This window comes from Streptomyces sp. NPDC048192 (genome assembly GCF_043202415.1).
In the GTDB taxonomy this organism is placed as follows: Bacteria; Actinomycetota; Actinomycetes; order Streptomycetales; family Streptomycetaceae; genus Streptomyces.
In genome coordinates this window covers 324,383-382,053 of sequence record NZ_JBIDAL010000004.1, presented here as the reverse complement: position 1 = coordinate 382,053, position 57,671 = coordinate 324,383, and the positions used below count along the sequence as shown (strand labels likewise).

At 69.6% G+C, this 57,671-nt stretch carries 48 protein-coding genes and 1 tRNA gene (2 of these 49 running past the window's edge); 27 read left to right on the top strand and 22 right to left on the bottom strand.

Annotated features, from left to right (window positions below):
- Both ACGFZN_RS10020 and dnaB read right to left on the bottom strand, forming a co-directional pair.
- Positions 1 to 152, bottom strand: partial view of a serine hydrolase domain-containing protein gene (locus ACGFZN_RS10020; RefSeq protein ID WP_393857973.1) — the start only. Its footprint begins 1,234 nt before the window's first position; the window shows 152 of its 1,386 coding nt (coding positions 1-152); its start codon is at positions 150 to 152; its stop codon lies beyond the left edge, outside the window.
- Positions 153 to 233: 81 nt separating this feature from the next.
- Complete coding sequence (dnaB, locus tag ACGFZN_RS10015; protein ID WP_330338927.1) at positions 234 to 1,712, bottom strand: replicative DNA helicase; 1,479 nt, start codon at positions 1,710 to 1,712, stop codon at positions 234 to 236.
- A gap of 494 nt (positions 1,713 to 2,206) precedes the next feature.
- Here dnaB and ACGFZN_RS10010 point away from each other — a divergent pair, with 494 nt between their 5' ends.
- On the top strand, positions 2,207 to 3,544 hold the full coding sequence (locus ACGFZN_RS10010; protein WP_393857972.1) for an MATE family efflux transporter: 1,338 nt from the start codon (positions 2,207 to 2,209) through the stop codon (positions 3,542 to 3,544).
- A gap of 169 nt (positions 3,545 to 3,713) precedes the next feature.
- On the opposite strand, the gene rplI is transcribed toward ACGFZN_RS10010, so the two are convergent.
- From rplI to rpsF, 4 genes are all read right to left on the bottom strand, one after another.
- The gene (gene rplI, locus ACGFZN_RS10005; RefSeq protein ID WP_330338925.1) at positions 3,714 to 4,160 is read right to left on the bottom strand and encodes a 50S ribosomal protein L9; all 447 of its coding nucleotides are present in this window, start codon (positions 4,158 to 4,160) and stop codon (positions 3,714 to 3,716) included.
- A 17-nt stretch (positions 4,161 to 4,177) separates the two neighbouring features.
- The gene (rpsR, locus tag ACGFZN_RS10000) at positions 4,178 to 4,414 is read right to left on the bottom strand and encodes a 30S ribosomal protein S18 (protein ID WP_003949403.1); all 237 of its coding nucleotides are present in this window, start codon (positions 4,412 to 4,414) and stop codon (positions 4,178 to 4,180) included.
- Positions 4,415 to 4,487: 73 nt separating this feature from the next.
- The gene (locus ACGFZN_RS09995) at positions 4,488 to 5,063 is read right to left on the bottom strand and encodes a single-stranded DNA-binding protein (protein WP_393857971.1); all 576 of its coding nucleotides are present in this window, start codon (positions 5,061 to 5,063) and stop codon (positions 4,488 to 4,490) included.
- Positions 5,064 to 5,138: 75 nt separating this feature from the next.
- Positions 5,139 to 5,429 (bottom strand): 30S ribosomal protein S6, encoded by a 291-nt coding sequence (rpsF, locus tag ACGFZN_RS09990; RefSeq protein ID WP_014673750.1) that lies wholly within the window; start codon positions 5,427 to 5,429, stop codon positions 5,139 to 5,141.
- A 273-nt stretch (positions 5,430 to 5,702) separates the two neighbouring features.
- On the opposite strand from rpsF, the gene ACGFZN_RS09985 reads away from it, so the two are divergent.
- The 3 genes from ACGFZN_RS09985 to ACGFZN_RS09975 all read left to right on the top strand — a co-directional run bounded on the left by ACGFZN_RS09985 (position 5,703) and on the right by ACGFZN_RS09975 (position 8,433).
- Positions 5,703 to 6,020 carry a hypothetical protein gene (locus tag ACGFZN_RS09985; protein ID WP_393857970.1) on the top strand — a complete coding sequence of 106 codons (318 nt, stop codon included), beginning with the start codon at positions 5,703 to 5,705 and terminating at the stop codon, positions 6,018 to 6,020.
- 178 nt (positions 6,021 to 6,198) lie between these two features.
- Positions 6,199 to 7,320 carry a peptidoglycan bridge formation glycyltransferase FemX gene (femX, locus tag ACGFZN_RS09980; RefSeq protein WP_330338922.1) on the top strand — a complete coding sequence of 374 codons (1,122 nt, stop codon included), beginning with the start codon at positions 6,199 to 6,201 and terminating at the stop codon, positions 7,318 to 7,320.
- Between the two features lie 81 nt (positions 7,321 to 7,401).
- On the top strand, positions 7,402 to 8,433 hold the full coding sequence (locus tag ACGFZN_RS09975; RefSeq protein ID WP_330338921.1) for an alanine racemase: 1,032 nt from the start codon (positions 7,402 to 7,404) through the stop codon (positions 8,431 to 8,433).
- A 142-nt stretch (positions 8,434 to 8,575) separates the two neighbouring features.
- Here ACGFZN_RS09975 and ACGFZN_RS09970 read toward each other — a convergent pair whose 3' ends face one another.
- Both ACGFZN_RS09970 and ACGFZN_RS09965 read right to left on the bottom strand, forming a co-directional pair.
- Positions 8,576 to 10,120, bottom strand: coding sequence for a glycosyltransferase family 87 protein (locus ACGFZN_RS09970; protein ID WP_393857969.1), 1,545 nt, complete (start codon positions 10,118 to 10,120; stop codon positions 8,576 to 8,578).
- A 130-nt stretch (positions 10,121 to 10,250) separates the two neighbouring features.
- Positions 10,251 to 12,965: a transglycosylase domain-containing protein gene (locus tag ACGFZN_RS09965; RefSeq protein ID WP_393857968.1), complete on the bottom strand. Its 2,715-nt coding sequence runs from the start codon at positions 12,963 to 12,965 to the stop codon at positions 10,251 to 10,253.
- 396 nt (positions 12,966 to 13,361) lie between these two features.
- On the opposite strand from ACGFZN_RS09965, the gene ACGFZN_RS09960 reads away from it, so the two are divergent.
- The 3 genes from ACGFZN_RS09960 (at position 13,362) to ACGFZN_RS09950 (ending at position 16,582) form a co-directional block, all read left to right on the top strand.
- Positions 13,362 to 14,039 (top strand): helix-turn-helix transcriptional regulator, encoded by a 678-nt coding sequence (locus ACGFZN_RS09960; protein WP_393857967.1) that lies wholly within the window; start codon positions 13,362 to 13,364, stop codon positions 14,037 to 14,039.
- A 43-nt stretch (positions 14,040 to 14,082) separates the two neighbouring features.
- Positions 14,083 to 15,165 (top strand): inositol-3-phosphate synthase, encoded by a 1,083-nt coding sequence (locus tag ACGFZN_RS09955; RefSeq protein WP_393857966.1) that lies wholly within the window; start codon positions 14,083 to 14,085, stop codon positions 15,163 to 15,165.
- A gap of 127 nt (positions 15,166 to 15,292) precedes the next feature.
- On the top strand, positions 15,293 to 16,582 hold the full coding sequence (locus ACGFZN_RS09950; RefSeq protein ID WP_393857965.1) for an MFS transporter: 1,290 nt from the start codon (positions 15,293 to 15,295) through the stop codon (positions 16,580 to 16,582).
- A 116-nt stretch (positions 16,583 to 16,698) separates the two neighbouring features.
- Here the strand turns inward: ACGFZN_RS09950 and ACGFZN_RS09945 are convergent, their stop codons facing one another.
- Positions 16,699 to 18,165: a CCA tRNA nucleotidyltransferase gene (locus ACGFZN_RS09945; RefSeq protein WP_393857964.1), complete on the bottom strand. Its 1,467-nt coding sequence runs from the start codon at positions 18,163 to 18,165 to the stop codon at positions 16,699 to 16,701.
- A gap of 301 nt (positions 18,166 to 18,466) precedes the next feature.
- Here ACGFZN_RS09945 and ACGFZN_RS09940 point away from each other — a divergent pair, with 301 nt between their 5' ends.
- The 7 genes from ACGFZN_RS09940 to trxA all read left to right on the top strand — a co-directional run bounded on the left by ACGFZN_RS09940 (position 18,467) and on the right by trxA (position 28,242).
- Positions 18,467 to 20,848 (top strand): DUF6049 family protein, encoded by a 2,382-nt coding sequence (locus ACGFZN_RS09940; RefSeq protein ID WP_393857963.1) that lies wholly within the window; start codon positions 18,467 to 18,469, stop codon positions 20,846 to 20,848.
- A 45-nt stretch (positions 20,849 to 20,893) separates the two neighbouring features.
- Positions 20,894 to 23,263 carry a murein biosynthesis integral membrane protein MurJ gene (murJ, locus tag ACGFZN_RS09935; protein ID WP_393857962.1) on the top strand — a complete coding sequence of 790 codons (2,370 nt, stop codon included), beginning with the start codon at positions 20,894 to 20,896 and terminating at the stop codon, positions 23,261 to 23,263.
- A gap of 118 nt (positions 23,264 to 23,381) precedes the next feature.
- On the top strand, positions 23,382 to 25,103 hold the full coding sequence (locus tag ACGFZN_RS09930; protein WP_393857961.1) for a protein kinase family protein: 1,722 nt from the start codon (positions 23,382 to 23,384) through the stop codon (positions 25,101 to 25,103).
- Positions 25,104 to 25,129: 26 nt separating this feature from the next.
- Positions 25,130 to 25,855: an RNA polymerase sigma factor SigM gene (gene sigM, locus ACGFZN_RS09925; RefSeq protein ID WP_393857960.1), complete on the top strand. Its 726-nt coding sequence runs from the start codon at positions 25,130 to 25,132 to the stop codon at positions 25,853 to 25,855.
- Positions 25,856 to 26,043: 188 nt separating this feature from the next.
- Positions 26,044 to 26,739 (top strand): hypothetical protein, encoded by a 696-nt coding sequence (locus ACGFZN_RS09920; RefSeq protein WP_393857959.1) that lies wholly within the window; start codon positions 26,044 to 26,046, stop codon positions 26,737 to 26,739.
- A gap of 154 nt (positions 26,740 to 26,893) precedes the next feature.
- Complete coding sequence (gene trxB, locus ACGFZN_RS09915) at positions 26,894 to 27,865, top strand: thioredoxin-disulfide reductase (protein ID WP_393857958.1); 972 nt, start codon at positions 26,894 to 26,896, stop codon at positions 27,863 to 27,865.
- Positions 27,866 to 27,912: 47 nt separating this feature from the next.
- A complete protein-coding gene (gene trxA / locus ACGFZN_RS09910; protein ID WP_330338908.1) occupies positions 27,913 to 28,242 on the top strand; it encodes a thioredoxin in 330 nt (109 codons plus the stop codon).
- Positions 28,243 to 28,318: 76 nt separating this feature from the next.
- Here the strand turns inward: trxA and ACGFZN_RS09905 are convergent, their stop codons facing one another.
- The 9 genes from ACGFZN_RS09905 to rpmH all read right to left on the bottom strand — a co-directional run bounded on the left by ACGFZN_RS09905 (position 28,319) and on the right by rpmH (position 35,347).
- Positions 28,319 to 28,936: a GNAT family N-acetyltransferase gene (locus ACGFZN_RS09905; RefSeq protein WP_393857957.1), complete on the bottom strand. Its 618-nt coding sequence runs from the start codon at positions 28,934 to 28,936 to the stop codon at positions 28,319 to 28,321.
- Between the two features lie 321 nt (positions 28,937 to 29,257).
- A complete protein-coding gene (locus tag ACGFZN_RS09900; protein WP_393857956.1) occupies positions 29,258 to 30,355 on the bottom strand; it encodes a ParB/RepB/Spo0J family partition protein in 1,098 nt (365 codons plus the stop codon).
- Positions 30,352 to 31,425, bottom strand: coding sequence for a ParA family protein (locus ACGFZN_RS09895; protein ID WP_393858116.1), 1,074 nt, complete (start codon positions 31,423 to 31,425; stop codon positions 30,352 to 30,354). Before ACGFZN_RS09895 ends, ACGFZN_RS09900 begins: the two co-directional genes overlap by 4 nt.
- 365 nt (positions 31,426 to 31,790) lie before the next feature.
- The gene (gene rsmG, locus ACGFZN_RS09890; RefSeq protein ID WP_393857955.1) at positions 31,791 to 32,507 is read right to left on the bottom strand and encodes a 16S rRNA (guanine(527)-N(7))-methyltransferase RsmG; all 717 of its coding nucleotides are present in this window, start codon (positions 32,505 to 32,507) and stop codon (positions 31,791 to 31,793) included.
- A gap of 117 nt (positions 32,508 to 32,624) precedes the next feature.
- Positions 32,625 to 33,137: a protein jag gene (locus ACGFZN_RS09885; RefSeq protein WP_393857954.1), complete on the bottom strand. Its 513-nt coding sequence runs from the start codon at positions 33,135 to 33,137 to the stop codon at positions 32,625 to 32,627.
- A 15-nt stretch (positions 33,138 to 33,152) separates the two neighbouring features.
- Positions 33,153 to 34,442 carry a membrane protein insertase YidC gene (yidC, locus tag ACGFZN_RS09880; protein ID WP_393857953.1) on the bottom strand — a complete coding sequence of 430 codons (1,290 nt, stop codon included), beginning with the start codon at positions 34,440 to 34,442 and terminating at the stop codon, positions 33,153 to 33,155.
- Between the two features lie 3 nt (positions 34,443 to 34,445).
- Positions 34,446 to 34,820 (bottom strand): membrane protein insertion efficiency factor YidD, encoded by a 375-nt coding sequence (gene yidD, locus ACGFZN_RS09875; RefSeq protein ID WP_330338902.1) that lies wholly within the window; start codon positions 34,818 to 34,820, stop codon positions 34,446 to 34,448.
- The gene (gene rnpA, locus ACGFZN_RS09870; protein ID WP_330338901.1) at positions 34,817 to 35,188 is read right to left on the bottom strand and encodes a ribonuclease P protein component; all 372 of its coding nucleotides are present in this window, start codon (positions 35,186 to 35,188) and stop codon (positions 34,817 to 34,819) included. Before rnpA ends, yidD begins: the two co-directional genes overlap by 4 nt.
- A gap of 21 nt (positions 35,189 to 35,209) precedes the next feature.
- Positions 35,210 to 35,347 (bottom strand): 50S ribosomal protein L34, encoded by a 138-nt coding sequence (gene rpmH / locus ACGFZN_RS09865; RefSeq protein WP_003956500.1) that lies wholly within the window; start codon positions 35,345 to 35,347, stop codon positions 35,210 to 35,212.
- A gap of 397 nt (positions 35,348 to 35,744) precedes the next feature.
- Here rpmH and dnaA point away from each other — a divergent pair, with 397 nt between their 5' ends.
- The 10 genes from dnaA (at position 35,745) to ACGFZN_RS09815 (ending at position 49,187) form a co-directional block, all read left to right on the top strand.
- A complete protein-coding gene (dnaA, locus tag ACGFZN_RS09860; RefSeq protein WP_393857952.1) occupies positions 35,745 to 37,706 on the top strand; it encodes a chromosomal replication initiator protein DnaA in 1,962 nt (653 codons plus the stop codon).
- Positions 37,707 to 38,717: 1,011 nt separating this feature from the next.
- Positions 38,718 to 39,848, top strand: coding sequence for a DNA polymerase III subunit beta (gene dnaN / locus ACGFZN_RS09855; protein ID WP_393857951.1), 1,131 nt, complete (start codon positions 38,718 to 38,720; stop codon positions 39,846 to 39,848).
- 184 nt (positions 39,849 to 40,032) lie between these two features.
- Complete coding sequence (gene gnd / locus ACGFZN_RS09850) at positions 40,033 to 40,911, top strand: phosphogluconate dehydrogenase (NAD(+)-dependent, decarboxylating) (protein WP_393857950.1); 879 nt, start codon at positions 40,033 to 40,035, stop codon at positions 40,909 to 40,911.
- Between the two features lie 64 nt (positions 40,912 to 40,975).
- A complete protein-coding gene (gene recF / locus ACGFZN_RS09845) occupies positions 40,976 to 42,097 on the top strand; it encodes a DNA replication/repair protein RecF (RefSeq protein ID WP_393857949.1) in 1,122 nt (373 codons plus the stop codon).
- Positions 42,094 to 42,666 carry a DUF721 domain-containing protein gene (locus tag ACGFZN_RS09840; RefSeq protein WP_393857948.1) on the top strand — a complete coding sequence of 191 codons (573 nt, stop codon included), beginning with the start codon at positions 42,094 to 42,096 and terminating at the stop codon, positions 42,664 to 42,666. Before recF ends, ACGFZN_RS09840 begins: the two co-directional genes overlap by 4 nt.
- A 374-nt stretch (positions 42,667 to 43,040) precedes the next feature.
- A complete protein-coding gene (gyrB, locus tag ACGFZN_RS09835) occupies positions 43,041 to 45,140 on the top strand; it encodes a DNA topoisomerase (ATP-hydrolyzing) subunit B (protein WP_393857947.1) in 2,100 nt (699 codons plus the stop codon).
- A gap of 42 nt (positions 45,141 to 45,182) precedes the next feature.
- Complete coding sequence (gene gyrA, locus ACGFZN_RS09830) at positions 45,183 to 47,777, top strand: DNA gyrase subunit A (protein WP_393857946.1); 2,595 nt, start codon at positions 45,183 to 45,185, stop codon at positions 47,775 to 47,777.
- Between the two features lie 18 nt (positions 47,778 to 47,795).
- Positions 47,796 to 48,530, top strand: a complete 735-nt coding sequence (locus tag ACGFZN_RS09825) for a DUF3566 domain-containing protein (protein WP_393857945.1) — start codon at positions 47,796 to 47,798, stop codon at positions 48,528 to 48,530.
- 111 nt (positions 48,531 to 48,641) lie between these two features.
- Positions 48,642 to 48,718, top strand: a tRNA-Ile gene (locus ACGFZN_RS09820).
- A gap of 85 nt (positions 48,719 to 48,803) precedes the next feature.
- Entirely contained in the window at positions 48,804 to 49,187 is a 384-nt protein-coding gene (locus tag ACGFZN_RS09815; RefSeq protein ID WP_393857944.1) for a hypothetical protein, read from the top strand.
- A 146-nt stretch (positions 49,188 to 49,333) separates the two neighbouring features.
- Here the strand turns inward: ACGFZN_RS09815 and ACGFZN_RS09810 are convergent, their stop codons facing one another.
- On the bottom strand, positions 49,334 to 53,407 hold the full coding sequence (locus ACGFZN_RS09810) for an AAA family ATPase (protein ID WP_393857943.1): 4,074 nt from the start codon (positions 53,405 to 53,407) through the stop codon (positions 49,334 to 49,336).
- A 503-nt stretch (positions 53,408 to 53,910) separates the two neighbouring features.
- On the opposite strand from ACGFZN_RS09810, the gene ACGFZN_RS09805 reads away from it, so the two are divergent.
- Complete coding sequence (locus ACGFZN_RS09805) at positions 53,911 to 54,099, top strand: ferredoxin (protein ID WP_360153204.1); 189 nt, start codon at positions 53,911 to 53,913, stop codon at positions 54,097 to 54,099.
- A gap of 30 nt (positions 54,100 to 54,129) precedes the next feature.
- Here the strand turns inward: ACGFZN_RS09805 and ACGFZN_RS09800 are convergent, their stop codons facing one another.
- Together ACGFZN_RS09800 and ACGFZN_RS09795 are read right to left on the bottom strand one after the other, a co-directional pair.
- Positions 54,130 to 54,909, bottom strand: coding sequence for a glycosyltransferase family 2 protein (locus ACGFZN_RS09800; RefSeq protein ID WP_393857942.1), 780 nt, complete (start codon positions 54,907 to 54,909; stop codon positions 54,130 to 54,132).
- A gap of 216 nt (positions 54,910 to 55,125) precedes the next feature.
- Entirely contained in the window at positions 55,126 to 55,470 is a 345-nt protein-coding gene (locus ACGFZN_RS09795; RefSeq protein WP_393857941.1) for a DUF6344 domain-containing protein, read from the bottom strand.
- A gap of 348 nt (positions 55,471 to 55,818) precedes the next feature.
- Between ACGFZN_RS09795 and ACGFZN_RS09790 the strand changes: the two genes are divergently transcribed.
- Positions 55,819 to 55,947 (top strand): DLW-39 family protein, encoded by a 129-nt coding sequence (locus ACGFZN_RS09790; RefSeq protein ID WP_240106797.1) that lies wholly within the window; start codon positions 55,819 to 55,821, stop codon positions 55,945 to 55,947.
- A gap of 281 nt (positions 55,948 to 56,228) precedes the next feature.
- A complete protein-coding gene (locus tag ACGFZN_RS09785) occupies positions 56,229 to 57,524 on the top strand; it encodes a hypothetical protein (protein WP_393858115.1) in 1,296 nt (431 codons plus the stop codon).
- On the opposite strand, the gene ACGFZN_RS09780 is transcribed toward ACGFZN_RS09785, so the two are convergent.
- On the bottom strand, positions 57,488 to 57,671 hold the 3' portion of the coding sequence (locus ACGFZN_RS09780; RefSeq protein ID WP_393857940.1) for a protein kinase. The gene runs 1,220 nt beyond the window's last position; the window shows 184 of its 1,404 coding nt (coding positions 1,221-1,404); its start codon lies off the right edge, out of view — the gene reads right to left on this strand; the stop codon is at positions 57,488 to 57,490. The genes ACGFZN_RS09785 and ACGFZN_RS09780 overlap by 37 nt on opposite strands.

The window sequence follows — 57,671 nt, the reverse complement described above, 5'->3', positions numbered from 1 at the left end:
ACCGAGGTCCGTGCCCCGTGCCAGACTGCTCTGCCGTCCCGGACCACGGAGGCGACCAACGAGGGCGCCCGGCCCTCGGCCTGGGCGACGGCGATCCGGTGCAGCAGGGCGCGGCGCGTCCCGGGGAGCAGGTCTTCCTGAGATGACGTCATGGGCCCAGTCCACCTGGTGCGACCGCGGACGTCGAGCCCATTTCCCCTGGCCTGAAGATGCTGTCTCGGCCGGGGCGGGGATCAGGTCTGGGCCATGTCCACGAACCGCGAGTAGTGGCCCTGGAAGGCGACCGTGATGGTGGCCGTGGGGCCGTTACGGTGCTTGGCCACGATCAGGTCGGCCTCGCCCGCGCGCGGGGACTCCTTCTCGTACGCGTCCTCGCGGTGCAGCAGGATGACCATGTCGGCGTCCTGCTCGATGGAGCCCGATTCACGCAGGTCCGAGACCATGGGCTTCTTGTCGGTGCGCTGCTCGGGGCCACGGTTGAGCTGGGAGAGCGCGATGACCGGGATCTCCAGCTCCTTGGCGAGCAGCTTGAGGTTACGCGACATGTCCGAGACCTCCTGCTGGCGGCTCTCGGCGCGCTTGGAGCCGCCGGACTGCATCAGCTGGAGGTAGTCGATGACGACCAGCTTCAGGTCGTTGCGCTGCTTCAGACGCCGGCACTTGGCGCGGATCTCCATCATCGACAGGTTGGGAGAGTCGTCGATGTAGAGCGGGGCTGCCGAGACGTCCGGCATGCGGCGGGCGAGCCGGGTCCAGTCCTCGTCGGTCATCGTGCCGGACCGCATGTGGTGCAGGGCGACCCGGGCCTCGGCGGACAGCAGACGCATCGCGATCTCGTTGCGGCCCATCTCGAGGGAGAAGATGACGCTCGGCAGGTTGTGCTTGATCGAGGCGGCCCGCGCGAAGTCCAGGGCGAGCGTCGACTTGCCCATGGCGGGCCGGGCGGCGATGACGATCATCTGACCGGGGTGCAGGCCGTTGGTCAGCGAGTCGAAGTCGGTGAAGCCGGTCGGCACACCGGTCATCTCCCCGCTGCGCGAGCCGATCGCCTCGATCTCGTCGAGGGCGCCCTCCATGATGTCGCCGAGCGGCAGATAGTCCTCGCTGGTGCGCTGCTCGGTGACGGCGTAGATCTCGGCCTGGGCGCGGTTGACGATCTCGTCCACGTCGCCGTCGGCCGCGTATCCCATCTGTGTGATGCGCGTACCGGCTTCGACCAGGCGGCGCAGGACCGCCCGCTCATGGACGATCTCCGCGTAGTACTCGGCGTTGGCCGCCGTCGGCACGGTCTGGACGAGGCTGTGCAGATACGCGGCGCCGCCGACCTTGTTGATCTCACCGCGCTTGGTGAGCTCGGCGGCGATGGTGATCGGGTCGGCCGGCTCGCCCTTGGCGTAGACGTCCAGGATCGCTTGGAAGATCGTCTCGTGCGCCGGCTTGTAGAAGTCGTGGCCCTTGAGGATCTCGACGACGTCGGCGATGGCGTCCTTGGACAGCAGCATGCCGCCCAGCACCGACTGCTCGGCGTCCAGGTCCTGCGGCGGCACCCGCTCGAAGGAGGAGCCGCCGCCGTCCCAGGAGCCGTTCTCCCGGCCCCGGTCGTGCTGTTCGTCACGACCCCGGCCGCCGTCACCGCGTCGACGGGAGGCCGGCAGGCGATCACTGGGTCCGGCATCGGCCCACGGATCGTCCAAGGGCTCGGAAATGCTCACCGAGCCACCTCCTCCCGTCCGCGCGGCGGACCTCGCCGTGTCCTCTTTTGTACGGCACGGCACTGACAACTGAGAGGCCCAACTCCGGTTCCGACGCGTCGGTTTTGTGTGGGTTCCAGGGCTCACGAAAGAGTGCCTTGGAAGGACGCTCTCCGGGCTGCGGGAAGGAGCGGGCGCCGGACAACGGTAGGCCCGTCGGCACCGTCAGCCAATCTGGTTATCCACAGGCCATGTGGACGACGGCCCGGATGCTGTGGAGAACTCGCCGAAACCTGTGCACGACCCGGTGGACAGCCCTGTGAACAAGACCTCGCCACCACCCACAACACGGCCTTGACCTGCGCCTTTACCGTCCACTGGCTGTGCAGAAGAAAAACTTCCCCAGTCGGGCCGAGATTGCTTCGAACGGTGCCCGAATCGACACGCCACGATCGAAAGAGTAAGGGGTGGTCGCCAGTTGCATCGCTTACCTGTGGACGATTAGATTAGTGCTCATGACACAGGCTCCCGCGATACCCGAGGCCACCCGACGGCGCCACGATCGAGAGATCGTGGCGCTGGCCGTCCCGGCCTTCGGCGCGCTCGTCGCGGAACCTCTCTTCGTCATGGCGGACAGTGCCATCGTCGGACATCTCGGGACCGCCCAGCTCGCCGGTCTCGGTGTCGCCTCGGCCCTGCTCACCACCGCGGTGAGCGTCTTCGTCTTCCTGGCCTACGCCACCACCGCGGCCGTGGCCCGGCGCGTCGGTGCCGGAGATCTGCAGGCCGCCATCCGCCAGGGCATGGACGGTATCTGGCTGGCGCTGCTCCTCGGCATCGCCGTCATCGCCGTCGTCCTCCCCTTGGCGCCGGGCATCGTGGATCTCTTCGGCGCCTCGGCGACCGCCGCGCCCCATGCCACGACGTATCTGCGCATCTCCTCGCTGGGCATCCCGGCAATGCTGATCGTCCTCGCCGCCACCGGAGTCCTCCGCGGGCTGCAGAACACCAGAACCCCGCTCCATGTCGCCGTCGCGGGCTTCGTCGCCAACGGCGCGCTCAACGCCGGACTCGTGTACGACGCGGGGCTCGGCATCGCCGGTTCGGCCTGGGGAACCGTCATCGCCCAGTGCGGCATGGCGGCCGCCTATCTCACCGTGGTCGTGCGCGGGGCCCGTCGACACGGCGCTTCCCTCCGCCCCGACACCGCCGGCATCAGGGCCTCGGCTCAGGCAGGCGTTCCACTCCTGGTCCGCACCCTGTCGCTGCGGGCAATCCTGATGATTGCCACGGCGGTCGCGGCGCATCTGGGAGATGCCGAGATGGCCGCCCACCAGATCACTTTGTCCCTGTGGAACCTGCTGGCCTTCGCTCTCGACGCCATTGCGATCGCAGGACAGGCCATCATCGGCCGCTACCTCGGAGCAGACGACGCCCGAGGGGCCCGTGAGGCCTGCCGCCGCATGGTCCAGTGGGGCGTCGCCACCGGCGCGGTCCTCGGCCTTCTCGTCGTGGCGGCCCGTCCACTCTTCCTGCCGCTGTTCACCAGTGACTCCGTGGTCAAGGACGCCGCCCTGCCCGCACTGCTGATGGTGGCCCTCTCGCAGCCGATCTGCGGGATCGTCTTCGTGTTGGACGGGGTCCTGATGGGCGCCGGCGACGGGCCGTACCTGGCCGGGGCCATGGTCGTCACCCTCGCCGTCTTCGCCCCGGCCGCCCTGCTCGTCCCCGCCCTCGGCGGAGGTCTCACGGCGCTGTGGGCCGCGATGACCCTCATGATGACCCTCCGCTTGCTGACGCTGTGGCTGCGCACGCGATCGGGGTGCTGGATCGTGACCGGCGCGACCCGGTGACCGTACCGGCGTAACGGACCCAGCCCGGTTTCACGTGAAACATCCCGCGCCTCGCGCAGTGTTTCCGACGCACAGCCACGCAAGCGGTGTCTCCGGCACACGGACATGCGAAAGGGGGCCGCCCCGCAAGGGACGGCCCCCTTCTCAGCCGTTCAAGCCGAGCGCAGCGTCAGGCCGCGACGACCTCGATGTTGACCTTGGCGGCAACCTCGGGGTGCAGACGCACGGACGTCTCGTGGGCGCCCAGCGTCTTGATCGGCGCGCCGAGCTCGATGCGGCGCTTGTCGACCTCGGGGCCACCGGAAGCCTTGATCGCGGACGCGATGTCGGCCGGGGTGACGGAACCGAAGAGACGGCCGGACTCGCCGGAGCGGACGGCCAGGCGGACCTTGACGCCCTCGAGCTGGGCCTTCACCTGGTTGGCCTGCTCGATGGTCTGGATCTCGTGGATCTTGCGGGCGCGGCGGATCTGCTCGACGTCCTTCTCGCCACCCTTGGTCCAGCGGATAGCGAACTTCCGCGGGATCAGGTAGTTGCGAGCGTAACCGTCCTTGACGTCGACGACGTCGCCCGCGGCACCGAGGCCGGTGACCTCGTGGGTGAGGATGATCTTCATGAGTTGGTCACCCTCCCTTAGCGCGCGGTGGACGTGTAGGGCAGCAGCGCCATCTCACGGCTGTTCTTCACGGCCGTGGCGACGTCACGCTGGTGCTGCGTGCAGTTGCCGGTCACGCGGCGGGCACGGATCTTGCCGCGGTCGGAAATGAACTTCCGCAGCATGTTCGTGTCCTTGTAGTCCACGTACGTGACCTTGTCCTTGCAGAAAGCGCAGACCTTCTTCTTCGGCTTGCGCACAGGCGGCTTCGCCATGGTGTTTCTCCTGTGTGATCAAGAAGTGTGGGTACGGCCCGTCCCTGGCCCGGGGACCTGGAAGTCCGAGGACCTAGAAGGGGGGCTCGTCCGAGTAGCCGCCACCGCCGCCGGAGCCTCCGCCCCAGCCGCCGCCCTGCTGACCGCCGGCGGGAGCGCCGGAGGCCCACGGGTCGTCGGCCGGAGCGCCGCCGCCCTGCTGACCGCCGCCGGGGCCCGCGCCCCAGCCGCCGCCACCCTGGCCGCCACCGCCGCCGTAACCGCCCTGGCCACCGCGAGCGCCACCGGCGGTCTTGGTGACCTTGGCCGTGGCGTTGCGCAGGCTGGGGCCGACTTCCTCGACGTCCAGCTCGTAGACCGTGCGCTTGACGCCCTCACGGTCCTCGTAGGACCGCTGCTTCAGCCGGCCCTGCACGATGACGCGCATGCCTCGCTGGAGCGACTCGGCGACGTTCTCCGCCGCCTGACGCCAGACCGAGCAGGTCAGGAACAGGCTCTCGCCGTCCTTCCACTCGTTCGTCTGGCGGTCGAAGGTGCGGGGGGTGGACGCGACACGGAACTTCGCGACCGCCGCACCGGACGGGGTGAAGCGCAGCTCGGGGTCGTCGACAAGATTGCCGATGACCGTGATGACGGTCTCGCCTGCCATGGGGGAACCTCTCGGCGGGTTTGCTGCTCTGGCTGCTTGCTTGCTACTCGAATCCCGAGATCAGCTGAGCGAAGCTCAGTGGGTCTCGGGGCGGAGGACCTTGGTCCGGAGGACCGACTCGTTCAGGTTCATCTGGCGGTCGAGCTCCTTGACGACCGCAGGCTCGGCCTGCAGGTCGATGACCGAGTAGATGCCCTCGGGCTTCTTCTTGATCTCGTAGGCGAGACGACGACGGCCCCAGGTGTCGACCTTCTCAACCTTGCCGCCGCCGTCACGGACGACGGACAGGAAGTTCTCGATCAGCGGGGAGACAGCGCGCTCCTCGAGATCGGGGTCGAGGATGACCATCACCTCGTAGTGACGCATGTGGAACCCACCTCCTTTGGACTCAGCGGCCACGGTCGTTCCGTGGCAGGAGGGTCGTGATGCGTACGCAACGGTATCGGCCGCCACTGACAATCGGGGGCCTGTGAGGGGACCCCGCAGTGTTACCTGGGCAGGCGTGGGCAGACACCGGTGCAGACGGTACAGACTACCCGCACACCCGCTTCCGGTTGAAATCCGGCCGTGAAGACCGTCACCCTGTACACGTCGGGTGTGTACGGCGCTACTATGCGCCGCCTTCCGCAGGAGGTGCCCATGGCACAGGCAATGCATCCCAACGTCGCCGGTTCCCTCTTCGCCACGGACGGCAAGCGCCGCCCGCTTCAGGACACCCTGATGGCGGTGACGTTCGTCCTCGGGTTCCTGTCCTTCATCACGTCCTTCTTCCACGGCCTCCACCTGCTGTCCTCGTGGACAGGGCTGGTGGGACTCGGCACCGGCATCTACGGGCAGTGGATCTCCGTGACCACCCGGGAGCGCTTCGTTCTGATCCTGGGTCTCGGCGCCGCGGGGGTCGGTTTCCTGATCAGCATGGCGCACGGGGGGCTGTTCGGCGGTCTCGTCAGCGGCTGACGGCCGTACGACGTCCGCCGGACGTCCTTTTTCACCGCACGGGCCGCCCCGGCCGCGCATCTGGCCGGGGTGAAGGCCCGTACGCCCAGTCGGGGCGCTCGCGGGGCGCAGTAGGCTTCGGCGCGAGAGCCGGAGCCCCTGACCCATGGGGACACACCAGCCCGAGGAGCGCCCCGACATGAGCCTGACCCTGAGGACCATCAGCCGCGAGCAACATCTGGCCTACATCCAGAGCCTGCCGTCGGCGAGTCACATGCAGGTCCCGGCCTGGGCCGATGTGAAGGCGGAGTGGCGCTCGGAGAACCTCGGCTGGTTCGACGACCGCACCGGCGAGCTGGTCGGCGCCGGCCTGGTCCTCTACCGGCAGCTGCCCAAGATCAAGCGCTATCTCGCCTATCTGCCGGAAGGCCCGGTCATCAACTGGTTCGCGCCGAACCTGGACGACTGGATCCAGCCGATGCTGGCGCACCTGAAGCAGCAGGGCGCCTTCTCGGTGAAGATGGGCCCGCCGGTGATCATCCGGCGCTGGAACGCCGACACGATCAAGAGGGGCATCCAGGACCAGGACGTCAAGCGCCTGCGCGACCTGGAGGCCGACTTCATCGAGCCGCGTGCCTTCGAGGTGGCCGACAAGCTGCGCCGTATGGGCTGGCAGCAGGGCGAGGACGGCGGCGCCGGCTTCGGCGACGTACAGCCGCGGTACGTCTTCCAGGTGCCGCTGGCCAACCGCTCCCTGGAAGAGGTCCACAAGAACTTCAACCAGCTGTGGCGGCGCAACATCAAGAAGGCCGAGAAGGCCGGCGTCGAGGTCGTCCAGGGCGGATACCAGGACCTGCCCGAGTGGCAGCGCCTGTACGAGATCACCGCGGTGCGCGACCACTTCCGGCCCCGCCCGCTGTCGTACTTCCAGCGCATGTGGACGGCCCTCAACACCGAGGACCCCAACCGGATGCGGCTGTACTTCGCCCGTCACAACGGCGTGAACCTGTCCGCGGCCACGATGCTGATCGTCGGGGGGCACGTCTGGTACTCCTACGGCGCCTCGGACAACATCGGCCGCGAGGTGCGGCCCTCGAACGCGATGCAGTGGCGGATGCTGCGCGACGCCTACGCGCTCGGCGCCACCGTCTACGACCTGCGCGGCATCTCCGACTCCCTGGACGAGACGGACCACCTGTTCGGTCTGATCCAGTTCAAGGTCGGCACCGGCGGTCAGGCGGCCGAGTACCTCGGCGAGTGGGACTTCCCGCTGAACAAGCTGCTCCACAAGGCGCTCGACATCTACATGTCGCGCCGCTGACCCGCGGGCGTTTGGTTCCATAGGGTCACAGCTTCCACACCTCTGACACACCGCAGCCACGAGAAAGGTTCCGGTCCGGCCATGGCGCTCACGCTCTACGTCGACACCGCGCGCTGGCGGGCGCACCACAAGCACGTGCAGGAGCAGTTCCCGGGTCTCGTCCCGGTCTGCAAGGGCAACGGCTACGGCTTCGGGCACGAGCGGCTGGCCGAGGAGGCCACGCGACTGGGCGCGGACCTGCTCGCCGTCGGCACCACCTACGAGGCCGCGCGCATCAAGGACTTCTTCGGCGGTGACCTGCTGGTGCTGACGCCGTACCGGCGCGGCGAGGAGCCCGTGCCGCTGCCCGACCGGGTGGTGCGCTCGGTGTCGTCGGTCGACGGCGTGTACGGCCTTGTCGGGGCGCGTGTCGTCATCGAGGTGATGTCCTCGATGAAGCGCCACGGCATCAGCGAGCAGGACCTGCCCCAGCTGCACCAGGCCATAGAGAACGTCCGGCTGGAGGGCTTCGCCATCCACCTGCCGCTGGACCGCACCGACGGATCCGACGCCGTCGAGGAGGTCATCGGCTGGATGGACCGGCTGCGCGCGGCCCGGCTGCCGCTGCACACGATGTTCGTCAGCCACCTCAAGGCCGACGAACTCGCCCGGCTCCAGCAGCAGTTCCCGCAGACCCGGTTCCGCGCCCGCATCGGCACGCGGCTGTGGCTGGGGGACCACGAGGCCACCGAGTACCGCGGGGCCGTCCTGGACGTCACACGCGTGGCCAAGGGCGACCGGTTCGGTTACCGGCAGCAGAAGGCGGCCTCCGACGGCTACCTGGTCGTTGTCGCGGGCGGTACGTCGCACGGCGTGGGCCTGGAGGCCCCGAAGGCCCTGCACGGCGTCATGCCGCGTGCCAAGGGCGTCGCACGGGCCGGCCTCGCCACGGTCAACCGGAACCTTTCTCCGTTCGTCTGGGGCGGCAAGCAGCGCTGGTTCGCCGAGCCCCCGCACATGCAGGTCTCGATCCTGTTCGTCCCCGCGGACGCCCCGGAACCGAAGGTCGGCGACGAACTGGTGGCCCATCTGCGGCACACCACCACCCAGTTCGACCGACTCGTGGACCGCTGAGCCCGGTCCCGGCACGGCCGGGAGGCCGTACGCAATCAGCGAAAGGGCCGCTGTAGAGGGGCCGCTGTAGAAGACAGCGAGAAGGCCGTACCCGCATCCCGCGTGTACGGCCTTCTTCATGACTTCCCGACGGTACGTTCGCTCAGAGCGAACCGTCCTCCGCGGAGGGCGGCGCCGGCCTGCCCCAGTCCACCTGGGCCCCGTCGAAGTGCGCTGCGTGCCGCGGCGGGTGGGCTGCGGCACCGAGCACGAAGACGTCCTCCGCGCCGTCGAGCACTCCGCCCGAGGGGTCGTCGTCGCCCGAGCGGCGCACCACGTCCCGCTCCGGCATGAGGATGTCCCGTACGACGACGGCGCACAGATACAGCGTGCCCACCAGGTGCAGCACGATCGCCCAGTGGTAGCCGTGCGTCGGCAGCCCCTTGTGGGCGTCACCACTGGTCGTGTACGCGAGGTACATCCAGATGCCGAGGAAGTACGCCACCTCGCACGCCTGCCAGATCAGGAAGTCACGCCACTTGGGCCGGGCGAGCACCGCCAGTGGCACCAGCCACAGGACGTACTGCGGCGAGTAGACCTTGTTGGTGACGATGAATGCCGCCACGATCAGGAAGGCCAGCTGGGCGAAGCGCGGCCGGCGCGGGGCGGTGAAGGCCAGCGCTGCGATGCCGAGGAAGGCCAGCACCACCAGCACCATCGCCGCGGCGTTCACGAAGCCGGTGCTCGGCGGGTTGCTGGAGTTCTGGGCCCAGATCAGCCAGAACGAACCGAAGTCGACGCCCCGCTCCTGGCTGAACGTGTAGAACTTCGACCACCCCGGGAACGCGAACAGCATCACCGGCAGGTTCACCACGAGCCAGGCGATCACCGCACCGCCCACGGCCTGTGCGTACTCCCGCCATTTGCCGGCGCGCCAGCACAGCAGGAGCAGCGGGCCCAGCAGGAACACGGGATAGAGCTTGGCGGCCGTGGCGAGGCCCAGGAGGACGCCGAAGGCGACGGGACGGCTCCGGGACCACATCAGCATCGCGGCGGCCGTGAGCGCCACCGCCAGCAGGTCCCAGTTGATGGTCGCGGTGAGCATGAAGGCGGGCGCCAGGGCGACCAGCAGACCGTCCCAGGGGCGGCGGTGGTGGGTGCGGGCCACGCAGACGGCGATGACGGCCGCGCACACCATCAGCATCCCGGCGTTGACGAACCAGTACCACTGCTCCTGGTGCTGGATGCCGCCGCTGTGCGGGGTGAGCCAGGACGCCACCTCCATGAACAGACCGGTCAGCACCGGGTACTCGAGGTAGCCCATGCCGCCGGACATGTCGTCCGGGAGCTTGTCGAAGTACGGCACGAGGTGGTCGGCGAATCCGCGGCCCTGGTAGAGGTGCGGGATGTCCGAGTAGCAGGCCTTCGTGTACTGGCTGCTCGCCCCGAAGAACCAGGCGCTGTGGTAGCAGGGCGCCTTCTGGACCAGGCCGAGGGCGAACATGCCGATCGCCACGAGCGCGACCACCCGTACGGGGGTCCACCAGGAGGTCCCGAGCAGCGCGCGCCGCCCCAGCGGGCCACCGATCAGCTCGCTGCCGGCCCGGGCGATCTCGTCCTCGCTGGTCGGACGCACCGGTTCTGCCGTGGCGGGCCGCACGGGCTCGGGCTCGTACCTGCTCGCAGGCGTCATCTCTGCACTGGGCATGGGGCACATCCTGCCGTACCTGTCTAGGAAAACGACGTGGGCCGCCGCACCCGGTGGGGTGCGGCGGCCCATGTTTCACGTGAAACACCCGTGGTGGTCGAAATGCATGCCACCCGGTCAGATGGGGCGGCTAACCGGTCTTACCGCCGAAGAGGCCTCCGTTGCCATTGCCGCGGGTGTTGCCTCCCGTCCCGGTCGTGTCCGTGACGGTCGGCGTGGGATCGGTGCCTCCTGTGGTTCCACCGTTGTCCGTACCGCCATTGGCGCCGCCGTTGCCGTTGCAGTTGTTGGTCCAGCTCCACTGGCAGGTGTCGCTCACCGACGGGGACGGAGAGGGGGACGCCTGGCTGGGCGACGGGCTGGGCGACGGGCTCTGCGTCTGGCTCTGGGTTGCCGAGGGAGTCGGTGTCGGACTCGGTTCGGCGTTGAGCACCTTGCCGATGGGCTCCGGAGTCGGGAACTTCATGACCGGCTCGTTCGCCAGCGCCTGGGACATGTAGTCGTGCCAGATCTCGGCCGGGAACGAGGCACCGTGGATCTTCTCCTGGCCACCCGTTCCGTACATCTCCAGGAACGTCCGGTTCTTGTTCTTCGCGTTGTCGTCCAGCCGGAACATGCTGATCGCGGTCGACAGCTGAGGGGTGTAGCCGACGAACCACGCCGACTTGTTGCCGTCCGTGGTACCGGTCTTACCGGCGACCTCGCGCCCCGGGAGCTGCGCGTGGGTACCGGTGCCCTTGTCCACCACGGTCTTCAGCACGTCGGTCACGTTGTCGGCGACCTGCGGGGTGAAGGCCTCGGTGGACTTGTCCCGGTGCTGGAAGACCACACCGTCCTTGTCGGTCACCTTCACGACGGAATACGGATCACGCTGCTGACCGCTGGCCGCGAACGTGCCGTATGCGGAGGCCATGCGGATCGCGCTGGGGTCCGACGTACCGATCGAGAAGGAAGGGTAGTTGGAGCTGGCAAGGCTGCTCTCGAGAATGCCGGCGTCCATGGCACTCTCCTTGACCTTGTCCAGTCCCACATCCATGCCGAGCTGGACGTAGGCGGAGTTCACCGAGAACTGCATCGCCTCGCGAAGGTCGATCTTGTAGCCCGGCGGGTCTCCGACGGACTCACCGCCGTCGTTGGTCTGCAGCCACTCCTTGCCGTCCTTGTCGGTCCAGACCGTCCCGTCGTAGTTCTTGATCTTGAGTTTGTTCTTTCCGCTGTACAGGCTCTTGGGGGAGGCGACCGTGCGAGCGTCCTGCGGCTGTGACTCCGGCCCGTGCGGGTCGCGCACACCCCACTTCATGGCCGCCGCCAGGACGAACGGCTTGAACGTCGAACCCACCTGGGCACCGGTCGAGTCCGCGTTGTCGGTGAAGTGCTTGGTCGCGTCCTCACCGCCGTAGATGGCCTTGATGGCTCCCGTGGTCGGTTCCACGGAAGCCCCGCCGAACTGGACGTACGTGTCCGTGTCGGGCCGCTGCTTCGGTTTGATGTTCGCCTTCTGGACCTTCTTCACCGCCGCTTCCAGCTCGTTGACCTTCCTCTTGTCGAAGGTCGTGTAGATCTGGTAGCCGCCCTTCTGCAGGTCGTCGGCGGTGATGTGCGTCTGCGGGTTGTTGACCAGGTACGCCTTGGCAAGGTCGACGAGATAGCCGATCTGGCCCCCCAGCTGGCCGTTCGACCGGGGGTTCTGGATCTTGGGGAGGGTTCTGTACTTTGCCCGTTCCGCAGGACTGAGGTGGCCGTACTTGACCATCTTGTCGAGAGTGTCTTGCATCTGGGCCAGGGCCCGCCTGCTGTTGGCCTCCGGAGTCGCCGCGGGATCGAGGGAGGTGGCGCCCGCCGGGTCGTAGTACGTGGCGCCCTTGACCATCGCCGCGAGGAAGGCGCACTCGCCCGCGTCCAGCCTCGTGGCGTCCTTGTTGAAGTAGGCCCGGGACGCGGCCTGGAGGCCGTAGGCACCGCGGCCGAAGTACGTCGTGTTGAGGTAGCCCTCCATGATCTGGTCCTTGGGGACCTGGGCTCCCACCTTGATCGCGACGAAGATCTCCTTGAACTTCCTGGACAGCGTCTGTGCCTGGTCGTTCAGCATCGCGTTCTTGACGTACTGCTGGGTGATGGTCGAGCCACCCTGGGTCTGGCCGCCGCGGGCCATGTTCAGGACGGCACGGGCGATGCCCTTCGGGTCGATGCCGCTGTCGGTCTCGAAGGTCTTGTTCTCCTGCGAGATGACGGCGTAGCGCATGTCCTTCGGGATGCTGGCGAAGTTCATGTTCTGGCGGTTGACCTCACCGCCGGTCGCGACCATCACCGAGCCGTCGGACCAGTAGAAGACGTTGTTCTGCGCCTTGGCGACCGCGGCCTCGTTGGGCACGCTCACCATCGCGTACGCGATGCCCGCCACGGCCACCAGACTTCCGACGAAGCCGATGAACAGCCCGGTGACGAGCTTCCAGGAGGGCACCCAGCGGCGCCAGCCGTACCGGTCGGCCCTGGGATAGTCGATGATCCGCTTCCTGCCGGGGGCCGTCGCCGCCCGGCCTCTGCCGCGTCCGGGACCGGTCGGGCCGCCGCGCCGGCCGCCCGGGCCCGCGTTGTCGGCGCCTCTGCGGCGGCTGCCTCTCTGCGCCGCCCGGCGGGCCTCGGCACGGCTGCCGTAGGGGCGCTCCTCACTTCCCGGTCCGCTGCGACCCGGCCCATAGGAACTGGACCCATAGGAGTCGGCTGGAGATCCGGTGGCGCCTCGCGGTGCCGCACGGCGGCCGGAGGACGAGCCGGGCTGGCCGCGTCGGGCCGCGGCACGTCCGCCTCCCTGCGGCTGCGGCGGTTTGCGACGGTGCTCGCTCATCGAACGATTACTCCTCGGGCAGGCGCACCCGTGCGCGCCTGGAACGGCGGCTGGTTTCCGGTCCCCCCGAAGTACGGATGTGGTCGGTTCTGCATTCACCCGTACTGCACCGGGGACGACGACGCTCCCCAGGTGTCACTTGGTTCCCGGTGCTGTGCATGCCGCACAGACTACGCACCGCCAAAACCCGCCGAGCCCCGAAGTTCACCCCAAAACAGGCAACTTGCCTCAGGTGAACCGGTGATGTGATCCCGTTCACCGCCGTCCCTCTTGTCGCCTGCGCAAGGCCGTTCTATCGTCGTGATGTATCGAGTCGATACATCAGCGTGAGATAAAGACGCTGACAGATACGGCGAGACCCGCGTGAGCGATCAGCGGGACCGAGAGGAGGCGACGATGAGCCGACGTTCCGGCATCCTCGAGTTCGCCGTGCTCGGCCTGCTCCGCGAGTCCCCGATGCACGGCTACGAGCTGCGCAAACGACTCAACACGTCCCTGGGTGTGTTCCGGGCGTTCAGCTACGGGACGCTGTACCCCTGCCTCAAGACGCTGGTCGCCAACGGCTGGTTGATCGAGGAACCGGGCAGCACCCACGAGGACGCCGCTCCGCTCGCCGGACGCCGGGCGAAGATCGTGTACCGATTGACGGCAGAAGGCAAGGAGCACTTCGAGCAGCTGCTCGCGCAGACCGGCCCCGACGCGTACGAGGACGAGCACTTCGCCGCACGCTTCGCCTTCTTCGGGCAGACGTCGCGGGACGTGCGCATGCGTGTGCTCGAGGGCCGGCGCAGCCGCCTCGAGGAGCGTCTGGAGAAGATGCGCGCCTCTCTGGCACGCACCCGGGAGCGCCTCGACGACTACACACTCGAGCTCCAGCGCCACGGGATGGAGTCCGTGGAGCGCGAAGTGCGCTGGCTGAACGAGCTCATCGAGAGCGAGCGGGCCGGACGGGACCTGAAGGGTGCCGCATCCGGGGGGCCCGCTCAGCAGGACACCACCAATGGATCGACGGGCGGCCTGCCCCGTCGCGGGGACACCCCCCAGACGGATACGCCCGACGACACCGCCACGTGAGACCCACTCAGGGCCTCACTCGTACACACAGGGAGCAACCGGAATGGGTTCGGTTCGCGTAGCCATCGTCGGCGTGGGCAACTGCGCCGCGTCGCTGGTGCAGGGAGTCGAGTACTACAAGGACGCCGACCCGGCGACCAAGGTCCCCGGCCTGATGCACGTGCAGTTCGGTGACTACCACGTGCGCGACATCGAGTTCGTCGCCGCGTTCGACGTCGACGCCAAGAAGGTCGGCCTCGACCTCGCGGACGCGATCGGCGCCTCCGAGAACAACACCATCAAGATCTGCGACGTGCCCAGCACCGGTGTCACCGTCCAGCGCGGCCACACCCTCGACGGCCTCGGCAAGTACTACCGCGCCACCATCGAGGAGTCCGCCGAGGAGCCGGTCGACGTCGTCCAGGTCCTGAAGGACAAGCAGGTCGACGTCCTGGTCTGCTACCTGCCGGTCGGCTCGGAGGACGCGGCGAAGTTCTACGCCCAGTGCGCCATCGACGCCAAGGTCGCCTTCGTCAACGCCCTCCCGGTCTTCATCGCCGGCACCAAGGAGTGGGCGGACAAGTTCACCGAGGCCGGTGTGCCGATCGTCGGTGACGACATCAAGTCCCAGGTCGGCGCGACCATCACGCACCGCGTCATGGCGAAGCTGTTCGAGGACCGCGGTGTCATCCTCGACCGCACGATGCAGCTGAACGTCGGCGGCAACATGGACTTCAAGAACATGCTCGAGCGCGAGCGCCTGGAGTCCAAGAAGATCTCCAAGACGCAGGCCGTCACCTCCCAGATCCCCGACCGGGACCTCGGCGAGAAGAACGTCCACATCGGCCCGTCCGACTACGTGGCCTGGCTGGACGACCGCAAGTGGGCCTACGTCCGCCTCGAGGGCCGCGCCTTCGGTGACGTCCCGCTGAACCTGGAGTACAAGCTCGAGGTCTGGGACTCCCCGAACTCCGCGGGTGTCATCATCGACGCCCTGCGCGCCGCGAAGATCGCCAAGGACCGCGGCATCGGCGGCCCGATCCTGTCGGCGTCGAGCTACTTCATGAAGTCCCCGCCGGTCCAGTACTTCGACGACGAGGCCCGCGAGAACGTCGAGAAGTTCATCCGCGGCGAGGTCGAGCGATAGTTCGACCCGGCACGGCGCGCCGGAGTGCCTGACGGCGCCCGCTCGCCCGAGAACGCTCCTGCCAGGGCTGTGAAGGTCCCCGGGTTCCCTGACCCGGGGACCTTCCGCATATGTGAGGCTGTGCCCCATGCCCGTCGTCCGTGACCTGCGCGTCCTGTTGCGCCTGCGGTACTTCCGGCGCCTGCTCTCCATCCGCCTGCTGTCGCAGGGCGCCGACGGCGTCTATCAGGTCGCGCTCGCCGCATACGTGGTCTTCTCCCCGGAGAAACAGACCTCGGCCACTGCCATCGCCTCGGCAATGGCGGTCCTGCTGCTCCCCTACTCGCTGGTCGGCCCGTTCGCGGGCGTCCTGCTGGACCGCTGGCGGCGCCGGCAGGTCTTCGTGTACGGCAACCTGCTCCGCGCCGTGCTGGCCGCGGCCACCGCGGCACTGATGGTCAGCCGTGTCCCGGACTGGCTTTTCTACGTCTCGGCGCTGTGCGTCACGGCCGTCAACCGCTTCGTCCTCGCCGGGCTGTCCGCCTCCCTGCCGCGCGTGGTGGACACCGAGCGTCTGGTGCTCGCCAACTCCCTGAGCCCGACGGCCGGAACGCTCGCCGCGACCGCGGGCGGCGGCCTCGCGTTCGCCGTACGGCTCGTGGCATCCGATTCCGACGCCGCCGTGGTCCTTCTCGGCGCCTTCCTCTACCTGTGCGCCGCCCTGACCTCCCTGGCTGTGCCTCCCGCGCTCCTCGGCCCGGACCGACGGCCGGCACGGCCGCGCATGGCCACCGCCCTCGCCGGGACGGCACGGGAGCTCATAGCGGCCGTCCGTCATCTGGCCGCTCCCCGGCGCAGGGCAGCCGCATGGGCGCTGGCCGCGATGACACTGATGCGCTTCTGCTACGGCGCGCTTCTCGTCCTTCTGCTGATGCTGTGCCGGTACGCCCTGTCGACGAGCCCCGAGGACGGACTCCGGCTGCTCGGCCTCGCGCTGGCACTGTCGGGGGCGGGGTTCTTCGCGGCAGCCGCGGTCACACCGTGGTCGGCGGAACGCCTCGGCCCCGGCCGCTGGATCGTGGTGTGCTCCGGCGCCGCCACGGTCCTCGAACCCGCCCTCGGTCTTCCCTTCGCCACCGGCCCCCTCCTGGCCGCGGCCTTCGTCCTGGGCCTGACCACACAGGGGGCGAAGATCGCCACGGACACGATCGTGCAGTCCTCCGTCGACGACGGTTTCCGCGGCCGGATCTTCTCCGTGTACGACGTGCTCTTCAATGTGGCCTTCGTGGGGGCCGCCGGAGTAGCGGCCCTGATGCTGCCACCGGACGGCCGCTCGGCACTTCTGGTGATCCTGGTCGCCGTGATCTACGGCGGGGTGACCGCGGCCATGGCACATTTCGAGCGACGCCGAGGCGGCATCCCGGCGCAGAGTGGGTGACCCTCAGACGAAGAGGGGCGGTGTTTCACGTGAAACACCGCCCCTCGCTCGCTCCCGGTCTCGCGGCATGTTTCACGTGAAACATCGTCACCCCGGACCCGGCGCTCGCCAAAAGATCAGCTCTGCTCTGCCCACCAGTCCTTCAGAGCCGCGGCTGCCGCGTCGTGCTCCATCGGGCCGTTCTCCAGGCGCAGCTCCAGCATGTGCTTGTACGCCTTGCCGACGACCGGGCCGGGGCCGACACCCAGGATTTCCATGATCTGGTTGCCGTCGAGGTCCGGGCGGATCGCGTCCAGCTCCTCCTGCTCCTTGAGCTGGGCGATGCGCTCCTCCAGGCCGTCGTAGGCCCGGGACAGCGCGGCTGCCTTGCGCTTGTTGCGGGTGGTGCAGTCCGAGCGGGTCAGCTTGTGCAGACGGTCCAGCAGCGGGCCCGCGTCACGGACGTACCGGCGCACCGCCGAGTCCGTCCACTCTCCGGTGCCGTAGCCGTGGAAGCGCAGGTGGAGCTCGACCAGCCGTGAAACGTCCTTCACCAGCTCGTTGGAGTACTTCAGGGCGGTCATGCGCTTCTTGGTCATCTTCGCGCCGACCACCTCGTGGTGGTGGAAGGAGACGCGGCCGTCCTTCTCGAAGCGGCGGGTGCGCGGCTTGCCGATGTCGTGCAGCAGCGCTGCCAGCCGCAGGGTGAGGTCGGGGCCGTTCTCCTCCAGGGCGATCGCCTGCTCCAGGACGATCAGCGTGTGGTCGTAGACGTCCTTGTGCCGGTGGTGCTCGTCCCGCTCCAGGCGCAGCGCCGGCAGCTCCGGCAGCACATGGGCGGCGAGTCCGGTGTCCACGAGCAGGCTCAGCCCCTTGCGCGGGTGCGCCGAGAGGATCAGCTTGTTCAGCTCGTCTCTGACCCGCTCGGCCGAGACGATCTCGATGCGTCCGGCCATCTCCGTCATCGCGGTGACGACCTCGGGAGCGACCGTGAAGTCCAGCTGGGCGGCGAACCGGGCGGCCCGCATCATGCGCAGCGGGTCGTCCGAGAACGACTCCTCGGGCGTGCCCGGCGTCCGCAGCACGCGCGCCGCAAGGTCCTCCAGGCCGCCGTGCGGGTCGATGAACTCCTTCTCCGGCAGGGCCACGGCCATGGCGTTGACCGTGAAGTCCCGGCGGACCAGATCCTCCTCGATGGAGTCGCCGTACGACACCTCCGGCTTGCGGGAGGTGCGGTCATAGGCTTCCGACCGGTACGTGGTGATCTCGATCTGGAAGTTCCAGTCGGTGCCCGCGACGCGGGCGCTCTTGTGCGCACCGACGGTCCCGAAGGCGATGCCGACCTCCCAGACCGCGTCCGCCCATGGCCGGACGATCTTCAGTACGTCCTCGGGGCGGGCGTCGGTCGTGAAGTCCAGGTCGTTGCCGAGCCAGCCGAGCAGCGCGTCGCGTACCGATCCGCCGACCAGGGCGAGGGAGAACCCCGCCTCCTGGAAACGGCGGGCGAGATCGTCGGCGACGGGCGCCACCCGCAGCAGCTCGGCGACCGCGCGCTGCTGCGCCTGGCTCAGGGCAGAGGGAGTGTCTTCGTTCGGGTTCGGCACAACAGAAGAGGGTACGTGCCCCGGCGGCCGGCAGCCGCCTCCATTTCATCCACGGGCGGCCCGGTGAAGGCCGCGGAACGGCCCGGTGAAAGAGGCCGTGGACACCTGGCGCCATACCCGTGCAAGCGCTGCCCTTACGGCGTACGAAAGCTCTTCCCTCGATACTGGATATAGAGGACAGGTCGCCGGTGTTTCCCGATCTTGTGACGGAGACCGCGGCACTTCCACTCGGCGCGCATCGTTACCATGCGTGGACGCACATTCCGACGACCACTGACGACGACGAGGGACGGGCGAGCGCGTGGCCGAGGCGGCTGACATCCAGGGGACCCCTGCCTCACCTGCCCGCCGGTGGCTACGACGCGCCGGCGCGCTGCTCGCCGGTGCGCCTTTGCTGGCCGGGCTGCTTCAGCTGCCCGCCGCGGCACCCGCCCAGGCCGCCTCCTCGGGCACGGTGGCCGTCGACCTGGACTCGCTGACCCCCAGCGCGCCCACGGACGGCGACACGCTGACCGTGTCGGGCACGGTGACCAACCAGGGCAAGCAGACCGTCACCGGCGCTCACGTGGACCTGCGGGTGGGCCCCCTGCTGGACACCCGCTCGGAGATCGACTCTCTCGCCCAGCACTCCGACGACCTGCAGGGCGGAACGGGCTCCGAGGTCGGCGGCAAGTACACGGAGAAGTTCGCCAAGCTGTCCCCGGGTGTCGCGGAGCACTTCAGCATCTCCGTCCCCGTGTCCAAGCTCGACCTCGGCGACGACGGCGTCTACGCGTTCGGTGTCTCCCTCTCCGGACAGACCGCGGCCCAGCCCTGGGACCAGCTGCTCGGCATCCAGCGGACGTTCCTGCCGTGGCAGCCGTCCGACGCAGACACCAAGACCAGGACGACGTACCTGTGGCCGCTGATCTCCACGGTCCACATGACGGCCAAGACGGGAGCCGGCGAGCTTCAGACCCCGGTGTTCCGCAACGACGACCTGGCCAAGGAACTCGCCCCGGGCGGCCGGCTGGCCCAGATGGTGGATCTGGGCAAGGACCTCGACGTCACCTGGGTGATCGACCCGGATCTGCTGGCCTCGGTGGACGCGATGGCGACCGGCAACTACCGGCTGCCCGGCGCGGGTGGCACCACCACACCCGGCCCCAAGGAGCACCAGGCGCTCGCCAAGCAGTGGCTGGCGCACCTGCAGGACGCGGTGGCGGGCAAGGAGGTCGTCGCGCTGCCCTTCGCCGACCCCGACCTGGCGTCCCTCGCGCACAACGGCACCAGCGTCACCGGCTCGCTCAGCCACCTCAAGGACGCCACCGACGTCGCCGCCACCACCGTCAAGACGGTGCTGCACATCACGCCGAGCACCGACTTCGCCTGGCCGGTGGAGGGCGCCGTCGACCCCGCGATCATGAAGGTCGCGACCTCCGCCGGAGCCGACCGCGTGATCGCCCGCAGCGACAGCCTCCAGGAGAACGCCGGGCTGCCGTACACGCCGTCCGCGGCCCGCCCGGTCGGCTCGGGCACCACGGCCGTGGTCGCCGACGCCCGGTTGTCCACGGCTTTCGAGGGCGACCTGACGAAGGCGGACTCGGCCACGCTCGCCGTGCAGGAGTTCCTGGCGCAGAGCCTCGAGGTGAACGCGCAGACGGACAAGCAGCGCAGCATCGTGGTCGCCCCTCAGCGCATGCCCACCGCGAGCCAGGCACAGGCGATGGCCGCAGCGCTGAAGGCGCTCCAGGACGGGAACTGGTCCCAGTCGCAGGATCTCTCCGCGGCGGCCAAGGACAAGCCTGACCCGAACGCCACCACGCGCATCCCGCAGACGTCGGCCTATCCCTCCTCGCTGCGTTCGCACGAACTGCCCCGCTCCGCCTTCGAGCAGATCGCGCGCACCCAGGACAAGCTCGACAGCTTCCAGGTGATCCTCTCCGACCAGTCCCGCGTCGTCACGCCGTTCGGCCGGGCCATAAACCGTGAGATGTCCACGTCCTGGCGCGGCCGGAGCGGCGAGGCCGGGAGCTACCGGGACGGCGTGGAGCAGTGGCTGGACGAGCTGGCCGACCAGGTCAAGCTGATCGACAAGTCGGAGACCAAACTCTCCGGCCGCAGCGCCACCATCCCGGTGACCGTCCAGAACAATCTCGTCCAGCCGGTCGGCCATCTGGTGCTGCGCCTCACCTCCACCATGCCGACCCGTCTGAAGATCGGCGGCAAGGCCTACTACGAGCAGCCGGTGGAGATCTCCGGCGGCCACAGTCAGTCCGTGAAGTTCACCACCTCGGCCAACGCCAACGGCCGGGCGACGGTGATCGCCCAGCTGTACACCGAGGACGGCCAGAAGTACGGCGCTCCCGTCAGCTTCGACGTGAAGGTCACCGAGATCACGCCGACGGTGATGCTGGTCATCGGCGGCGGTGTCCTTCTCCTCGTCCTCGCCGGTTTCCGTATGTACACCCAGCGCAAGCGCGCGTCGGCCGCCCAGACGGAGGAGGGCGGCCCCGACGCTGCAGAACAGGCCGGCGAGGAGTCCCGGAACCCCGACGCGCCCGCCGACCGTCTCCCCCAGGAGCCGGAGGGTTCCGTCTCCTCCTCCGGGGCAGACGACCCGGAGCACCCGAGTGACCCTGCGCCGGACACCGCACCGGAACGCACCGACCCGTCCGGGACGGGTGAGAGAGTGGACCGTTGAGCGAGGTCGTGGCCAGTGGGCCAGGGACGATGAGGTGGGGTAAGCATGAACGCGCCGTACGACGGTGACCGCGGCCAGGGCGCGGCCGGCTCGGGCTACCCCGAGACGCCGCCGGAGCCCGGCCAGGTACCGCCGCAGCACGCGGCGGACATGTACCCCCAGGACGCCTACCCCCAGGACGCCCACGATCAGGGCCCCTACCGCGCGCAGGACCTCGCCGCTCAGGACCCGCGCGGCACGGCGCGGTACGACCGCGCCGCCCCTCCGCCGCCCGCCCCGGGCGGCTACCAGCAGCAGCCGTACGGCCGGCCCGCCGAGCAGCCGTACGCGCCCGACCCGCGTGGCTGGGGGCAGACGCCGGCGCAGGAGCCGGAGGGTCCCGCCGCGTACGGGCCGTACGGCGACGACCCGCGCCCCCAGCAGTTCCTGGGCATGGACGACCCGGTCACGCACCCGGCCGAGGGGTACCACGAGGCGGACGCGTTCGCCCACCTCTTCAAGGATCAGCAGCACAGCGGCGGGCAGGCGCCCATGGACCCGCCGGCCTACGCGCGGCCGGCCGCCGCTCCGGGCGGCGGTTACGGCCCGGCGGGCCAGTACCCGCCGGCGCACGGACAGGGCCCTCACCAGGGCACGCCGTACGCCGAGGCCGCCTACCCGGGCGCCCCGGGAACCCCGGCGCAGCCGCCGGTGCCCGCTCCTGCCGCAGCTCCGGGCCCCGCCGCTCCGCTCGGCGAGGTGCAGACCGAGGCGCCGGCTCCCGCGGAGGCGCCCGCGAAGAAAGGCGGCAAGGCCGCGGGGCTGCTGAAGTCCAGCGCCGTGATGGCGGCGGGCACGATGGTCTCCCGCCTCACCGGTTTCATCCGCTCCGCGCTGATCGTCTCGGCGCTCGGCCTCGGCTTCCTCGGCGACTCCTTCCAGGTGGCCTACCAGCTGCCGACGATGATCTACATCCTCACGGTCGGCGGTGGACTGAACTCCGTCTTCGTGCCGCAGCTGGTGCGGGCGATGAAGGAGGACGAGGACGGCGGCGAGGCCTTCGCCAACCGGCTGCTGACCCTGGTGATGGTGGCTCTGGCCGCGCTGACCGGCCTCGCGATGTTCGCGGCGCCGCTGCTGGTGCGCATGCTCTCCAACCCGGTCGCCTCCAACCCTGCGGCCAACGACGTGGCCGTCACCTTCACCCGCTACTTCCTGCCCTCGATCTTCTTCATGGGCATCCATGTGGTGATGGGCCAGATCCTCAACGCGCGTGGGAAGTTCGGCGCGATGATGTGGACCCCGGTGCTGAACAACATCGTCATCATCGTGACGCTGGGCATGTTCATCTGGGTCTACGGCACCGCCGCCCACTCCCGCATGACGGTCACGAACATCCCGCCGGAGGGCCAGCGGCTGCTCGGCGTCGGTGTGCTGCTGGGCCTGGTCGTCCAGGCGCTGGCGATGATCCCGTATCTGCGCGAGACCGGCTTCCGGATCCGGCTGCGGTTCGACTGGCGGGGCCACGGCCTGGGCAAGGCCGCGATGCTCGCCAAGTGGACGGTCCTGTTCGTGCTCGCGAACCAGGCCGGCGCCATGATCGTCACCCAGCTGTCCACGGCGGCCGGAAAGGACTCGGGCACCGCCGGCACCGGCTTCGCCGCCTACGCCAACGCCCAGCTGATCTGGGGCCTGCCGCAGGCCATCATCACGGTGTCCCTGATGGCGGCCCTGCTGCCGCGCATCTCACGCTCGGCCGCCGAGGGCGACGGCGGCGCGGTCCGTGACGACATCTCCCAGGGCCTGCGGACCACGGCCGTCGCCATCGTCCCGATCGCCTTCGGCTTCCTCTCGCTCGGCATCCCGATGTGCACGCTGATCTTCGGTTCCTCGGGCACCGGCGAGGCCACCAACATGGGTTACATGCTGATGGCCTTCGGCCTCGGGCTGATCCCGTACTCGGTGCAGTACGTCGTCCTGCGCGCCTTCTACGCCTACGAAGACACCCGCACGCCCTTCTACAACACCGTCATCGTCGCCGCCGTCAACGCGGGCGCCTCGGCGCTGTGCTACTTCCTGCTTCCCGCCCGCTGGGCGGTGGCCGGCATGGCGGCCGCCTACGGTCTCGCCTACGCGATCGGTGTGGGCGTCGCCTGGCGGCGGCTGCGCAAGCGGCTCGGCGGCGACCTGGACGGTACGCGCGTCATGCGGACGTACGCGCGCCTGTGCATCGCCTCGGTGCCGGCGGCCCTGCTCAGCGGCGCGGCCTGCTACGGCATCGGGCACACCCTCGGCCAGGGCGTCATCGGCTCCTTCGCCGCGCTGCTCGCCGGCGGTGCCGTGCTGCTCGGCGTCTTCTTCGTCGCCGCCCGCCGGATGCGCATCGAGGAACTGAACTCGCTCGTGGGCATGGTCCGCGGGCGTCTGGGCCGCTGAGGCGGGGGTAGGCGCACAACCATCGTCCGCCGCCGTGTGTCGTGCATAGCGGCGGACTGTGGGCACAATTGGTTTCGGCGTCGGACAGCGCGCAACGGATGGGGAGGCAGGGACGACGGTGGCGGAACGGAGCACGGCTGCCGTCGACGTGGCAGACAACAGCGGTGAGCAGCCGCTGACCGCGAAGGCGGACCAGTCCACGGCCGACGGGGTGGCCAAGAACCCGGAGCTGGACACGGACAGCGACCAGGCACAGGGGAGCGGTGGGACGGACGGTTCCGGAAAGAAGGCCTCGCCTCCTGAACTGCACAGCGGTCACAAGCTCGCCAGACGCTACCGGCTGGAGGAGTGCGTCACCCGTCTGGACGGATTCAGCAGTTGGCGTGCGGTCGACGAGAAACTGCGTCGTGCCGTCGGCGTCCACATCCTTCCCGCGGATCACACGCGGGCCCGTTCCGTGCTCGCCGCCGCTCGTGCTTCCGCGCTGCTCGGCGACCCCCGTTTCGTCCAGGTCCTCGACGCCGTCGAGGAGAACGACCTCGTCTACGTCGTGCACGAGTGGCTGCCCGACGCCACCGAGCTGACCACGCTCCTCACGGCAGGCCCGCTGGAGCCGCACGACGCCTACCAGATGGTCAGTCAGATCGCCTCCGCCATGGCCGCCGCACACCGCGAGGGCCTCGCCCACCTCCGGCTCAACCCCAACGCCGTCCTGCGCACCTCCACCGGCCAGTGGCGCATCCGGGGCCTCGCCGTGAACGCCGCGCTGCGCGGCATCAGCTCCGACACCCCGCAGCGCACCGACACCGAGGCGATCGGCGCCCTGCTGTACGCCGCGCTGACCCAGCGATGGCCGTACGAGAATGATGCGTACGGTCTGTCCGGGCTGCCCAAGGACGTCGGGCTCATCGCACCGGACCAGGTGCGGGCCGGTGTTCACCGGGGCCTGTCCGAACTGGCCATGCGTGCCCTCGTCAACGACGGCGCCACCGCTTCCCGCCACGAGGCTCCGTGCACCACGCCGGAGGAGCTGGTGAAGGCGATCGGCGAGATGCCGCGCATCCGCCCGCCGGAGCCGGCGTTCACGGCCCCGCCGGAGTACCAGCGCACGACCTACCAGCAGGGCACGTACGGCCGTCCGGTGCCGCACCCCGGCGTCACCCAGCCCCTCACCACCCCGCCGCCCCCGCTGCAGAGCCGTACCGGCAAGGCGCTGAAGTGGGCGGTCTCCGCCCTTCTCATCGCCGCTCTCGGCCTGGGCAGCTGGCAGTTGGCGGACGCCCTCATGGACCAGGGCGGCAAGTCCGACGACACCAACAAGAGCCAGCAGACCGACGACGGCGACAAGGGCGCCGCGCAGCCCAAGCCGACGCCGATAAGCATCAAGGGCAGTCAGGAATTCGTCGCCAAGGGAGACGCCCAGCATCCCGGCGACGTAGCCAAGACGTACGACGGGAACCCATCGACGTACTGGCGCACCAAGACCTTCAACGAAGGCCCGACCATCGCCCCCTACAAGCCGGGCGTCGGCATCGTCTATGACCTCGGTTCGGCGGAGTCCCTCAGCACGGCCACCATCAGCCTGCGCTACCCCGGCGACCACACCACGGTCGAGCTGTACTCGGCCGACTCGCTGACACCCCCGTCCCTGGACTCGATGCACCAGATCGGCAAGGTCACGACCAGCGGCACCACCGCCACGGTCAAGCTCGGCAAGCCGGTGAAGACCCAGTACGTCCTCGTGTGGCTGACGGCCGTGCCGTACTCCGGTGCGGACCCGAGCGCGTACGCCGGCGCCGGCTACAAGCAGGCCATCGGCGAAGTGAAGTTCACGGGCTGACGTCTCACCCGGACCGGAGGGGGCAGATGGCGGAGGGCGCCGGATACGACGGAGTGAGCGACAAGGAGCTGCTCGCTCGCCACGTGGAAGGCGACTCCGGTGCCTTCGGTGAGATCGTGCGGCGGCATCGTGACCGGCTCTGGGCGGTCGCGCTGCGAACGCTGGGGGACCGCGAGGAGGCCGCCGACGCGGTGCAGGACGCCCTGGTGTCGGCGTACCGGGCTGCCCATACCTTCCGGGGCCAGTCGGCCGTCACGACGTGGCTGCACCGGATCACGGTGAACGCCTGCCTGGACCGTGCCCGCAAGGTGGCCTCGCGGAAGACCTCGCCGGTCGACGACACCGAGCGGCTGGAGCAGCTCCTGGAGCCGCACGAGTCGGCGTCGGCGCCTGCCGAACGCAACGATGTCCACCGCCAGCTCCTGGAAGCTCTCGGCACGCTCCCGCACGACCAGCGGGCTGCCCTGGTCCTCGTCGACATGCAGGGGTATCCCGTGGCCGAAGCCGCCCGGATCCTCGATGTGCCGACGGGCACGGTGAAGAGCCGGTGCGCCCGGGGCAGAGCCCGACTGCTGCCTTTGCTCACCCATCTGCGGCCCGAGGGTTCCGGAAGCGGAAAAGAACCCGGCTCGGGACGGAACCGGGTGCAGGGGACATCCGTCCCACCGGCAACGGAGTCTCCCGGGGAGAGCCCGGAGGACACGGGACCGAGCGATTCAGCCGTAGTGAAGGGCGGAGGTGGGCGAGCGTGACTTCCACGACAGACGCGGCCGGGCACCCGGACATCGCGGAGATCTCCGACCTCACCGAAGGAATGCTTCCTGCGGACCGCGGCGCTGACATACAGCGTCATCTGGAGACGTGCGGACTGTGCGCGGATGTCCGGGCCTCCCTGGAGGAGATCCGGGGGCTGCTGGGGTCCGCGCCGGACGCGGAGCCCATGCCCGCCGACGTGGCCGCTCGGATCGATGCCGCTCTCGCCGCCGAGCCCTTGCCCAGCGGCTCGCGGGTAACCGCCGAAGACCGTGTTTCACGTGAAACATCGACCCCCGCCGACCGCCCCGTCGGCCGCCCGCACGCTACGACCGGACCGGGACGGAAGAAGAGCGGGCGCGGCCGGCGCCGCAGGGCTGTCGTTCTCGGCACGGTACTCACCGCTGCCGTCCTGGGAGCCGGCTCCCTCGTGTTCCAGTCGTTCTCCGGCGGCACATCGACCACGACGGCCCACAGCACGCCCAGCCCGTCCCTGAGTACGTTCTCCGGCACCAGCGTCGAGAGCCAGGTCCGCGATCTGCTCCCCACCAAGAAGGCACCGAAGCGGGGCTACGACAGCCAGCATCCGCGGTCCGGACTCACGGGCGGCGAGAACACCCCGCAGGGCACCGAGAGCGCCAATACGCTGCTTCAGACGGAGATCCCCGTCCCCGACTGCGTCCGCCGGGCGATCCCGAGCGGTGACGAGGCCCTGGCCGCCAAGGCCGGCACCTATGCCGGGAAAAGCGCCTACCTCGTCGTTCTGCCCGACCGCAACGATGGCACACGCGTCACCGTCTATGTCGTCGATGCGGCGTGCATGGGCCGCCAGACCGGCGCCGCCGGCACCGTGCTTCTGAAGCGCTCTTTCGCCCGTCCCTGAGTCCGCTGGAGGCTGCGTCAGTCTCCCCGCCCGGCATGCGTGTGCCCTGACACAGCGGGAATGCGCGCCCCGTAGGATCCGTTGGGTGGGGTGAGAGTCCTGAAAGGGGCTCCCGCCGGTCGACTGACGCAGACCAGAGACGAGGAATCAAGCCGTGAGCGACGTCCGTAACGTGATCATCATCGGCTCCGGGCCCGCAGGCTACACGGCGGCGCTCTACACCGCCCGTGCGTCGCTGAAGCCCTTGGTGTTCGAGGGCGCCGTCACCGCCGGTGGCGCGCTGATGAACACCACCGAGGTCGAGAACTTCCCGGGCTTCCGCGACGGCATCATGGGCCCTGACCTCATGGACAACATGCGGGCGCAGGCCGAGCGCTTCGGCGCCGAGCTCGTTCCGGACGACATCGTCTCCGTCGACCTCACCGGTGAGATCAAGAGCGTCACCGACACCGCAGGAAAGGTCCACCAGGCGAAGGCCGTCATCGTCACCACCGGCTCCCAGCACCGCAAGCTGGGCCTGCCGAACGAGGACGCCCTCTCCGGCCGCGGTGTCTCCTGGTGTGCGACGTGCGACGGCTTCTTCTTCAAGGACCAGGACATCGCCGTGATCGGTGGCGGTGACACCGCGATGGAGGAAGCCACCTTCCTCTCGCGGTTCGCCAAGTCCGTGACGATCGTTCACCGCCGGGACACCCTGCGTGCCTCCAAGGCCATGCAGGAGCGCGCCTTCGGCGACCCGAAGATCAAGTTCGTCTGGGACAGCGAGGTCGCAGAGATCCAGGGTGAGCAGAAGCTGTCCGGTCTGAAGCTGCGCAACGTCAAGACGGGCGAGCTGTCCGAGCTGCCGGTGACCGGTCTGTTCATCGCGATCGGTCACGACCCGCGCACCGAGCTCTTCAAGGGGCAGCTGGACCTGGACGAGGAGGGCTACCTGAAGGTGGCTTCCCCGTCCACCCGCACCAATGTGACCGGTGTCTTCGCCGCCGGTGACGTGGTCGACCACACGTACCGCCAGGCGATCACCGCCGCCGGCACCGGCTGCTCCGCCGCTCTGGACGCCGAGCGCTTCCTCGCCGCCCTCGCGGACGAGGACAAGGCTGAGCCCGAGAAGACCGCCGCCGTCTGACCTTCCCCTTCCCCGCCCCACTGCACGATCGAGTTGAGGAGCCCGCTGTGGCCGACCTGAAGAACGTGACCGACGCTTCCTTCGACGAGGACGTCCTGAAGAGCGACAAGCCCGTCCTGGTGGACTTCTGGGCTGCCTGGTGCGGTCCCTGCCGCCAGATCGCCCCGTCTCTCGAGGCGATCGCCAAGGAGCACGGCGACAAGATCGAGGTCGTCAAGCTGAACATCGACGAGAATCCGGGTACGGCCGCCAAGTACGGCGTCATGTCCATCCCGACCCTGAACGTCTACCAGGGCGGCGAGGTCGTCAAGACCATCGTCGGTGCCAAGCCGAAGGCGGCGATCGAGCGGGACCTCGCCGACTTCATCGCCGAGTGACGTTTCACGTTTCACGTGAAACACGAATGGGCCAACCCCGAAGGGTTGGCCCATTCGCTTGCGCCGGCGCGCTGAGCTACAGCGGCCGGAGCGCGGGTTCCTTCTGGACCGCTCCGAGGAGCCGGTCGAGCGCCATCTCCACATCTTCCTTCCAGGAGAGCGTCGAGCGCAGCTCCAGTCGCAGCCGGGGATGCGTGGGGTGCTGCCGGACGGTCTTGAACCCCACGGCCAGCAGGTGATCTGCCGGAAGCAGACAGGCGGGTTCCTTCCAGCGGGCGTCACCGAAGGCCTCGATCGCCTTGAAGCCCCGGCGCAGCAGATCCTTGGCGACTGTCTGTACCAGTACCCGCCCCAGTCCCTGGCCCTGATAGCCGGGCATAACGAACGCCGTCATCAGCTGCACAGCATCCGGTGAGACAGGGCTCGTGGGGAAGGCCGTCGAACGCGGGACATAGGCCGGAGGGGCATAGAGAACGAAACCCACCGGCGCGTCGTCGACGTACACCACCCGGCCGCACGATCCCCAGTCCAGCAGGACGGCGGAGATCCAGGCCTCCTTCTCCAGCGCCGAGGTGCCCGCCTTTACCGCCGCTTCTCCGCTGACGGGGTCGAGCTCCCAGAAGATGCACGAGCGGCAGCGGTGGGGGAGGTCCTGAAGGTTGTCCAGCGTGAGCGGCACGAGCCGACGCCCCATGAAGGCTGTTCCTCGCTTCCTTCGCCCGCCGCATCTCGAGCGGCTGTCAGAGCACTGCGTTCCCTGAGCAGGCTGCCGACGAATCCGCCGACCGCTCCAAGGCCCAGGGCCGCGCTCACCAGTCCTGTGCGGCTCATCGATCGCATGGCCCCGACTCCCCACTCAGAGGTGCAGATGCTGTCCGGTGGATGCGCCATACCCGTTCGCATCGTATCCACGATGCGAATCGCTCGATACTGCGTCAAAGCAAAGAGCGGGCCGTGTTCCGGTACACACCGGAACACGGCCCGCCTGCTGCCTGCCCGAGCGGGCAGCCGAGGATCAGTCGTCCTGTTCCTCGGTCGCGCTCTGCAGCTCCTGCTGCAGCACCGGCCCCTCACCCGGAGCCAGGGTGCTCAGGATCCGCTGGAGATCGTCCACCGAGGCGAACTCGACGGTGATCTTGCCCTTCTTCTGGCCGAGATCGACCTTCACCCGCGTCTCGAAGCGGTCCGACAGCCGGGTCGCCAGCTCGTTCAGCGCCGGGGAGAGCCGAGAGCCGGCCCGCGGTCCCTTCGGACGCTGGGGCTTCTGGGGCCGCGAGCCCATGAGGGTCACGATCTCCTCGACGGCTCGCACCGACAGCCCCTCGGCCACGATGCGGTGGGCCAGCCGGTCCTGCTCCTCCGAGTCCTCGATGGACAGCAGCGCCCTGGCATGTCCGGCGGAGAGGACACCGGCGGCCACGCGCTTCTGGACGGCCGGCGAGAGCTTCAGCAGACGCAGGGTGTTGGAGACCTGGGGCCGGGAGCGCCCGATCCGGTCGGCCAGCTGGTCGTGCGTGCAGTTGAAGTCCTTCAGCAGCTGGTCGTAGGCGGCCGCCTCCTCCAGCGGGTTCAGCTGCGCGCGGTGCAGGTTCTCCAGCAGCGCGTCCAGGAGGAGCTTCTCGTCCTCCGTGGCCCGGACGATTGCCGGGATGGCCTCCAGACCCGCCTCACGGCAGGCCCGCCACCGGCGCTCGCCCATGATCAGCTCATAGCGCGCGGGCCCCAGCTGCCGTACGACGACGGGCTGCAGGAGACCGACCTCCTTGATGGAGGTGACCAGCTCCTGGAGCGCGTCCTCGTCGAAGACATCACGGGGCTGGCGCGGGTTGGGCGAGATGGCGTCGAGAGGGATCTCGGCGAAGTGCGCGCCCATTGGAGGAGCCGGCATCTCCGCGGCGGGGCTTGCCGGAGACTCCTCGGTTTCCTGTGAAACAGGCGGCAGGGTGGCCACCTTCGCCGCTGCCACCCCGCGGTCGGTCGTCAGCACCGGGACGGCCGCGGGAGAGGCGGGGGCTCCGCCTCCCAGCCCGGCCGGGGCCGGATTCTTCTCGCTCGGGGCAGCCGGGATCAGTGCGCCGAGTCCACGGCCCAGCCCCCTCCGTCGCTCACTCACTGGATCCCCTCCACCATGCTTGGATCGTTCTGGGCGCCGATGTGGGCCTGGCTGGCGTCATAGCTGAGGCCGATGCCCTTCAGCGCGATTTCTCGGGCCGCCTCAAGGTACGAGAGGGCACCACTCGAACCAGGATCGTAGGTCAGCACCGTCTGTCCGTAGCTCGGCGCCTCGGAGATACGGACGGAGCGGGGAATGCTCGTCCGCAGCACCTCGTCGCCGAAGTGGGTGCGCACCTCTTCCGCGACCTGGGAGGCGAGCCGCGTCCGGCCGTCGTACATGGTGAGCAGGATGGTCGACACATGCAGCGTGGGGTTGAGGTGCCCCCGCACCAGGTCGACGTTGCGCAGCAGTTGGCCCAGACCCTCGAGTGCGTAGTACTCGCACTGGATCGGGATGAGGACTTCCTGGCCGGCCACCAGCGCGTTGACCGTCAACAGGCCGAGCGAGGGCGGGCAGTCGATGAGGATGTAGTCCAACGGCTGCTCGTAGGCCTGGATAGCCCGCTGCAGCCGGCTCTCACGGGCAACCAGCGACACCAACTCGATCTCCGCACCGGCGAGATCGATGGTGGCGGGAGCACAGAAGAGCCCTTCCACATCCGGGACCGGCTGGACGACCTCGGCGAGAGGCTTGCTCTCCACCAACACGTCGTAGATGGAAGGAACTTCGGCGTGGTGGTCGATCCCGAGGGCGGTGGATGCGTTGCCCTGCGGGTCGAGGTCGATCACCAGGACACGGCCGCCGTGCAGAGCCAGCGAAGCGGCAAGGTTGACGGTGGTCGTCGTCTTGCCCACGCCGCCCTTCTGGTTGGCGACCACGATGACTCTGGTCTGCTCCGGCCGTGGCAGACCTTCGCCGGCGCGGCCCAGAGCCTCTACCGCCAGTTGGGCCGCACGACCGATCGGAGTGTCGTCCATCGGAGGCGGTGTTTCACGTGAAACATCCGCCCCCATCGACTCGGTACGGGGACCGGGGACCGGATCGGTCATCGGTCCCGCGATGTTGGCGTCGGACCGCAAGGATTCACTCTCCTCGACTTCAGGCTCGCAATGAACAGAGCCTCCCATGCCTTCGGGGTCGTGAACCAGTGAGGCCTGGTGTTCTGTGGAGAAATCCACCTCTGTGGACATCTCCGCGCCCCGAGAGAGGGACGCATCGCGCCGAGGGAGAGGTGGTGTTTCCGGGCAGAGAAGCGAAGGTCCCTGGGAGGCAGACTCCTCTCCCAGGGAACCGAGGGGCTTGCGGTCGCGAGGTTCGGCCGCAGCGCGGCCTCGACTGATGATCCCGTGCAGCAGTGAGCGACGTTTCACGTGAAACACGATGCACAGCGACGGCGACCTGGCCTCTGCGACACTCCGACCTGCGTAGGTTTGGCACCTTGTGTGGAGTACGTCTCCTCGTCAGAAGGGGCCGGGAACGCCTCCGCTTCTGATCAGCGGCGACGACGCGTCCGGCCCGTCCGGGCGGCCTTGGCACGCTTGGCCGCGAACCGCACACCGCCCGGGCTCTCCCCGACCTCGACCCGCACCACCGTGGACATCGGGTCCACGATGCCCTCACCCACATGCAGGATCGACGTCTCCACCGCGCCGAGCTTGCTCAGCGCGGTGGCCGCGGCCTTCAGCTCCTCCTCCGCGGTGTCTCCCTTCAGCGCCAGCATCTCGCCGTAAGGACGCAGCAGCGGAATGCCCCAGGCCGCCAGCCGGTCCAGCGGGGCCACGGCCCGGGCGGTCACCACATGGACCGGCGGCAGCTTGCCCAGGACCTCCTCCGCACGGCCCCGTACCACGGTGACGTGGTCCAGGCCGAGCAGCTCGACGACCTCGGTGAGGAAGTTGGTACGGCGCAGCAGCGGCTCCAGCAGCGTGATGTTCAGGTCGTCCCGGACCAGGGCCAGCGGGATACCCGGCAGTCCGGCACCGGAGCCGACATCGCAGACCGTCACTCCCTCGGGGACGGCCTCGGAGAGCACCGCGCAGTTCAGCAGGTGCCGCTCCCACAGCCGGGGAACTTCCCGCGGCCCGATCAGGCCACGCTGCACGCCCGCCTCGGCGAGCAGCTCCGCGTAGCGGACCGCATCGGCGAAGCGATCACCAAACACTTCCCGCGCCTGCTCGGGCACGGGGGGAAGCTCCGCTGCCTCCGTCACGGGGACCGTCCTTCCGTACAGCGCCGGCGCTTCGCGCACCGACCACCAGAACTACCAGGCTGACAAAGTTCGGCCCCGTCTGCTGAACAGACGGGGCCGGTGAAACGTGGGGGCCGATCAGGCCGGCAGCACGACGACGAACCGCTGCGGCTCCTCGCCCTCGGACTCGCTGCGCAGTCCGGCGGCCTTGACCGCGTCGTGCACGACCTTGCGCTCGAACGGGGTCATCGGCTTGAGCTGGACGGGCTCGCCCGTGTTCTTCGCCTCGGCAGCAGCCTTGGCGCCGATCTCGGACAGCTCGGCCCGCTTCCTGGCCCGGTAACCCGCGATGTCGAGCATCAGCCGGCTGCGGTCGCCGGTCTCCCGGTGCACCGCCAGGCGCGTCAGCTCCTGCAGCGCCTCCAGCACCTCGCCGTCCCGGCCGACCAGCTTCTGCAGGTCACGGCTGCCGGTGTCGCTGATGATCGACACGGAGGCGCGGTCGGCCTCGACGTCCATGTCGATGTCGCCGTCGAGGTCGGCGATGTCCAGCAGACCCTCCAGGTAGTCCGCCGCGATCTCACCCTCCTGCTCCAGGCGGGTCAGGGCGTCTGCACCGTCGGCAGCGGCGGAGGTGGTGCCTTCCGTCACGGGATGGGCTCCTTCTTACTTCTTGGACGGGGACTTGGGCCGCTGCGGACCACCCTTGCGCTGGCCGGACTGGGCCTTGCTGCGGGTGCCGGAGCCGGGCTTCGGGGCCTGCTGGGCCGCGGCGGGCTTGCTGTCCTGCGGCTCGTCGGACTTCTCCAGCGAGGTGGACCCGCCTGCCTGCTTGGCCGCGCCGGACTGGCGCTGGGACTTGGACTGGCGCTTGGGCTGCTGGCGCCGGGCAGCAGCGGCTCCCGCTCCGGTGCCGGCGTCCGAGGGGGCCTCCGCACCGTCCGCGGTCTGCGTCGCGGCCTGCGCCGTGCTCTTCACCACGCTGCCGTCGGCCTGCGCGGCGAGGCCGGCCTTGTTCAGGGCGTTGATGAACTTGCGCTCGAACTCGTTGCGGTCGCGGCCCTTGGCGACGATCGCCTTGACGATGGTCTTCTCGCTGCGGCGACGGATCTTGCCGTGTTGCGTGACGTGCTTGGTCAGGCGCTCCAAGTAGGCGGCCTGCGCCTTGGAACCCGGGGTCGGGTTGTTGTGGATGACGTACATCTGCTGGCCCATGGTCCACACGTTGGTGGTCAGCCAGTAGACGAGGACACCGACCGGGAAGTTGATGCCGAAGACGGCGAACATGACCGGGAAGACGTACATCAGCATCTTCTGCTGCTGCATGAACGGCGTCTTCACCGTCGTGTCGACGTTCTTCGTCATCAGCTGGCGCTGCGTGTAGAACTGCGAGGCCGACATCAGAATGATCATGAGCGCGGTGACGACCCGCACGTCGGTGACCGTGGCGCCCAGGGCATGGACGGTGGCGCTGCCGTCCTTGAACTTCGCGGCGAGCGGCGCCCCGAAGATGTGCGCCTTACGCGCGCTGGCCAGCAGCGAGTCGTTGATGACGCCGATGGTCTTGCCCGAGGCGATGCCGTTGAGCACGTGGTACAGGGCGAAGAAGAACGGGGACTGCGCCAGGATGGGAAGGCACGAGGAGAGCGGGTTGGTGCCCGTCTCCTTGTACAGCTTCATCATCTCTTCGGACTGACGCTGTTTGTCGTTCTTGTAGCGCTCCTGGATCTTCTTCATCTCCGGCTGGAGCGTCTGCATGGCCCGCGTCGACTTGATCTGCTTCACGAAGAGCGGGATCAGGCAGATACGGATCAGGATCACCAGGGACACGATCGACAGGCCCCAGGCCCACCCGGTGTCGGGGCCGAAGATGGCGCCGTACATCTTGTGGAACTGGACGATGACCCATGACACGGGTGTCGTGATGAAGCTGAAGAGGCTGGCAATCGTGTCCACTAATCATGCTCCTTGGGCATGGGACGAGGTCTCTGCGGCCGGGCTCGGAGGAAGCTCGGAAGCAGGGCTTCCGGACTCCGTTCCGGTGGCCGGTTCGGCGGCGGAGGGCCCCGCCTTGCGTGCGCGCCAAGCGTTGCGCAGCATTTCGTGCCACCGCGGACGCTTGCGCGGCGGGACGTGGTCCACACCACCCAGCGACCACGGATTGCACCGGAGGATGCGCCAGGCGGTGAGTGCCGTTCCCTTGATGGCACCGTGCCGGTCGATGGCCGTGTAGCCGTAGTGGGAGCACGACGGGTAGTACTTGCACACCGGCCCCAGCAGTGGACTGATCGTCCACTGGTACAACTTGATCAGAGCCAGCAGTGGGTACTTCATCGCGCGCCCCCTCCCAGCAGCCGCTGTAGGGCGGCATCCAGGTCTCGGGCCAGCTGTGCGTGGTCCGCGCCGCCCGCCTCGGGCAGCGCTCGTACGACTACCAGGCTACCGGGGGGGAAAAGGGCGACTCGGTCACGCATCAGATGACGCAGTCTGCGCTTCACTTTGTTGCGCACGACCGCGCCACCCACGGCCTTGCTCACGACGAAACCCGCACGCGTCGGGGGAGCGCTCTCCCCAGGCGCGTGCGGGTCCGTGGCACCGCTACGAAGGTGGACGACGAGAGTCGGGCGGCCTGCCCGGCGTCCTCGTCGAACCGCGGTCGCGAAGTCCTCGCGCCGCCTCAGCCGGTTCTCGGTGGGCAGCACGACGTCATGACCTGATCGGGATCAGGCGGACAGACGGGCGCGACCCTTGCTGCGGCGGGACGCGAGAATCGCGCGGCCGGCACGGGTGCGCATACGCAGCCGGAAGCCGTGGGTCTTCGCGCGACGACGGTTGTTCGGCTGGAAGGTGCGCTTGCTCACTCGGGGGCTCCAGAAAGAAATCGGTAGTTGCGGGGTGCCGTCTTGGCTGTCACCGTGCGCCCACGAGTAGCTCGCGTCACGCCCGAGTGCACCGCTTCCCGATCACCTGACGTGACCTGTGCCCATCGGAGGCAGGCGGCAGCAGCCATCGACAACTCGACCTGGTTACGGTACGCGGGGCTGCGGCATCCGGTCAAACCGGGGGTCACGGAGAGACACTATCCACAGGCTGGGGACAACAACTTGAACCGTACCCGCCGCGCTGACTACCGTGGCTGAACTCCGATTCGTTCTTTTGTCCCCCGCCCCGGCGGGTTTGACCCACCGACCACCCGAAGTACCCCCCCGACCCGTCCTGCGATCACACGTTCGTGGGACCTGTGAGAGAGCGTGCCCTGTGGCTGACGTACCCGCCGATCTTGCCGCAGTGTGGCCGCGAGTACTGGAGCAGCTCCTCGGAGAAGGCCGCGGACAGGGTGTCGAGGCGAAGGACGAGCACTGGATCCGGCGCTGCCAGCCGCTCGCGCTGGTCGCGGACACCGCCCTGCTCGCCGTACCGAACGAATTCGCGAAGGGCGTACTGGAGGGCCGTCTCGCGCCGATCGTCAGCGAGACGCTGAGCCGCGAGTGCGGCCGCCCCATCCGGATCGCGATCACCGTGGACGACTCCGCGGGTGAGCCGCCGGCTCCCGCGGCGCCGGTGCAGCAGCCGCCCAAACCGCGCTACGAAGAGCCGGAGCTGCCGTCCGGCCCGTCCTACGAGGAGCGGTCGTACGACGGGTACGGCCGCCACCGCGCCGCCGATCCCTCGCCGGCCGAGCAGCAGTCCCGCGACCAGCTCCCCGTCGTCCGCCCGGCGTACCCCTCCGAGTACCAGCGCCGCGAGCCCGGCGCCTGGCCGCGGCCCACGCAGGACGAGTACAGCTGGCAGCAGCCGCGGCTCGGCTTCCCCGAGCGTGACCCGTACGCGTCGCCGTCGTCCCAGGACGCCTACGGCTCCGGCCCCGACGGCTACGGTCCGCCGTCCCCGGACTACCGCTCACCGGGCATGGACCGGCCGTCGTACGAGCAGCAGCGCGCTGAGTACGACGCCCCGCGCGCCGACTACGACGCGGGGCGCGGGGACTACGACTCCGCGCGCCCCGAGTACGAGCCCCCACGCACCGAGTACGACCAGCGCGACCCGGTCCGCCGCGAGCTGCCCGAGCAGCCGGCCGGCGGCGGCCCCGCCCACCGCGGTGGCCCCGGCCGTCCCGACCTGCCCGCCACCGGTGCACCCGGTCCGCTGGCCGCGCAGCCCGCGCCGGCGAGCGGGCCCGGCGAGCCGACCGCGCGGCTGAACCCGAAGTACCTGTTCGACACGTTCGTCATCGGCGCCTCCAACCGGTTCGCGCACGCGGCCGCGGTGGCCGTCGCCGAGGCGCCGGCGAAGGCGTACAACCCCCTGTTCATCTACGGCGAGTCGGGGCTCGGCAAGACGCATCTGCTGCACGCCATCGGGCACTACGCGCGCAGTCTGTACCCGGGCACGCGCGTGCGGTACGTCAGCTCCGAGGAGTTCACCAACGAGTTCATCAACTCCATCCGCGACGGCAAGGGCGACAGCTTCCGCAAGCGCTACCGCGAGATGGACATCCTGCTCGTCGACGACATCCAGTTCCTCGCGGACAAGGAGTCGACGCAGGAGGAGTTCTTCCACACCTTCAACACCCTCCACAACGCCAACAAGCAGATCGTGCTGTCCAGCGACCGGCCGCCCAAGCAGCTGGTCACGCTGGAGGACCGGCTGCGGAACCGCTTCGAGTGGGGGCTGATCACCGACGTCCAGCCGCCCGAGCTGGAGACCCGCATCGCGATCCTGCGCAAGAAGGCGGTGCAGGAGCAGCTCAACGCCCCGCCGGAGGTGCTGGAGTTCATCGCCTCCCGGATCTCGCGGAACATCCGTGAGCTGGAGGGCGCGCTGATCCGGGTGACGGCGTTCGCCTCCCTCAACCGGCAGCCGGTGGACCTCGGGCTGACCGAGATCGTCCTGAAGGACCTGATCCCCGGCGGCGAGGACTCCGCCCCCGAGATCACAGCCACCGCGATCATGGCGGCCACCGCCGACTACTTCGGGCTGACGGTGGAAGACCTGTGCGGCACCTCGCGCGGGCGCGCGCTGGTCACCGCGCGGCAGATCGCCATGTACCTGTGCCGGGAACTGACCGATCTGTCGCTGCCGAAGATCGGGGCGCAGTTCGGGGGGCGGGACCACACGACCGTCATGCACGCCGATCGCAAGATCCGGGCGCTGATGGCCGAGCGGCGCTCGATCTACAACCAGGTGACCGAGCTGACGAACCGCATCAAGAACGGCTGACCAGGCGGCCGACGGACGGCTGCCGCCGGCCTGGCCGGGGCTGAGGGCGCCTTCGGGACACGTGCTCCCGGGGCGCCCTTCGGCATGCGGGGCTGCCGACACGTCCGGTGTCCTTGTGGGCGCCCTGTGCTGTGGCCGGGCGGAGGCCGGGGCGCCTGCCGGCGCCGGCACTCCTGCCGCCGCGGCCACCCGTGCCGCCCCAGCGGTACGGCGGTCAGCGGGCCAGGAGCGTTGCTCGGGCGTCTCCCTGTGTTCGATTAACTGCCTGGTTACGGCCACACTCCACAGATTCGCCGACTTTCTTCCGTCCACACGCTGGGGACTGCCGAGTTGTCCCGAGCGGCGTCCACAGGACGGCTGTTCGTGGGGGATTCACCCAGGTCAGACCCCTGTGGAATCGTGGACGAGCGATCTCCACAGACTGTGGACAGAGCGGAGATCCACAGGCTGTGCACGAGGTTTTCCACCGGCGGCCCACAGGCTGGGACCGGTTGTCCCCAGTGATCTCGGGCTTCTCCACATGGCTGTCCACTGTTCGGCAATGCGACGCCCTCTCTCACCACGTCGAGTGAAAGCCGTCACACCAAGGTGCCGGATTGGGTTGTGGGAAACCTGGGTAAACCTGGGGACGCGGCTGGGGAGAACCGCCCTCGGGCTGTGGGCGGTGTGTGCAGAACTTTCCGTTCTCCACAGACGCCCCTGGTTGTCCACCGGTGCCACCCACAGGGCCCGTGGATAAAATCTCGCCTCTGAGCTGGGCAAACGCGGTTATCCACGGTATCCACAGCCCCTACTACTACTCCCGACTAGAGAGAGCTCGGCATTCGTTTCGAAGCGGGGGCTGTGCACAACTCGCCGTCTCGTGCCCGGCTGCCTCTTGGAGCGACTTGACCCCGACAGGCACCTACTGTCAGTGCGGTGCGTCAGACTGGTCCCCGGTGTCCTTCCCTTCGCAGTGGGCGGTGACACCGAGTCGGAGGACTCAGTAGCAACAGCAGGAGGCGGCTTACGGTGAAGATCCGGGTGGAACGCGACGTACTCGCGGAGGCAGTGGCGTGGGCGGCACGCAGCCTCCCGGCCCGTCCGCCGGCGCCTGTCCTCGCCGGCCTCCTTCTCAAGGCCGAGGACGGCCAGCTGAGCCTGTCGAGCTTCGACTACGAGGTCTCCGCACGGGTGTCCGTGGAAGCCGAGGTCGAGGAGGAGGGCACCGTTCTCGTCTCCGGCCGGCTGCTCGCGGACATCTCGCGCGCCCTCCCCAACCGCCCGGTGGAGATTTCCACAGACGGTGTACGGGCGACCGTGGTCTGCGGGTCCTCCCGGTTCACCCTGCACACCCTGCCTGTGGAGGAGTACCCGGCGCTGCCGCAGATGCCGAATGCCACAGGCACCGTCTCCGGCGAGGTCTTCGCGGCCGCCGTCTCCCAGGTGGCCATCGCCGCCGGCCGTGACGACACGCTGCCCGTCCTCACCGGTGTGCGCATCGAGATCGAGGGCGACACGGTCACGCTGGCCTCCACCGACCGCTACCGCTTCGCGGTCCGCGAGTTCCTGTGGAAGCCGGAGAACCCTGACGCCTCCGCGGTCGCCCTGGTCCCGGCCAAGACGCTGCTGGACACCGCCAAGTCGCTCGGCGCGGGGGACAGCGTCACCCTGGCGCTGTCCGGCTCGGGCGCCGGCGAGGGCCTGATCGGTTTCGAGGGCGCCGGGCGCCGTACGACCACGCGGCTGCTCGAGGGCGACCTGCCGAAGTACCGCACGCTGTTCCCGACCGAGTTCAACTCCGTCGCCGTGATCGAGACCGCGCCCTTCGTGGAGGCCGTCAAGCGTGTGGCGCTGGTGGCCGAGCGGAACACCCCGGTGCGGCTGAGCTTCGAGCAGGGTGTGCTCATCCTCGAGGCCGGGTCCAGCGACGACGCACAGGCTGTGGAAAGGGTCGACGCCCAGCTGGACGGCGACGACATCTCCATCGCCTTCAACCCGACGTTCCTGCTGGACGGCCTGAGCGCGATCGACTCCCCGGTGGCCCAGCTGTCGTTCACGACGTCCACCAAGCCGGCGCTGCTCAGCGGCAAGCCCGCTGTGGACGCCGAGGCCGACGACGCCTACAAGTACCTGATCATGCCGGTGCGGCTGAGCGGCTGACCGTTTTCCACAGCTGTGCACAGTGCCGGGCGTCCGCTGTGGATGCCCGGCGCAGATGTCGGCCGGTGTCGGTTTCCGCAGGTGAGCGCGTATGCCCACAGCTGTGCACGAAGGGTCGCGATTAGGCTCGGCACGGCACGAAGGTGCCTCACACGCCACACAGCGACCCTAAGGAACACAACTGATGGAGCTCGGTCTCGTCGGTCTCGGCAAGATGGGCGGCAACATGCGCGAGCGGATCCGCCGCGCGGGCCACACCGTCATCGGATACGACCGCAACGCGGATCTCGCGGATGTCCACAGCCTGGAAGAGCTTGTGGGCAAACTCAGCGGCCCGCGCGTGGTCTGGGTGATGGTCCCGGCCGGCGAGCCCACCCAGTCGACCATCGACCGGCTCGCCGAGCTGCTGGAGCCCGGTGACGTGGTGGTGGACGGCGGCAACTCCCGCTGGACGGACGACGAGAAGCACGCCGAGGAGCTGGCGGCCAAGGGCATAGGCTTCGTCGACTGCGGCGTCTCCGGCGGCGTCTGGGGCCTGGAGAACGGCTACGCGCTGATGTACGGCGGTGACGCCGAGAACGTCGCCAAGGTGCAGCCGATCTTCGACGCGCTGAAGCCGGAGGGCGACTTCGGTTCGGTGCACGCCGGCAAGGTCGGCGCGGGCCACTTCGCGAAGATGGTCCACAACGGCATCGAGTACGCCATGATGCAGGCCTACGCCGAGGGCTGGGAGCTGCTGGAGAAGGTCGACTCCGTGGAGAACGTCCGCGAGGTGTTCCGCTCCTGGCAGGAGGGCACCGTCATCCGCTCCTGGCTGCTCGACCTCGCGGTCAACGCGCTGGACGACGACGAGCACCTGGAGGGCCTGCGCGGTTATGCACAGGACTCCGGTGAGGGACGCTGGACTGTGGAGGCCGCGATCGACAACGCGGTGCCGCTGCCGGCGATCACCGCGTCGCTGTTCGCGCGGTTCTCCTCCCGCCAGGAGGACTCGCCGCAGATGAAGATGATCGCCGCGCTGCGCAACCAGTTCGGCGGCCACGCCGTGGCGAAGAAGCCGTAGGGAAAAAAGTAATCCACAGGGTCGCGGCGCGATCCACAACCCGAGGAAGGCCGGCGAGACGACCATGCACGTCACGCATCTTTCGCTGGCCGACTTCCGCTCGTACGCCCGGGCCGAGGTCCCGCTCGACCCGGGCGTCACCGCGTTCGTCGGCCCCAACGGGCAGGGCAAGACAAACCTGGTCGAAGCGGTCGGATACCTCGCCACGCTCGGCAGCCACCGGGTCGCCTCGGACGCCCCGCTCGTCCGCATGGGCGCCGAGCGCGCCGTCATCCGGGCGCAGGTCCGGCAGGGCGACCGGCAGCAGCTGGTCGAGCTGGAGCTGAACCCGGGCAAGGCCAACCGCGCCCGGATCAACCGGTCCTCCCAGGTCAGGCCCAGGGACGTGCTGGGGATCGTACGGACCGTGCTGTTCGCGCCCGAGGACCTCGCGCTGGTCAAGGGCGATCCGGGTGAACGGCGGCGGTTCCTCGACGAGTTGATCACCGCCCGGTCGCCGCGCATGGCCGGGGTGCGCTCCGACTACGAGCGCGTCCTCAAGCAGCGCAACACCCTGCTCAAGACCGCCGCCCTGGCGCGCCGGCACGGCGGGCGGTCCATGGACCTGTCCACGCTCGACGTGTGGGACCAGCATCTCGCGCGCGCGGGCGCCGAGTTGCTCGCCCAGCGGCTGGACCTGATCGCCGCGCTGCAGCCGCTGGCCGACAAGGCGTACGAGCAACTGGCCCCCGGCGGCGGCCCGCTGGCGCTGGAGTACAAGCCGTCCGCGCCCGGAGAGGCCCACGCGCGCGAGGATCTGTACGCCCAGCTGATGGCGGCGCTGGCCCAGGCGCGCAAGCAGGAGATCGAGCGCGGGGTCACCCTGGTGGGCCCGCACCGCGACGACCTGGTGCTCAAACTCGGTCAGCTGCCCGCCAAGGGATACGCCTCCCATGGCGAGTCCTGGTCCTACGCGCTCGCCCTGCGCCTGGCCTCCTACGACCTGCTGCGGGCCGAGGGCAACGAGCCGGTGCTGGTCCTGGACGACGTGTTCGCCGAGCTGGACGCGCGGCGCCGGGACCGGCTGGCCGAGCTGGTCGCGCCTGGCGAGCAGGTGCTGGTCACCGCCGCCGTGGACGACGACGTACCGCGGATGCTGGCCGGGGCGCGGTACACCGTGTCCGGGGGGACGGTGGAGCGCGTATGAGCACCGGCGAACCCACTCCGAAGGGCGACGGGGCCACCCCCGGGAAGGCGCCGGACAAGAAGGTGCCGGAGCCCTCCGGCGTCGACCTCGCGCGCGTGGCGCTGCGCGCGGCGAAGGAGCAGGCACGCGCGCGTGGGGACGCGGCGCGACAGAAGAAGCAGGCCCGGCGTGGTGGCGGGCTGCGTTCCGGGGCGCGTGCGGACGGCCGCGACCCGATGGCGCTGGGCGCCGCGATCAACCGGCTGCTGACCGAGCGCGGCTGGGAGACGCCCGCGGCGGTGGGCGGCGTGATGGGCCGCTGGCCGCAGATCGTCGGCGAGGACCTGGCCAAGCACTGTGTCCCGCAGCGGTACGACGAGGACGAGCACGTACTGGTCGTGCAGTGCGACTCCACGGCCTGGGCGACCCAGCTGCGCCACCTCGCGCCCGCGCTGGTCGCCCGGCTCAACGAGGACCTGGGGCACGGCACGGTGCGGATGATCAAGGTGCTGAATCCGGGCGGTCCGGCCCGCCGCTACGGCCCACTGCGGGCTCCGGGAAGCTCCGGACCCGGCGATACGTACGGGTGACGTACATCACGTCGTAGCGGGTGGTCGTGCCGTCGGCGCGGCGCGATCCCACGCGTGCGGAGGGGCCCTGCGGCACGGCCGGAAAGCCATCTGACCCCCCAGTAGCCAAGGGTTGACGGCTCGAAGCGCTGAGTGCCGCTGTGAGCCCCTTGGAGCCCCCATCCGCATATCGGGACCCGATCGAGGCCGGTTCAGGGCGGCACATGGGGACTCAGGTACCGGCAAACCCCCATCGATGTCAGACCTACCGGTAGACTGGAAGACAATCCCGCCCCAACGTGGGGACCGCCCGGGAAAAGCTGAGCAACGCTGATCAAGGCTTACCACCGCTACATGCCGCAGCCGCTCCGGCAACCTGCCGACGAGCCCGGCTCGTGCTGTGCCAGAAAGGGCGCTTCGTGGCCGATTCCGGCAACCCCAACGAGAACATCCCGTCCACCGACGCCGGCGTGAACGCCGAGGCGGCCACCGAGGCCTCCGCCCCCAGCGAGGCCACCGCCTCGACGTCGTACGACGCCAGCGCCATCACCGTGCTCGAAGGGCTGGACGCGGTCCGCAAGCGGCCCGGCATGTACATCGGTTCCACGGGCGAGCGCGGACTGCACCACCTGGTGTACGAGGTCGTCGACAACTCGGTCGACGAGGCGCTGGCCGGGTACGCGGACACGATCGACGTCACGATCCTCGCCGACGGCGGCGTCCGGGTCGTCGACAACGGCCGTGGCATCCCGGTGGGCATCGTGCCCTCCGAGGGCAAGCCGGCCGTGGAGGTCGTGCTGACCGTGCTGCACGCGGGCGGCAAGTTCGGAGGCGGCGGTTACGCCGTCTCCGGCGGTCTGCACGGCGTGGGCGTGTCCGTCGTGAACGCGCTGTCCACGAAGGTCGCCGTCGAGGTCAGGACCGACGGACACCGGTGGACGCAGGACTACAAGATGGGCGTGCCGACCGCCCCGCTGGCCAAGCACGAGGCGACCGAGGAGACCGGCACGTCGGTCACCTTCTGGGCCGACCCGGAGATCTTCGAGACCACCGAGTACTCCTTCGAGACGCTGTCGCGGCGCTTCCAGGAGATGGCGTTCCTCAACAAGGGCCTGACGATCAGGCTCACGGACGAGCGCGAGTCGGCGAAGGCCACCAGCGGCGCCGACGAGGCGGGTGCGGACGAGAAGGCCGAGGTCAAGACCGTCACGTACTACTACGAGGGCGGCATCGTCGACTTCGTGAAGTACCTCAACTCCCGCAAGGGCGAGGTCGTGCACCCCACCGTCATCGACCTGGAGGCGGAGGACAAGGACAAGAGCCTGTCCCTCGAGGTCGCGATGCAGTGGAACAGCGGCTACAGCGAGGGCGTGTACTCGTTCGCGAACATCATCCACACCCACGAGGGCGGTACGCACGAAGAGGGCTTCCGCGCCGCGCTGACCTCGCTGATCAACAAGTACGCGCGCGACAAGAAGCTGCTGCGCGAGAAGGACGACAACCTCACCGGCGACGACATCCGCGAGGGTCTGACCGCGATCATCTCGGTCAAGCTGAGCGAGCCGCAGTTCGAGGGCCAGACGAAGACCAAGCTGGGCAACACGGAGGCCAAGACCTTCGTGCAGAAGGCGGTCTACGAACACCTCAACGACTGGCTGGACCGCAACCCGGTCGAGGCCGCGGACATCGTCCGCAAGGGCATCCAGGCGGCCACCGCGCGCGTGGCGGCCCGCAAGGCCCGTGACCTGACCCGGCGCAAGGGTCTGCTGGAGTCGGCGTCGCTGCCGGGCAAGCTGGCCGACTGCCAGTCCAACGACCCCACCAAGTGCGAGATCTTCATCGTCGAGGGCGACTCCGCCGGCGGCTCGGCCAAGTCCGGCCGGAACCCGCAGTACCAGGCCATCCTCCCGATCCGCGGCAAGATCCTCAACGTGGAGAAGGCCAGGATCGACAAGATCCTGCAGAACCAGGAGATCCAGGCGCTGATCTCCGCCTTCGGCACGGGTGTGCACGAGGACTTCGACATCGAGAAGCTCCGCTATCACAAGATCATCCTGATGGCGGACGCCGACGTCGATGGCCAGCACATCAGCACCCTGCTGCTGACCTTCCTGTTCCGCTTCATGCGGCCGCTGGTCGAGGCCGGGCACGTGTACCTGTCGCGTCCCCCGCTGTACAAGATCAAGTGGGGCCGGGACGACGTGGAGTACGCCTACTCGGACCGTGAGCGCGACGCACTGATCGAGATGGGCCGCCAGCGCGGCAAGCGCGTCCGCGAGGACTCGATCCAGCGCTTCAAGGGCCTCGGCGAGATGAACGCCGAGGAACTGCGCGTGACCACGATGGACCAGGAGCACCGGGTCCTCGGCCAGGTCACCCTGGACGACGCCGCCCAGGCCGACGACCTGTTCTCGGTCCTGATGGGCGAGGACGTCGAGGCCCGCCGCCAGTTCATCCAGCGCAACGCCAAGGACGTCCGCTTCCTCGACATCTGAGTCGGTCTCAGCTGACCGCACCAGGAAGGATCTTCACCAGCAATGGCCGACGAGAACACCCCAGAGACTCCTGAGACCGAGGGCGGCGAACTCGCCATGCGCGTCGAGCCCGTCGGGCTCGAGACGGAGATGCAGCGCTCGTACCTGGACTACGCGATGTCCGTCATCGTGTCCCGTGCGCTGCCCGACGTCCGGGACGGCCTCAAGCCCGTCCACCGGCGCGTGCTGTACGCGATGTACGACGGCGGCTACCGCCCCGACCGCGGCTTCTACAAGTGCGCCCGTGTCGTCGGCGACGTCATGGGCAACTACCATCCGCACGGCGACAGTTCGATCTACGACGCCCTGGTGCGGCTCGCCCAGCCGTGGTCGATGCGGATGCCGCTGGTGGACTCCAACGGCAACTTCGGCTCCCCGGGCAACGACCCGGCGGCCGCCATGCGGTACACCGAGTGCAAGATGGCGCCGCTGTCGATGGAGATGGTCCGCGACATCGACGAGGAGACCGTCGACTTCACGGACAACTACGACGGCCGCTCCCAGGAGCCGACCGTTCTGCCGGCCCGCTTCCCGAACCTGCTGATCAACGGCTCGGCCGGTATCGCGGTCGGCATGGCCACCAACATCCCGCCGCACAACCTGCGCGAGGTCGCGGCCGGCGCCCAGTGGTACCTGGAGAACCCGGACGTCAGCCACGAGGAGCTGCTGGACGCGCTCATGGAGCGCATCAAGGGCCCGGACTTCCCGACCGGCGCCCTGGTGGTGGGCCGCAAGGGCATCGAGGAGGCGTACCGCACCGGGCGCGGCTCCATCACGATGCGCGCGGTGGTCGAGGTCGAGGAGATCCAGGGCCGGCAGTGCCTGGTCGTGACCGAACTGCCGTACCAGGTCAACCCGGACAACCTGGCGCAGAAGATTGCCGACCTGGTCAAGGACGGCAAGATCGGCGGCATCGCCGACGTCCGCGACGAGACGTCGTCCCGCACGGGCCAGCGCCTGGTGATCGTGCTCAAGCGCGACGCGGTCGCCAAGGTCGTCCTGAACAACCTGTACAAGCACACCGACCTGCAGACCAACTTCGGCGCCAACATGCTGGCGCTGGTCGACGGCGTGCCGCGCACGCTGTCCCTGGACGCGTTCATCCGGCACTGGGTGGCGCACCAGATCGAGGTCATCGTCCGCCGTACCCGCTTCCGGCTGCGCAAGGCCGAGGAGCGCGCGCACATCCTGCGCGGTCTGCTGAAGGCCCTGGACGCCATCGACGAGGTCATCGCGCTGATCCGGCGCAGCGAGACCGTCGACGTCGCGCGCACCGGCCTGATGGACCTGCTGGAGATCGACGAGCTCCAGGCCAACGCGATCCTCGAGATGCAGCTGCGGCGCCTGGCGGCCCTGGAGCGGCAGAAGATCGTCCAGGAGCACGACGAACTCCAGGCGAAGATCAGCGAGTACAACGAGATCCTCGCCTCCCCGGTCCGCCAGCGCGGCATCGTCAGCGAGGAACTGGCCGCGATCGTCGAGAAGTACGGCGACGACCGCCAGACCAAGCTGATCCCGTACGAGGGCGACATGTCCATCGAGGACCTGATCGCCGAGGAGGACATCGTCGTCACGGTCACCCGCGGCGGCTATGTCAAGCGGACCAAGACGGACGACTACCGGGCGCAGAAGCGCGGCGGCAAGGGCGTGCGGGGCACGAAGCTGAAGGAAGACGACATCGTCGACCACTTCTTCGTCTCCACCACGCACCACTGGCTGCTGTTCTTCACCAACAAGGGCCGGGTGTACCGGGCGAAGGCGTACGAGCTGCCCGAGGCCGGCCGGGACGCGCGCGGCCAGCACGTGGCGAACCTGCTCGCCTTCCAGCCGGACGAGGCGATCGCGGAGATCCTCGCCATCCGTGACTACGAGGCGGCGCCGTACCTGGTCCTCGCGACCAAGTCCGGTCTGGTCAAGAAGACGCCTCTGAAGGATTACGATTCGCCCCGCTCCGGTGGCGTGATCGCGATCAATCTGCGCGAGCGCGAGGACGGCACGGACGACGAACTGATCGGCGCGGAGCTGGTCTCGGCGGACGACGATCTGCTGCTGATCAGCAAGAAGGCGCAGTCGATCCGGTTCACCGCCTCCGACGAGTCCCTGCGCCCGATGGGCCGCGCCACCTCCGGCGTGAAGGGCATGAGTTTCCGCGAAGGCGATGAACTTCTGTCGATGAATGTTGTTCGGCCGGGTACGTTCGTGTTCACTGCCACCGACGGCGGGTACGCGAAGCGGACCGCCGTCGACGAGTACCGCGTCCAGGGCCGCGGCGGCCTCGGCATCAAGGCCGCCAAGATCGTGGAGGACCGCGGTTCGCTCGTCGGAGCGCTGGTCGTCGAGGAGGCCGACGAGATCCTCGCGATCACGCTCTCCGGCGGCGTGATTCGTACGCGAGTCAGTGAGGTCAGGGAGACGGGCCGTGACACCATGGGCGTCCAACTGATCAACCTGGGCAAGCGCGATGCCGTGGTCGGCATCGCACGTAACGCCGAGGCGGGGCGCGAGGCGGAGGAGGTCGACGGCGAGGAGGCCGCCGACACCGCCGAGGGTGTCCAGGCCGGCGGCACGGACGAGGGTGAGGCGCCCTCGGCCGAGTAGCACGAGGAGTGAGTCATCGTGAGCGGAGCCACGGGCGCCGGATCGGCCGGTACCCCCACGGGTACGGAGACGGACGGCGGCGGCCGTGGCTCCGCCGCGCACAGGGCCGGTGCGGGGAGCGCGGCCGACCCGCACACGACCAACCTGAAGCCGGTGAAGGCGTCCGGGCAGGACTCCGCCGGCACGTCTGGATCCCAGGGGGGAACTGTGACGGACACCCGAGGACCGGCCGTGGCCGGGGAGGCGCAGTCGCCGTCTCCGCTCCCCCAGGAGCGGAGCCAGGAGCAGCCCGCCGGCCCCTACCACCCGCCGCAGGCCTATCCGGCCCAGCCGCCCGCCGACGCGGTACGACGGCCCCGTACGGGCGCGCGTACGGCACCGCGCACCCGTAAGGCGCGGCTGCGGGTGGCCAAGGCCGACCCGTGGTCGGTGATGAAGGTGAGCTTCCTGCTCTCCATCGCGCTCGGCATCTGCACGATCGTCGCGTCGGCGCTGCTGTGGATGGTCATGGACGCGATGGGCGTGTTCTCGACGGTGGGCGGCACGATCTCGGAGGCGACCGGCTCGAACGAGGGCAACGGCTTCGACCTCCAGGCGTTCCTGTCCCTCCCCCACGTCCTGATGTTCACGTCGGTCATCGCGGTCATCGACGTGGTGCTGGCCACGGCGCTCGCGACGCTCGGCGCGTTCATCTACAACCTGTCCGCGGGCTTCGTGGGCGGTATCGAACTGACCCTGGCGGAGGACGAGTGACCGGCGTCCAGCGCGCCGGTGACGGTCCCCCGACAACCGATTTTGGGACTGACGTGGTCGTGCGCTAATCTTCAGGAGTCAGCGCGCGGGACACACACCGCAGAGCGCGGCGGGGCTATAGCTCAGTTGGTTAGAGCGCATCCCTGATAAGGATGAGGCCACAGGTTCAAATCCTGTTAGCCCCACCAGCGAAAAGACCCCCGGTCCACCAGGACCGGGGGTCTTTTGACACCAGCCGGCTGTGTGCGGGCGATGGACGAGCGGAGTCGGCACGTGATCGGGGGCCTCATCGCGCTGGCTCTGATCGTGGCGCTGGCTGTCCGGTACGTTGTGGTGGCCGTCCGGCTCTGGGGGCATCCCGAGCGCGCTCCCGATGCCGCGCGATCGTTCAGCGTGAGAGGCGCGCCGGGATGGGTCCTCACACGTGGCGTCGTGGTCGTTGCGGCCAACTTCGTCTTCATGGCCATCATGGTGATCGCGCTGGCCGTGGGGCTCGCGGTCACGCGGACACAGAAACCGGCTGAGCCCTGGTTGGCGATGTCGGCGGCGGCGATCGGCGGGATGATCCTCTGCTGGATACTGATCATCCTGATCGGCATCTTCAACAGGCCGCGTTTTCTGGTGCTCCCCTACCTCAGGGACAAGCGGCGGCTCTGATGCCGGTGGCGGGCGGGACGGCCGCGTACGAAAAGGGCCCGATCGCTGGCGACGGGGGATGCACCAGCGATCGGGCTGTGGCCAAGGGTAACAAGCCCGGGGGGCTTGTGGGGCCCAGTCGGCCGTTAATAAGTCAGCTTGGCCGGTCAATGACCGCACGGCGGGTCGTAGGAGAGCCGGGGCAGGTACTCGTGCCACTTCTGCGGGGTCATCACGCCCCGGGTGACCGCGCAGATGTGCGCGATCGCCGCGTCGGCGTCCAGGCTCCACACGCGCACCGTGTCGGTGCCGCTGGAGACCCCGAGGACGCGGCTCGTGGGGCTGAAGGACAGGAACGTGCCGGACTTCGCGTTGGGGCTCATCGACTGCCCGATGGGGCTTGCCGAGGACGGGTGGGCGACGTTCCACAGCCGGACCGTGTTGTCGTTGCCGCCGCTGGCCAGAACGTGTCCGTCGGAGCTGAACGTGAGCGTCTTGACCGCCTCGGTGTGGCCGATGAGGGGTGAGCCGAGCGCGGTCGCGGAGGACGGGTGGGCGACGTTCCACAGCCGGACCGTGTCGTCGTCACTGCCGCTGGCCAGAACCTGCCCGTCGGGGCTGAAGGCGATCACGTTGACCGGACCGCTGTGCTCGGTGAGTTGGGCGATCCCGGTCGGATGCGCGGGGTCGGTGACGTCCCAGAGGCGGATCGTGCTGTCCGCGCTGCCGCTGGCCAGGGTGTGCCCGTCGGGGCTGAAGGCGATGGCGTTGAGGAAACCCCGGTGCCCGAAGAGCGGTTTTCCCAGCACGGTGGGGCGCCCGGGGTCGGCGATGTCCCACAGCTGAACGGTGCGGTCGTCGTAGGCGGTGGCCAGGGTGCGGCCGTCCGGGCTGAAGGCCAGCGTGTCGGGTCCCGCGAACCGGGTCCGCAGGCGGATGGGCGGACCGGCGGCGACCGGGTGGGACGGATCGCTCACGTTCCACAGGTGCACCGCCTGGTTGTTGGTGAGGATGGCGAGGATCCGGCCGTCGGGGGAGAACACCGGTGCCCGGTGGCCGCCGTCCGCCTGCATGAACGGCTCGCCCAGCTGCACGGGCCGGCCGGGCCGTGTCACGTTCCACAGCCGGATCCTGCCGTCCCGGGACGCCGTGGCCAGCACCCGGCCGTCCGGCCGGAACGCGCCGGTGCGGCCGATGATGTCCGAGGCCGGCAGCGACCACAGGCGTGCCTTGCCGTCACCGCTGCCGGTGGCCAGGGTCCGCCCGTCCGGGCTGAACTGCAGGGCGTACATCTCCCCGCTGCTGCCCGCCAGCGGCTCCCCGACCTGCGAGGGCGACGAGGGGTCGCGTACGTTCCACAGGCTCGCCGTGCTGTCGGCGCTGGCGGCCGCCAGCCGGCCGCCGTCCCGGCTGAAGGCCACCGACCAGATGGGGCCGGTGTGGCCGGCCAGCGGTGAGCCGAGCGCGGACGGGCGGGCGGGGTCGGTGACGTCCCACAGCCGGATCGTGTCGTCCGCGCTGCCGGACGCGAGGGTGTGCCCGTCCGGGCTGAACGCCACCGAGTGCACGAGGTCGGTGTGGCCCTTGAGCGCGGTGCCGTACCGCCGGGGGTGGTGCGGGTCGGTCACGTTCCACAGCAGGATCGTGTCGTCGTCACCGCCCGCGGCGACGGTACGGCCGTCGGGGCTGAACGCGACGCTGCGCACCGCGGCGGTGTGACCGCGCAGCACCCCGGACTCGTGCGGCCGGCGCGGGTCGGACACGTTCCACAGCCGTACCGTGCGGTCCTCCCCGGCGCTCGCCAGCGTCCGCCCGTCCGGGCTGAAGGCGACCAGGTAGATCGTGCCCTGGTGGCCGGTGAGCGGCCTGCCCAGGGCCATGGGGTGGGCGGGGTCGGTGACGTCCCACAGCCGGATCGTCCCGTCGTCGCCGGCGCTGGCGAGGGTGTGCCCGTCCGGGCTGAAGACGGCGCTGCTCACCCAGCTGGTGTGGCCGGTCAGCGGCTTTCCGAGCGGTTCGGGGCGGCGCGGGTCGGACACGTTCCACAGCCGCACGGTGCGGTCGTAGCTGGCTGTGGCGAGGGTTTTGCCGTCGGGGCTGAAGGAGGTCAGGTAGACGGCGCCGGTGTGGCCGGTGAGCGGGGTGGCCAGCGGCGCGTTCACGATCGAGATCAGCCTGCTGTACGTCCCCTCGTCGTCCGGACGCAGATGGTGGGCGACCAGGTCGAGCTGCGCGGCCAGGGACGGGTCCGTGTGCTCGACCCGGTCGGCCTCGGCGACCACCTGGGCGAACACGGCGTCGTCCCGCTGCTGCCAGGCGATCACCGCCGAACCGCCCGCGACCAGGGCTAGCACCACCAGCGCCGCCACCGCGGCCCGGCTGATCCACACCGTGCGCTTGCGCAGCCGTACCGCCGCGGCCAGGAACTCCACCGCGCTGCGGGTCAGATACGGGTCGCCGGCCGACCGCGCCCAGCTGCGGGCCTGCTCCAGCCGGGAGCCCCGGTACAGCAGCGCGCTGTCCCGGCCGGAGTCCTCCCAGGCCCGGCCGTCCTCCTCGAGCCGCTGGCGCAGCAGCTGTCCGCTCCGGTCGTCGTCGATCCAGTGCCGCAGCCGGGGCCAGGCATGCAGCAGCGCCTCGTGGGTGATCTCCACGGTGTCCGCGTCCAGCGTCACCAGCCGGGCCCGTACCAGGGCCTCCAGGGACTCCTCGGTCTTGCCCGGGTCCGCGGACTCCTCCGCCAGCTGGCGCCGGGTGCCCCGCCGGCGTGTGGCCTGTGTGTCCTCGCCCAGCCGGACCAGTCGCAGCAGGAGCAGCCGGGCCGCGGTGCGGGCCGCGGGGTCCAGCCTCGACCAGGCGCGTTCGGCGGTCGCCGCGACGGCCCCCTGGATCCCGCCGGCCGCGCGATAGCCGGCCAGGGTCAGCCGCCCGCCCTTGCGGCGCTGCCAGGTCGCCAGCAGGGCGTGCGAGAGCAGCGGGAGGACGCCGGCGTCGTGGGCTCCGCGTGGTCCGTCGGCGCTCACCTCGCGGACGATCAGTTCGGCGAGTCCCGGCTCCAGCTCCAGACCGACCGCCTTGGCCGGGCCGGTCACCGCCTCGCGGAGTTCGGCTGCGGTCAGCGGTCCGAGCACCATGTGCCGGTGCTGCAGCGCGTCGGCCAGTTCCGGATAGCCGAGGCACTGCTCGTAGAAGTCGGCGCGGATGCCGAGGACGACGAGCACCGGTGCGGGCTCGTCCGAGTCGGCGGTCGGGGTGCAGGCGGCGTGCAGCAGCTGGATGAACGCGCGCCGGCCGGCCTCGTCGGCGCAGAGGGTGAAGGTCTCCTCGAACTGGTCCACCACGACGACCGGCCGGATCTCGCCGGGCGCCTCCCGCCGCGCCCACGCCGACACGGCCTCGCGCGCCGCGCGGGCGATCTTGGGGGAGTCGGAGCCGGGGACGGCCGGATCCTCCGTGGCCTCCCGTTCGGCCTGGCGCGCGTCGGCGGCGACCGTGGCGAGCTCGGGGATACGGCGGACCAGCTCGGCGAGGGGGTCCGCGCCGGGGACGAGGTGCAGGACGCAGCCGGCGGCGGCTTCGGTGGAGGCCGGGGACGCCGTGGCGCTCGGGTTCGAGGTACCGCGTCCGCCGCGCAGCGCGCCGCCGCGGAGGGCGGGGACCAGGCCGGCGTTCAGCAGGGACGACTTTCCGGCGCCCGAGGCGCCCACCAGCATCACCAGGCCGCCGGTCCGCTCGGCGGCGCGCAGCTGGGCGACGAGCGCGCTCGTGCTCCGCTCCCGGCCGAAGAACCATCGGGCGTCCTCCTGCCGGTAGGGCGCGAGTCCCCGGTAGGGGCAGACGCCTCCGGCGGGCGGGGCCTGGGCCGGAGGCCGCCGGTTCTCCTCGGCGGGCGGCGCGGGACGGTCTCCGGCCGGGTCGGCCAGCGCCCGCTCCCAGAGCCGCTGCCAGTGGGCGAGGTCGTACAGGCCCGGGGACACCGGCGCGGGCCGCAGCCGGCGTGCCTCCGGAATCAGGATGTGCAGCACCGCCGCGAGCGCGGTGAATTGCGCCGGTACGTTCTTGGCGCGGCGCCAGTCGCTGATCCGCTGGGCGGAGACCCGCACGGGCCGCCCCCGCTCGTCGATCCGCTGCAGCCGTACGACCGCCTCGGCGACGCTCTTGAGGGGAGGGTTTCCGGCCTCCTTGTACAGCAGCGCGAGGCGCTCGGCGAAGGCTGTGCGTGCCCCTGAGTCGGAACTCAAGGTCCCACCCCTTTACTTGCCGCCGCATCTGGACGTCCGGACCGGAAAACCCACCTTATATGCCTGACCTGCGGTTAAGCACTGAGATGAAGGTCGTCCCCTCCTCCTCGCGGACCTCGAATGGCAGGATCCGGACCCGGTAGCGGACCGCTCACACATCGTCCGGACAGGCCACGGCCCTGCGCCTGAAGAGGCAGCCCCGAGGCGTCGAACCATCTCGGCCAAGTTCGCCGGAGACACCCCCGCACCGCCCGGTACCGGTCCCCACGAGGGGAGGGACCGGCACCGGGCGGGCAGGGGCCATGCCCGACCTGAAGCCTGGGGCGCTGGAGGCCGGGCGGGTGACGTTTCACGTGAAACACCCATGTGCAGTACCCATGGGAAGCACGCGGTCGCCTTCCACCGGCGCTCCCCTGCCCTCCCGGTCCGGTTCGGCGGGTGGTTCCCTGGGCAGTGACGTCCAGGAAGCCACCGCCGAGAGGCCCGCGAGGCTGGAGGACACCATGAAGGTCTCCGTCGACCGCTCCCTGTGCTACGGCTCCGCCGAGTGCGCGCACCGGGTGCCGGGCGTGTTCGCGTTCGAGGACGGCTACGGCGTCGTACGGCCCGGGCGGGAGGAGTCCGCCGACGATCCGGAGGTCCGGGAGGCAGCCGAGAAGTGCCCCTCGCAGGCCATCGTGCTCACGGAGTAGGGCGGCGGGAGAAGCCCGGTACGGCGTGGCTCACGCGGTGGACGCCGCGTCGGCCGGAGCGGTCGGGTAGGTCCATCCGATGCCGGCCAGGGCGCGGGCCCGGGTCTCGGCGACCGCCATGCGGGCCGTCCGTTCGACGGGGTCGACGTGGGACGCCTGGCCGGTGACCTGGCCCTCCCACTTGCGGTAGAGCAGGCCGGTCTCCGCCGAGAACCAGCCGCGGCTGACCGCGTCCAGCGCCAGCAGCAGCCCGGTGTCCTCGGACGCCGGCAACGCCATCCAGCCGCCGAGCGCCATGAGCAGCTCGTGCCGGACGCACAGGGTGGCGGGGTGGACGGGGGCCCGGAAGTCGTTCCGCTTCCAGTGGTCGAGCACGGCACCGCGTTCGAGCGGGCCGTCGTCAGGGTTGCCGGGAAAACCGGCCGTCGAGCCGTCCGGCAACAGGTCGAGGGCCCGGGACGTGGTCCAGCCCACGGTCGGGTCCGCCTCCAGTACGGCCACGTCGCGGGCCAGCGCGCCCGGTGTGAGCCGGTCGTCGGCGTCCAGGACCTTCACGTACGAGCCCCTGGCGCGGGCCAGCGCGATGGTGCGGGCGACCCCGGGACCGCCCGGCCGGCCCTGGCCGAAGCTCACGCGCGCGTCGTCCGGGACGTATGGGTGGACTTCGTCCGTCGTACCGTCCTGCTGGATCAGCCACTCCCAGTCCCAGCCACCGGGAAGCCGCTGCTCGCACAGGGACGCGTAGGCGTCCGGCAGGAAACGCGCGGACGGGCCGTGGACAGCGGTGACAACGGTGACGCGCCGGGTCACGGCAGCACTCACCCCTTTCCGGAGAGCGTCGGACGCGCGGGACGCGCCGTGGGTGTGCCGGCCGCGGTTGCGTCGGCCTCGGCCAGTCCATTGTCCGGGGGGCCGGAACAGCGCGAGACCCCCGGCCGAACCCGGCCGGGGGTCTTTCCGTGTCGACTGTTGCGTACGCAAGTCGCCGTGTGGTCGAGACGTTGCGGTACTGCGTGGGGTGGGAGGTCAGCAGTCGAGCCTGGCCGTCGAGGACTCTTCGGTGATCAGGTCCTCCGCCTCGGTCTCGGCGACCGGACGGTGCCGGCAGCTGGGGGACTTACCGTGGGCCTCGGCCCGGATGCGCTGCTTCATCGTGGGGGGCAGAGCCGTGGTGCGGGACCAGGACCACTGTCGTTGGGCCGGAATCGCCGGGATGGTCTTCAACGCGGTGCCGGTGCGGGGGCCCTCGGTGCTGGGGGCGGCCGCCGCGGTCGTGGCGGTCGTGGCGGTGACGATTCCGAGCGCGGTGCACAGTGCGAAGAAGGCGGTGACGATGGCGGTCCACAGCTTCATGACCTTGTTCTTGGTCATGGCCCCTCACTTTCGGGTTGGGCGATTTGCGTACTTTGCTCATGATGTGTATGTGCGCCGCGAAGTGGTGGACCGACGCTCGTGGCGCGTCGATGTTCCGATGAACACCACCCGGATGGCGGCAAGAGGCATGGAAAGCCCCCAAAACCTGCTCAGCTGAGCGAAGAGGGAGCAAAGTAACCGTCCGTGGAGGCGTGATCACCCTCCGGTCGGAACCGCGTCGGACCTGGCCTATTGCGCTGCCGGAGGCCGGAGTTGGGCCCCGACGCAGGTCACCGATCGATATCGGCCGGTGTGTATAGTCGGGCGCCAGAGGTCCCCTACGTCAAGGAAAGACGAGGTCGCGCGGTGAAGAAGCTGCTCCTGGTCGCACTGGCCGCCATCGGCGGGCTCCTCGTGTACCGCCAGATCCAGGCGGATCGCGCCGAGCAGGACCTGTGGACGGAGGCGACTGACTCCGTGGCCACGGGTTCGTGAGTGCCGATTCCAGAATCTGACGCAGGCCCCGACCGCCCCTCGCGGTCGGGGCTTCGTGTTGCGCGGGCCCACCGGGCGTTGCAGGGCGATTCGGACGGCCGCAGGCATTGCCCGGATGGCGCGCGGATGCACGCGGCAGGATGGAGCGCGGTCCGGTACGGCGGTGGCGCGGTGAACACGCCGGCCGTGGAGCGGCAACTGGGGGAGGGCGGCACGTGGGGGAACGAGGACAGGGCAGGGCCTGGCGGTGGCGCCCCGGCCGCCGGACGGCCTCCGGCGCCATGCGGGGGGCTCTGCTGACGGGGCTGTGCGCGCTGCTCGTCCTGCCGACCGGTACGGCGTCCGCGCGCGCGATGGCGGCCGCCGCCGAGGCCGGCTCACCGGAGCCGTACGCCTTCGCGCCCGGCGCCGCTGCCGTGGCGGGGGCGCCGAGCACCGCCACGGCACCCCGGCTGGAGGCGGGCCGCACCTACCGCAGCTCCCTTGCAGGCAAAGGCGAGCTGTACTACCGCCTCGAACTCCCGGCCACCGGCACGGCCTACGTCCCCGTCACCGCCGTACCCCCCGCCCACGCCACCGTCTCCGCCACCGACGGCATCGCCGTGTCGGTCCAGGACGCCCACGGCACCCGCTGCTCCTACGCCAACGCCCGCTTCGGCGCCGGGCTCAGCCCCCGCCCGCTCACCGCGCTCGGCCGGCGGGAGCCCGGCAATGCGCTGTGTCAGGGCGCCGGAACGTACTACGTGGTCGTCCAGCGCCTCGACGCCCAGGGATCCGCCGCCCCGGCACAGCGCTGGGACCTGGAGATCGCGCCCGCCACGGAACCGCGTACGGCACGGGCCGGAGCCACTTCCGCGCCGCAGGCCTGGGACTCCGCCACGCCCGAGCCGCTCGACGGCGAGCCCCACGACCGCCCCGGCGGCACCGGATTCGCCTCCGCGAGCACCCTGGGCCAAGGGGTCTGGCGCACGTCCCTCGTGCCCGGCGAGACCCGGTTCTACAAGGTGCCGGTCGACTGGGGACGGCAACTGCACGCCTCCGCCGAACTGGGCGATGCCGCAGGTCACGGCTATGTCGGTGGCGCCCTCAACCTCTCCCTCTACAACCCCGTCCGCGGCTTTGTCGAGGACGCCGCCCTCGGCTACACCGGCACACAGAAGCCTGCCGTACTCGCCCCGGTGCCGCCGGTGGAGTACGCCAACCGCTACGCCGCACCCATCGGCGTCACCTCCGTCCGCTTCGCCGGCGACTACTACCTCGTCCTGCACCTCAGCGAGCGGTTGACCGGCACGTTCGGGCGCGGCCCGTTCGCGGTGACGCTGCGGGTCCGGGTGACCGGGCGGGCGCACGCGGGACCGGAGTACGCGGGGCGCCCCGTGCCGGACGACGTGTTCACTCCCACGCGGGCGGACCGGGAGGCGGCCCTCACCGGCAGCACGGGAGGCGGTTCGGCGATGCGGCTGACCGCGATCGGCGGGATAGGCCTCGGAACCGTGCTGCTGCTGGTGCTCGCCGGCTGGACGGTGCTGGCACGGCGCGCTCAGACGCGGGTCAACGCCCAGAAACCCACGGCATAGCAGGCCAGCGCCAGCAACAGCATCGGGATCGCGACCCCGGCCGGCGGCCCGGGCCGCCGGCTCCGGGTGGCCCGGCGGTGCGCCCCGCGGCCTTGCGCGGGCACGTCCTGGGCTGTGTAGGCAGCGGTGGAGGCATCGACAGGAGGG

Bases quoted from the DNA above. Each gene is read 5' to 3' on its own strand.
- gyrA (WP_393857946.1), top strand. From the start codon at position 45,183: ATGGCCGACGAGAACACCCCAGAGACTCCTGAGACCGAGGGCGGCGAA.
- recF (WP_393857949.1), top strand. From the start codon at position 40,976: ATGCACGTCACGCATCTTTCGCTGGCCGACTTCCGCTCGTACGCCCGG.
- ACGFZN_RS09805 (WP_360153204.1), top strand. From the start codon at position 53,911: ATGAAGGTCTCCGTCGACCGCTCCCTGTGCTACGGCTCCGCCGAGTGC.
- ACGFZN_RS09975 (WP_330338921.1), top strand. From the start codon at position 7,402: ATGGCGCTCACGCTCTACGTCGACACCGCGCGCTGGCGGGCGCACCAC.
- ACGFZN_RS09955 (WP_393857966.1), top strand. From the start codon at position 14,083: ATGGGTTCGGTTCGCGTAGCCATCGTCGGCGTGGGCAACTGCGCCGCG.
- murJ (WP_393857962.1), top strand. From the start codon at position 20,894: ATGAACGCGCCGTACGACGGTGACCGCGGCCAGGGCGCGGCCGGCTCG.
- ACGFZN_RS09995 (WP_393857971.1), bottom strand. From the start codon at position 5,063: ATGGCAGGCGAGACCGTCATCACGGTCATCGGCAATCTTGTCGACGAC.
- rplI (WP_330338925.1), bottom strand. From the start codon at position 4,160: ATGAAGATCATCCTCACCCACGAGGTCACCGGCCTCGGTGCCGCGGGC.
- ACGFZN_RS09985 (WP_393857970.1), top strand. From the start codon at position 5,703: ATGGCACAGGCAATGCATCCCAACGTCGCCGGTTCCCTCTTCGCCACG.
- ACGFZN_RS09895 (WP_393858116.1), bottom strand. From the start codon at position 31,425: ATGGGAGGCTCTGTTCATTGCGAGCCTGAAGTCGAGGAGAGTGAATCC.
- ACGFZN_RS09905 (WP_393857957.1), bottom strand. From the start codon at position 28,936: ATGGGGCGTCGGCTCGTGCCGCTCACGCTGGACAACCTTCAGGACCTC.
- ACGFZN_RS09795 (WP_393857941.1), bottom strand. From the start codon at position 55,470: ATGACCAAGAACAAGGTCATGAAGCTGTGGACCGCCATCGTCACCGCC.
- rpsF (WP_014673750.1), bottom strand. From the start codon at position 5,429: ATGCGTCACTACGAGGTGATGGTCATCCTCGACCCCGATCTCGAGGAG.
- ACGFZN_RS09965 (WP_393857968.1), bottom strand. From the start codon at position 12,965: ATGAGCGAGCACCGTCGCAAACCGCCGCAGCCGCAGGGAGGCGGACGT.
- sigM (WP_393857960.1), top strand. From the start codon at position 25,130: ATGGCGGAGGGCGCCGGATACGACGGAGTGAGCGACAAGGAGCTGCTC.
- yidD (WP_330338902.1), bottom strand. From the start codon at position 34,820: ATGAAGTACCCACTGCTGGCTCTGATCAAGTTGTACCAGTGGACGATC.
- ACGFZN_RS10010 (WP_393857972.1), top strand. From the start codon at position 2,207: ATGACACAGGCTCCCGCGATACCCGAGGCCACCCGACGGCGCCACGAT.
- gnd (WP_393857950.1), top strand. From the start codon at position 40,033: ATGGAGCTCGGTCTCGTCGGTCTCGGCAAGATGGGCGGCAACATGCGC.
- rpsR (WP_003949403.1), bottom strand. From the start codon at position 4,414: ATGGCGAAGCCGCCTGTGCGCAAGCCGAAGAAGAAGGTCTGCGCTTTC.
- ACGFZN_RS09950 (WP_393857965.1), top strand. From the start codon at position 15,293: ATGCCCGTCGTCCGTGACCTGCGCGTCCTGTTGCGCCTGCGGTACTTC.
- ACGFZN_RS09785 (WP_393858115.1), top strand. From the start codon at position 56,229: ATGCGGGGGGCTCTGCTGACGGGGCTGTGCGCGCTGCTCGTCCTGCCG.
- ACGFZN_RS09960 (WP_393857967.1), top strand. From the start codon at position 13,362: ATGAGCCGACGTTCCGGCATCCTCGAGTTCGCCGTGCTCGGCCTGCTC.
- femX (WP_330338922.1), top strand. From the start codon at position 6,199: ATGAGCCTGACCCTGAGGACCATCAGCCGCGAGCAACATCTGGCCTAC.
- ACGFZN_RS09970 (WP_393857969.1), bottom strand. From the start codon at position 10,120: ATGCCCAGTGCAGAGATGACGCCTGCGAGCAGGTACGAGCCCGAGCCC.
- ACGFZN_RS09840 (WP_393857948.1), top strand. From the start codon at position 42,094: ATGAGCACCGGCGAACCCACTCCGAAGGGCGACGGGGCCACCCCCGGG.
- ACGFZN_RS09920 (WP_393857959.1), top strand. From the start codon at position 26,044: ATGCCCGCCGACGTGGCCGCTCGGATCGATGCCGCTCTCGCCGCCGAG.